Source organism: Pyxidicoccus sp. M6 (assembly GCF_055568925.1).
Window position 1 is genome coordinate 12,629,033 of the sequence record NZ_CM145714.1, and the last position, 56,769, is coordinate 12,685,801.

General features: G+C 70.4%; 44 protein-coding genes and 1 pseudogene (1 of these 45 running past the window's edge). 22 read left to right on the forward strand and 23 right to left on the reverse strand.

Annotation, left to right across the window (positions count from 1 at the left end):
• On the forward strand, positions 1-48 hold the 3' portion of the coding sequence (locus tag ACVTJA_RS49875; RefSeq protein WP_465831647.1) for a M3 family metallopeptidase. Its footprint begins 2,034 nt before the window's first position; 48 of the gene's 2,082 nt are visible here — the last part of the coding sequence; its start codon lies off the left edge, out of view; its stop codon occupies positions 46-48.
• Between the two features lie 51 nt (positions 49-99).
• Here ACVTJA_RS49875 and ACVTJA_RS49880 read toward each other — a convergent pair whose 3' ends face one another.
• The 3 genes from ACVTJA_RS49880 to ACVTJA_RS49890 all read right to left on the reverse strand — a co-directional run bounded on the left by ACVTJA_RS49880 (position 100) and on the right by ACVTJA_RS49890 (position 2,869).
• A complete protein-coding gene (locus ACVTJA_RS49880) occupies positions 100-690 on the reverse strand; it encodes a hypothetical protein (RefSeq protein ID WP_465831648.1) in 591 nt (196 codons plus the stop codon).
• A gap of 45 nt (positions 691-735) precedes the next feature.
• Complete coding sequence (locus tag ACVTJA_RS49885) at positions 736-1,176, reverse strand: hypothetical protein (RefSeq protein ID WP_465831650.1); 441 nt, start codon at positions 1,174-1,176, stop codon at positions 736-738.
• A 70-nt stretch (positions 1,177-1,246) separates the two neighbouring features.
• On the reverse strand, positions 1,247-2,869 hold the full coding sequence (locus tag ACVTJA_RS49890) for a R3H domain-containing nucleic acid-binding protein (protein WP_465831652.1): 1,623 nt from the start codon (positions 2,867-2,869) through the stop codon (positions 1,247-1,249).
• A 344-nt stretch (positions 2,870-3,213) separates the two neighbouring features.
• On the opposite strand from ACVTJA_RS49890, the gene ACVTJA_RS49895 reads away from it, so the two are divergent.
• The 3 genes from ACVTJA_RS49895 to ACVTJA_RS49905 all read left to right on the forward strand — a co-directional run bounded on the left by ACVTJA_RS49895 (position 3,214) and on the right by ACVTJA_RS49905 (position 7,114).
• A complete protein-coding gene (locus tag ACVTJA_RS49895) occupies positions 3,214-4,887 on the forward strand; it encodes a DUF1592 domain-containing protein (protein WP_465831653.1) in 1,674 nt (557 codons plus the stop codon).
• A complete protein-coding gene (locus ACVTJA_RS49900) occupies positions 4,884-6,230 on the forward strand; it encodes a DUF1552 domain-containing protein (protein ID WP_465831655.1) in 1,347 nt (448 codons plus the stop codon). Before ACVTJA_RS49895 ends, ACVTJA_RS49900 begins: the two co-directional genes overlap by 4 nt.
• Positions 6,231-6,460: 230 nt before the next feature.
• Positions 6,461-7,114, forward strand: a complete 654-nt coding sequence (locus tag ACVTJA_RS49905; protein ID WP_465831656.1) for a CAP domain-containing protein — start codon at positions 6,461-6,463, stop codon at positions 7,112-7,114.
• Between the two features lie 10 nt (positions 7,115-7,124).
• Here ACVTJA_RS49905 and ACVTJA_RS49910 read toward each other — a convergent pair whose 3' ends face one another.
• Positions 7,125-7,331, reverse strand: coding sequence for a hypothetical protein (locus ACVTJA_RS49910; protein ID WP_465831658.1), 207 nt, complete (start codon positions 7,329-7,331; stop codon positions 7,125-7,127).
• 184 nt (positions 7,332-7,515) lie between these two features.
• Between ACVTJA_RS49910 and ACVTJA_RS49915 the strand changes: the two genes are divergently transcribed.
• Positions 7,516-8,196 carry a CAP domain-containing protein gene (locus ACVTJA_RS49915; protein WP_465831659.1) on the forward strand — a complete coding sequence of 227 codons (681 nt, stop codon included), beginning with the start codon at positions 7,516-7,518 and terminating at the stop codon, positions 8,194-8,196.
• 83 nt (positions 8,197-8,279) lie between these two features.
• On the opposite strand, the gene ACVTJA_RS49920 is transcribed toward ACVTJA_RS49915, so the two are convergent.
• From ACVTJA_RS49920 to ACVTJA_RS49930, 3 genes are all read right to left on the reverse strand, one after another.
• The gene (locus ACVTJA_RS49920; protein ID WP_465831661.1) at positions 8,280-9,347 is read right to left on the reverse strand and encodes an alpha/beta hydrolase; all 1,068 of its coding nucleotides are present in this window, start codon (positions 9,345-9,347) and stop codon (positions 8,280-8,282) included.
• A gap of 138 nt (positions 9,348-9,485) precedes the next feature.
• Complete coding sequence (locus tag ACVTJA_RS49925; protein ID WP_465831663.1) at positions 9,486-10,319, reverse strand: dienelactone hydrolase family protein; 834 nt, start codon at positions 10,317-10,319, stop codon at positions 9,486-9,488.
• 163 nt (positions 10,320-10,482) lie between these two features.
• Positions 10,483-11,295, reverse strand: a complete 813-nt coding sequence (locus ACVTJA_RS49930; protein ID WP_465831664.1) for an FKBP-type peptidyl-prolyl cis-trans isomerase — start codon at positions 11,293-11,295, stop codon at positions 10,483-10,485.
• 527 nt (positions 11,296-11,822) lie between these two features.
• Between ACVTJA_RS49930 and ACVTJA_RS49935 the strand changes: the two genes are divergently transcribed.
• The 3 genes from ACVTJA_RS49935 (at position 11,823) to ACVTJA_RS49945 (ending at position 15,355) form a co-directional block, all read left to right on the forward strand.
• Positions 11,823-13,370 (forward strand): parallel beta-helix domain-containing protein, encoded by a 1,548-nt coding sequence (locus ACVTJA_RS49935; protein ID WP_465831666.1) that lies wholly within the window; start codon positions 11,823-11,825, stop codon positions 13,368-13,370.
• 39 nt (positions 13,371-13,409) lie between these two features.
• On the forward strand, positions 13,410-14,717 hold the full coding sequence (locus ACVTJA_RS49940) for an SO2930 family diheme c-type cytochrome (protein WP_465831667.1): 1,308 nt from the start codon (positions 13,410-13,412) through the stop codon (positions 14,715-14,717).
• A gap of 122 nt (positions 14,718-14,839) precedes the next feature.
• Positions 14,840-15,355, forward strand: a complete 516-nt coding sequence (locus ACVTJA_RS49945) for a WD40 repeat domain-containing protein (protein ID WP_465831668.1) — start codon at positions 14,840-14,842, stop codon at positions 15,353-15,355.
• Between the two features lie 235 nt (positions 15,356-15,590).
• Here ACVTJA_RS49945 and ACVTJA_RS49950 read toward each other — a convergent pair whose 3' ends face one another.
• The 3 genes from ACVTJA_RS49950 to ACVTJA_RS49960 are packed head-to-tail and all read right to left on the reverse strand — an operon-like array spanning position 15,591 to position 18,933.
• Positions 15,591-16,604, reverse strand: coding sequence for a D-cysteine desulfhydrase family protein (locus tag ACVTJA_RS49950; RefSeq protein WP_465831670.1), 1,014 nt, complete (start codon positions 16,602-16,604; stop codon positions 15,591-15,593).
• Positions 16,605-16,653: 49 nt separating this feature from the next.
• Positions 16,654-18,381 carry a glycoside hydrolase family 15 protein gene (locus ACVTJA_RS49955; RefSeq protein ID WP_465831671.1) on the reverse strand — a complete coding sequence of 576 codons (1,728 nt, stop codon included), beginning with the start codon at positions 18,379-18,381 and terminating at the stop codon, positions 16,654-16,656.
• A gap of 57 nt (positions 18,382-18,438) precedes the next feature.
• Complete coding sequence (locus ACVTJA_RS49960) at positions 18,439-18,933, reverse strand: MarR family winged helix-turn-helix transcriptional regulator (RefSeq protein ID WP_465831672.1); 495 nt, start codon at positions 18,931-18,933, stop codon at positions 18,439-18,441.
• Between the two features lie 68 nt (positions 18,934-19,001).
• Between ACVTJA_RS49960 and ACVTJA_RS49965 the strand changes: the two genes are divergently transcribed.
• The 4 genes and pseudogenes from ACVTJA_RS49965 to ACVTJA_RS49980 all read left to right on the forward strand — a co-directional run.
• Positions 19,002-19,400, forward strand: coding sequence for a nuclear transport factor 2 family protein (locus ACVTJA_RS49965; protein WP_465831674.1), 399 nt, complete (start codon positions 19,002-19,004; stop codon positions 19,398-19,400).
• 141 nt (positions 19,401-19,541) lie between these two features.
• Positions 19,542-21,977, forward strand: coding sequence for an ABC transporter permease (locus tag ACVTJA_RS49970; RefSeq protein WP_465831676.1), 2,436 nt, complete (start codon positions 19,542-19,544; stop codon positions 21,975-21,977).
• A gap of 372 nt (positions 21,978-22,349) precedes the next feature.
• Positions 22,350-22,637 carry a hypothetical protein gene (locus tag ACVTJA_RS49975; protein WP_465831678.1) on the forward strand — a complete coding sequence of 96 codons (288 nt, stop codon included), beginning with the start codon at positions 22,350-22,352 and terminating at the stop codon, positions 22,635-22,637.
• A gap of 242 nt (positions 22,638-22,879) precedes the next feature.
• Positions 22,880-22,945 (forward strand): annotated as a pseudogene (locus tag ACVTJA_RS49980) (hypothetical protein); the annotation flags it as partial.
• A gap of 62 nt (positions 22,946-23,007) precedes the next feature.
• Here ACVTJA_RS49980 and ACVTJA_RS49985 read toward each other — a convergent pair.
• A complete protein-coding gene (locus ACVTJA_RS49985; protein WP_465831679.1) occupies positions 23,008-23,376 on the reverse strand; it encodes a hypothetical protein in 369 nt (122 codons plus the stop codon).
• 395 nt (positions 23,377-23,771) lie between these two features.
• Between ACVTJA_RS49985 and ACVTJA_RS49990 the strand changes: the two genes are divergently transcribed.
• The 4 genes from ACVTJA_RS49990 to ACVTJA_RS50005 all read left to right on the forward strand — a co-directional run bounded on the left by ACVTJA_RS49990 (position 23,772) and on the right by ACVTJA_RS50005 (position 28,845).
• Complete coding sequence (locus ACVTJA_RS49990; protein WP_465831680.1) at positions 23,772-24,965, forward strand: acyltransferase family protein; 1,194 nt, start codon at positions 23,772-23,774, stop codon at positions 24,963-24,965.
• 129 nt (positions 24,966-25,094) lie between these two features.
• Positions 25,095-26,141 carry an ABC transporter substrate-binding protein gene (locus tag ACVTJA_RS49995; RefSeq protein WP_465831681.1) on the forward strand — a complete coding sequence of 349 codons (1,047 nt, stop codon included), beginning with the start codon at positions 25,095-25,097 and terminating at the stop codon, positions 26,139-26,141.
• Positions 26,138-27,811 carry an ABC transporter permease gene (locus ACVTJA_RS50000; RefSeq protein ID WP_465831682.1) on the forward strand — a complete coding sequence of 558 codons (1,674 nt, stop codon included), beginning with the start codon at positions 26,138-26,140 and terminating at the stop codon, positions 27,809-27,811. Before ACVTJA_RS49995 ends, ACVTJA_RS50000 begins: the two co-directional genes overlap by 4 nt.
• Positions 27,811-28,845 carry an ABC transporter ATP-binding protein gene (locus tag ACVTJA_RS50005; RefSeq protein ID WP_465831683.1) on the forward strand — a complete coding sequence of 345 codons (1,035 nt, stop codon included), beginning with the start codon at positions 27,811-27,813 and terminating at the stop codon, positions 28,843-28,845. The genes ACVTJA_RS50000 and ACVTJA_RS50005 overlap by 1 nt, the downstream gene beginning before the upstream one ends.
• Positions 28,846-28,858: 13 nt before the next feature.
• Here ACVTJA_RS50005 and ACVTJA_RS50010 read toward each other — a convergent pair whose 3' ends face one another.
• Both ACVTJA_RS50010 and ACVTJA_RS50015 read right to left on the reverse strand, forming a co-directional pair.
• Positions 28,859-29,431 (reverse strand): DUF2911 domain-containing protein, encoded by a 573-nt coding sequence (locus ACVTJA_RS50010; RefSeq protein WP_465831685.1) that lies wholly within the window; start codon positions 29,429-29,431, stop codon positions 28,859-28,861.
• Between the two features lie 133 nt (positions 29,432-29,564).
• Complete coding sequence (locus ACVTJA_RS50015) at positions 29,565-30,128, reverse strand: GNAT family N-acetyltransferase (protein ID WP_465831687.1); 564 nt, start codon at positions 30,126-30,128, stop codon at positions 29,565-29,567.
• 235 nt (positions 30,129-30,363) lie between these two features.
• On the opposite strand from ACVTJA_RS50015, the gene ACVTJA_RS50020 reads away from it, so the two are divergent.
• Positions 30,364-31,608 (forward strand): MFS transporter, encoded by a 1,245-nt coding sequence (locus tag ACVTJA_RS50020; RefSeq protein ID WP_465831688.1) that lies wholly within the window; start codon positions 30,364-30,366, stop codon positions 31,606-31,608.
• Positions 31,609-31,617: 9 nt separating this feature from the next.
• A complete protein-coding gene (locus ACVTJA_RS50025; RefSeq protein ID WP_465831690.1) occupies positions 31,618-31,887 on the forward strand; it encodes a DUF2277 domain-containing protein in 270 nt (89 codons plus the stop codon).
• 1,276 nt (positions 31,888-33,163) lie between these two features.
• On the opposite strand, the gene ACVTJA_RS50030 is transcribed toward ACVTJA_RS50025, so the two are convergent.
• Positions 33,164-34,705 (reverse strand): fatty acid desaturase, encoded by a 1,542-nt coding sequence (locus tag ACVTJA_RS50030; RefSeq protein ID WP_465831692.1) that lies wholly within the window; start codon positions 34,703-34,705, stop codon positions 33,164-33,166.
• A gap of 179 nt (positions 34,706-34,884) precedes the next feature.
• On the opposite strand from ACVTJA_RS50030, the gene ACVTJA_RS50035 reads away from it, so the two are divergent.
• A complete protein-coding gene (locus ACVTJA_RS50035; protein ID WP_465831694.1) occupies positions 34,885-35,991 on the forward strand; it encodes a GNAT family N-acetyltransferase in 1,107 nt (368 codons plus the stop codon).
• A 19-nt stretch (positions 35,992-36,010) separates the two neighbouring features.
• On the opposite strand, the gene ACVTJA_RS50040 is transcribed toward ACVTJA_RS50035, so the two are convergent.
• The 4 genes from ACVTJA_RS50040 to ACVTJA_RS50055 all read right to left on the reverse strand — a co-directional run bounded on the left by ACVTJA_RS50040 (position 36,011) and on the right by ACVTJA_RS50055 (position 42,727).
• Positions 36,011-37,360, reverse strand: a complete 1,350-nt coding sequence (locus tag ACVTJA_RS50040) for a metal-dependent hydrolase family protein (RefSeq protein ID WP_465831696.1) — start codon at positions 37,358-37,360, stop codon at positions 36,011-36,013.
• A gap of 43 nt (positions 37,361-37,403) precedes the next feature.
• A complete protein-coding gene (locus ACVTJA_RS50045) occupies positions 37,404-39,263 on the reverse strand; it encodes a hypothetical protein (protein WP_465831698.1) in 1,860 nt (619 codons plus the stop codon).
• A gap of 142 nt (positions 39,264-39,405) precedes the next feature.
• Positions 39,406-41,265, reverse strand: a complete 1,860-nt coding sequence (locus ACVTJA_RS50050) for a hypothetical protein (RefSeq protein WP_465831700.1) — start codon at positions 41,263-41,265, stop codon at positions 39,406-39,408.
• A gap of 4 nt (positions 41,266-41,269) precedes the next feature.
• Positions 41,270-42,727 carry an MATE family efflux transporter gene (locus tag ACVTJA_RS50055; protein WP_465831702.1) on the reverse strand — a complete coding sequence of 486 codons (1,458 nt, stop codon included), beginning with the start codon at positions 42,725-42,727 and terminating at the stop codon, positions 41,270-41,272.
• 406 nt (positions 42,728-43,133) lie between these two features.
• Between ACVTJA_RS50055 and ACVTJA_RS50060 the strand changes: the two genes are divergently transcribed.
• A complete protein-coding gene (locus ACVTJA_RS50060) occupies positions 43,134-44,111 on the forward strand; it encodes a gamma carbonic anhydrase family protein (RefSeq protein ID WP_465831703.1) in 978 nt (325 codons plus the stop codon).
• 8 nt (positions 44,112-44,119) lie between these two features.
• Here ACVTJA_RS50060 and ACVTJA_RS50065 read toward each other — a convergent pair whose 3' ends face one another.
• Together ACVTJA_RS50065 and ACVTJA_RS50070 are read right to left on the reverse strand one after the other, a co-directional pair.
• On the reverse strand, positions 44,120-44,593 hold the full coding sequence (locus ACVTJA_RS50065; protein WP_465831705.1) for an SRPBCC family protein: 474 nt from the start codon (positions 44,591-44,593) through the stop codon (positions 44,120-44,122).
• The gene (locus tag ACVTJA_RS50070) at positions 44,590-44,901 is read right to left on the reverse strand and encodes an ArsR/SmtB family transcription factor (protein ID WP_465831707.1); all 312 of its coding nucleotides are present in this window, start codon (positions 44,899-44,901) and stop codon (positions 44,590-44,592) included. Before ACVTJA_RS50070 ends, ACVTJA_RS50065 begins: the two co-directional genes overlap by 4 nt.
• Before the next feature lie 158 nt (positions 44,902-45,059).
• Between ACVTJA_RS50070 and ACVTJA_RS50075 the strand changes: the two genes are divergently transcribed.
• On the forward strand, positions 45,060-50,804 hold the full coding sequence (locus tag ACVTJA_RS50075) for an AAA family ATPase (RefSeq protein ID WP_465831709.1): 5,745 nt from the start codon (positions 45,060-45,062) through the stop codon (positions 50,802-50,804).
• A gap of 87 nt (positions 50,805-50,891) precedes the next feature.
• On the opposite strand, the gene ACVTJA_RS50080 is transcribed toward ACVTJA_RS50075, so the two are convergent.
• On the reverse strand, positions 50,892-53,117 hold the full coding sequence (locus ACVTJA_RS50080; protein WP_465831711.1) for a M4 family metallopeptidase: 2,226 nt from the start codon (positions 53,115-53,117) through the stop codon (positions 50,892-50,894).
• A gap of 352 nt (positions 53,118-53,469) precedes the next feature.
• On the opposite strand from ACVTJA_RS50080, the gene ACVTJA_RS50085 reads away from it, so the two are divergent.
• A complete protein-coding gene (locus tag ACVTJA_RS50085; protein WP_465831712.1) occupies positions 53,470-53,901 on the forward strand; it encodes a hypothetical protein in 432 nt (143 codons plus the stop codon).
• A 24-nt stretch (positions 53,902-53,925) separates the two neighbouring features.
• Here ACVTJA_RS50085 and ACVTJA_RS50090 read toward each other — a convergent pair whose 3' ends face one another.
• Both ACVTJA_RS50090 and ACVTJA_RS50095 read right to left on the reverse strand, forming a co-directional pair.
• The gene (locus ACVTJA_RS50090; protein WP_465831713.1) at positions 53,926-55,113 is read right to left on the reverse strand and encodes a Rieske 2Fe-2S domain-containing protein; all 1,188 of its coding nucleotides are present in this window, start codon (positions 55,111-55,113) and stop codon (positions 53,926-53,928) included.
• On the reverse strand, positions 55,110-56,747 hold the full coding sequence (locus ACVTJA_RS50095; RefSeq protein WP_465840714.1) for a GH3 auxin-responsive promoter family protein: 1,638 nt from the start codon (positions 56,745-56,747) through the stop codon (positions 55,110-55,112). The genes ACVTJA_RS50090 and ACVTJA_RS50095 overlap by 4 nt, the downstream gene beginning before the upstream one ends.
• Between the last annotated feature and the right edge of the window lie 22 nt (positions 56,748-56,769).

Genomic DNA, 56,769 nt, shown 5'->3' on the forward strand with positions numbered 1-56,769 from the left:
CGCGACTACGGCTTCGACGCGTACAAGACGTACCTCGACCGGAACTGACGCCGGTGACTGCCGGGGGGACGGTGACTCAGGCCGTCCCCTCGGGGGTGCTCACCAGAGGTCGTAGGTGAAGAGGCAGTCGATGATGCGGGCCTCGCCGAGCTCGCCGTTGCCCCAGTGGATGTCCGGCACCTGCGTGAAGAGCGTCTTGTTGGGCAACCGCTCCACACCAAGTTCCGCGCGCATCACCCCCAGCAGCGTCTCTTCGAATGCATGCATCTCCGGCACGGGCTCGTAGAAGGTGTCCGAAGGTTGGTTCCGCTCCCCAAGCCTCTTGTGTATCGAGGTGTAGGTCGCGGCAACGGGCGCGAAGATGCTGATGAGACCGACCACGTCGCGAGACACGACGCCCCCATCCGGGGTGCTCAGCTTCTCCGGATGGGAGACCCGCACCCGCCAGCAGTTGTCGTCGGAAAAGAGCACGCTCCAGTCCACTGCCCGGGTTTCCGGCAGTGCCTCGCGAAGACGGGTCAGGAATCGGCCCCACCGCTCATCGCCCGCCTCCGCCGCCTGCTGGCGGAACGCCTTGAGGCGACGCGCTTCCGGAAGGTCGTCGTACCCCGGGTCATAGCTGTGGAGCCCGGCGGGAAAGTACTGGCGAATCAGTTCGATGAGCTGGGGTGCGCTAGGTAGAGGACTCATCCGTTCAATCCATGTTCAAGGCGTGAGGGACTGCAGCCATGGCGCTCAGCGCCTTCCCCAGTCGTCAGCTTGCCGGACGCGAGAGCCGCGAATGAGCAACTCGAGCTCCTTCTCCATCTGCAGTCTGAATCGGTTGCAAAGCTGAGCAGAGAGAAGCCCCTCTCCAGCCACGGCGGCAGCCGCTGCATCCGCGGCCTGCGCAGCCGCGCGCTGTGCCACGCCGTCGGTGATGGTGGTCTCGTTGAGGACCGCGGGGACTTCCACCGAGTATGCGCACGTGACGAAGGTCGGGTCACCCTGTGCGCGCGCGAGGTTGATGACGATTCTCGCTGCCTTCCAACCGCCAACCTCACCCACCTCCCCCCGCACGAGTGGCACGAACTGGAACTGCGACGGAGAGATGCCCTCCGGCGAGCCCGCAATCGACACGCAGCCCGAGAGGGACAGGAGCACGGCGATACCGGTGAGCCAGAGCCGCTCGAGCATGGCCCTTCATACCGAGCGCCTCTTCCCACCTGTCTCTCGTCCCGCGAGGCCTCCTGTCCTCCCGACAACGCTATGCCGTCCCCTCGGCCTCCTCCTGCGCGAGCGCGGCGTCCACCTCCGCGCCCAGTGGGTAGATGGTGAGGTGCCGCGTCGGCTCGCTGCCGTGGCTCACCGCCTCCAGGTGGTAGCGGCTCACCAGCCGGTGCTGCAGCTTCCGCAGCCTCGGCGGCCTCGGCGCCAGCGGCACCGAGACGCCCTCGCTCAGCACGCGTTCGATCGCGTGCTCCACCTCCGCCACCGCCTCGCGGACCTGGTCCTCGTCCACGCCCTCCACCACGTTGAAGGCCGTCTTCAGCACGCGGCGCAGCTCCGCGGAGCTGTTGCGCTTCACCACCTCCACCCGCGCGCCCGACTTCTCCGCCGTGCGCCGCAGCCTCGGGTCGTTCGCCCGCGAGCGCAGCGTCACCACCATGTCCGCCGCGTCCAGCCGGCTCACCAGCCGCACGTCCACGCTCAATTCCCGCAGCACCTTCGTCAGCAAATCCCTGCTCACCGCGTGCGCGTAGACCTTCGTCGTCCCGCCCATGCCCGGCACCCGCGCGAGGATGTTCTCCGCCCCCCGCGTGACACCTGGCCCCGCCATGCGCCCCGGCCGCATCGAGGGCAGTGACGGCGGCGCCGCCTTCACCTCCTGCACCTCCACCTGTCCCGAGGCCGCGTCCTGCGTCCGGCGCTCGCCGCCCACCGCCTGCCCCGCCAGCAGCCGGTCCACCGACTCCGCCGTGTCCGGGTGCACCAGCACCTCGTCCCGGCTCACCATCTCCACCACGATGTCGAACGTCGGCGGCGCCTTGCGCTCGCTGATGGTCTTCTGCGTATTCCGCCGCCGCGCCTCCTCGTCGCTCAGCGTCACCGTGTGCACCCCGCCCACGAGGTCCGACAGCGTGGGGTTCAGCACCAGGTTCTCCAGCGTGTTGCCGTGCGCCGTGGCCACGAGCTGCACGCCGCGCTCCGCAATCGTCCGCGCCGCCGCGGCCTCCGCCGACGTGCCAATCTCGTCGACGATGATGGCCTCGGGCATGTGGTTCTCCACGGCCTCAATCATCACGTCGTGCTGCCGGTCCGGCCGCGACACCTGCATCCGCCGCGCGCCGCCGATGCCCGGGTGCGGCACGTCCCCGTCCCCGCCAATCTCGTTGGACGTGTCCACCACCATCACGCGCTTGCGCAGGTCATCCGCCAACACGCGCGCCACCTCGCGCAGCTTCGTCGTCTTCCCCACGCCCGGGCGCCCCAACAACAGGATGTTCCGCCCCGAGCCGATGAGGTCCTTCAGCATGTCGATGGTGCCGAAAATCGCGCGCCCCACCCGTAGCGTCAGGCCCACCACCTTGCCCTTCCGGTTCCGGATGGCCGACACGCGGTGCAGCGTCCGTTCAATCCCGGCGCGGTTGTCGTCCCCCGGCGGCCCCACCTGCGCGAGCACGTGCTCCAAATCCTCTCGGAGGACGGGCTCCTCGCGAAGCCGCTCCACCCGGTCCACGAGGCGCGCCTCGGGCGGGCGGCCCAAATCCATCACCACCTCGAGCACCTGCTGGGGCGGCAGCGCTCGCACCGCCGCCTGCAAGGCCCCGGGGAGAACGCTCACCAGCAACTGGAAGTCGTCAGCGACCTCATCGGCACGCGGTGTCATTTCCTGTCCCTTGTCGCCCTTCATCAACGGTGTGCCTTCCCTGCCCGCCCTGCACGGACTCCACCCGGCCGGGAGGGCACCAGCCATGCGGCGCCCCGTCCACCCGCGAAGGCACTTCCCAACAGGGGAAATCCATTTCCCTCCCGTCCCGTCCGAGACGCCCGGGAGCTGACGGATTCCGGACGTGAGCCTGCCGTCCCCCGCTCGGGGCGTCCACCACTCCGCACATCGCGTTGGTGAGCGTCTTGCTTACCACCGGGCGGCGCTGCGACATGGAGCGCGTGGCGAGTGTGGAGGGGGTTAGGGACGTGACACCCAGGCTTCGAAGAGGACGGAGCTGGCGAATGCTGGCGGGCGCGGGCTTCGCGCTGCTGCTCGCCGGCTGCAACGGCGACGACATTCCCCAGGCTCGGGTCCTCCCCGGCGAGGACATTCCGGGACCGGATGTCACGCCACCACCGGAGAACAACCAACAGCAGAACGAGTGCGAGGACGTGCCCCTGGACGTGGGCCGTACCACGATGCACCGCCTCAACCGCGCCGAGTACAACGCCACCGTGCGCGACCTGCTGGGCGACACCACCCAGCCGGCCCGCGACTTCCCGGCGGACGACCACGGCTACGGCTTCGACAACAACGCGGACGTGCTCAGCCTGTCCCCGCTGCTGATGGAGAAGTACTCCGCCGCGGCGGAGAAGCTGGTGGAGACGGCCTGGACGAAGGGCGTCTTCGGGAGCTGCGCGCTGAACGCGACCAACCCCGAGCCGTGCGCGCGGGACATCCTCTCGCGCTTCGCCCGCCGCGCCTGGCGCCGGCCGGTGACGAAGGAGGAGGTGGACCGGCTGGTGGGCTTCCTCGCGCTGGCCAAGGCCCACGGCGACGGGCCCGAGGCGGGCGTGAAGCTGGCGCTGCGCTCGGTGCTGGTGTCGCCCCACTTCCTCTTCCGCGTGGAGAGGGACCCGGAGCCCGGCTCCACCACGCCGCACAAGCTCAGCGACCTGGAGCTGGCGAGCCGGCTCTCCTACTTCCTGTGGAGCAGCATGCCGGACGAGACGCTCCTCGCCGCGGCGGAAGCGGGGAAGCTGCATGACCCCGCGGAGCTGGAGGCCCAGGTGCGCCGCATGCTCGCGGACCCCAGGTCCAACGCCCTGGTGGAGAACTTCGCCGGCCAGTGGCTCTACACGCGCGCGCTGGACTCCGCCGAGCCGGACAAGACGCTCTACGGCGCCTTCAACGAGGACCTGCGCTCGGCCATGCGCCAGGAGACACAGCTCGTCTTCCGCGAGTTCGTCACCGGCGACCACAAGCTGAAGGACCTCATCGACGCGCCCTTCACGTACGTGAATGACAAGCTGGCCACGCACTACGGCCTGCCGAAGCCGGGCAGCAGCACGCCGGTGCGCGTGGACCTCTCCGGCCACCCGGAGCGCGCGGGCATCTTCGGCCAGGGCGCGCTGCTGACGGTGACGTCCAACCCGGACCGCACCTCGCCGGTGCAGCGCGGCGTCTGGGTGCTGGAGCAGTTGCTGTGCTCCGCGCCGCCGCCGCCGCCGCCCAACGTGGAGGGCCTGCCTCCGGCGGTGGACCCCAACCAGACGATGCGCGAGCGCATGGCGCAGCACCGCAGCCAGCCGGCGTGCGCGGGCTGCCACCGGCTGATGGACCCGCTGGGCCTGGCGCTGGAGAACTACGACCCCATCGGCCGCTGGCGACTGAAGGAGGTCAGCGGCGCGCCGGTGGACCCGACGGGTGAGCTGCCGAGCGGCGCCGTGCTGCAGGGCGCGGACGACATGCGGCGCTACGTGAAGAACGACCCGAAGCTGCCCGCGTGCCTCACCGAGCACCTGCTCACCTACGCGCTCGGCCGAGGCATGCGGCCGGAGGACGCGTGCGCGGTGAGCGAAATCGCCGCCACGGCGGAGGCCAGCGGCGGCCGCCTCAGTGACTACATCCTCAGCGTCGTGCTCAGCGACCACTTCACCCAGCGGCGCGGCGAGCCGGAGGCCCAGAAGCCATGAGCAAGAAGTTCCAACTCTCCCGCAGGACCTTCCTTCGCGGCACGGGGACGCTGATGGCGCTCCCCGTGATGGAATCCCTGCTGCCCCGCACGGCGAGGGCCGTCCCGACGACGTCCGCGCCCCGGCGGCTGGCCGTCTTCTACACGCCCAATGGCATCCACATGCCCAAGTGGACGCCTGGCGCCACCGGCGCCAACTGGGAGCTGACGCCCACGCTGCAGCCGCTGGCGCCGGTGAAGAGCGACGTGCTGGTGCTGAGCGGCCTCGCCAATGACCCGGGCCGCCCGGACGGCGACGGCCACCACGCCGCCGCCACCGCCGCCTTCCTGAGCTGCACCAAGGCCTTCAAGACGGAGGGCACCGACTTCCACGCGGGCATCTCCATGGACCAGGTCATCGCCAGGCACCTGGCGTCGCAGCGGGCCACGCGCCTGCCCTCGCTGGAGCTGGGCAACGACGCCGGCAAGGGCATTGGCAACTGCGACTCGGGCTATGCGTGCCCGTATGCCAACAACATCGCCTGGGCCGGCCCCACCTCGCCGGTGGCCAAGGAGACGCGCCCCAAGGCCGTCTTCGACCGGCTCTTCGCGGGCTACGAGCCGGGCGCCACCCAGGCCACGGTGGAGAAGCGCAAGGCGTACGGCAAGAGCATCATCGACTTCGTGCGCGACGACGCCACCGCGCTGAAGCCACAGCTCGGCACCTCCGACCTGCGCAAGCTGGACGAGTACTTCACCAGCGTGCGTGATTTGGAGAAGCAGGTGGAGGCGATTGAAGCGGACGGCCCCTCGTGCAATCCGGGCACGGCGCCGGGGGACAACGAGGACCCGCGCGTGAAGACGAAGGCGATGATGGACCTCATCGTCCTCGCCTTCCAGTGCGACCTCACCCGCGTCGTCACCTTCATGCTGGCCAACGCGCGCAGCCCCAAGGTGTACGGCTTCCTGGGCCTGAGCGGCGGGCACCACACGTACTCGCACCACCAGAAGATTCAGGCCAACTACGACGCGCTCGCCACCATCGACCGGTGGGAGGTGGAGCAGTACTCGTACCTGCTGCAGCGCCTGAAGGGCACGCAGGACGCGGACGGGCGGACGCTGCTCGACAACTCGATGGTGTACTTCTCGAGCGAAATCGCGGACGGCAACTCGCACGAACACAAGAACCTGCCCATCCTCATCGGAGGCAGCGGCGGGGGTGCGCTGACGCCGGGCCGGCACGTGCGCTACAACGCCGAGCCGCTCGCCAACCTGTACATCTCCCTGATGCAGGCCATGGGCGTGCCCGGCATCACCCGCTTCGGAGACAACGGCACCGGCCCGCTGTCCGGCCTCAAGGTGTAGCCGGAGCCGTGCCGGCGGAAGCGGGCGTGCGGCCGGCCCCTGCACGTCCCGCCCGCCGCGCACGGCTTCAGCTCCGCGCGGGGGCGCGCGCGACCCGCCTCCGCACGACGGCCCCGTGCACGGGCCGCGGGCATGCGCAGGCGGCGAGCGTGCAGCCAGCCTCCGCCCCTCTCCAGGCGGAGCACGCTTCCCATGCAGACAAGACCGTCCTGGCGCATCATGGCGCCTTCATGGTTCCGTCCTCGCGCGTGCTCCGCTGGTCCGCCCTGCTCCTTCTCACGCCGCTGCTCGGCTGCGGCCCCACGGGCCGGAGCGTCCAGCGGCAGCAGGTGTCGCCGCAGCGGCAGACGGTGACGGCCTCGCGCGAGAAGGCTCCCGCTCCGGCGGCCTCCACCGCGAAGGAGAAGGCGCGTGGGGTGCCCCCGGCGAAGGACCTCGCGAGGGACATGGTGGCGGCGCACAATCAGGCGCGCGCGCAGGCGAAGCCGACGCCGAAGCCCGCGCTGCCGCCCCTCTCCTGGTCCGACGAGGCCGCGAAGAAGGCCGCGTCCTGGGCGAAGCAGTGCAAGTTCGAGCACAACCCCGACCGCGGCGACTTCGGTGAGAACCTCGCCGCGGCCACGCCCGACACGTGGACCACGGCCGAGGTGGTGAAGAGCTGGGCGGACGAGGCGGCGGACTACGACTTCACGCGCCTCACCTGCAAGAAGGGCAAGGTGTGCGGCCACTACACGCAGGTGGTGTGGAGGAAGACGGCCTCGGTGGGGTGCGTCACGGTGATGTGCAACAAGAACTCGCCGTTCGGCTCGCAGTTCCCCACGTGGCAGTTCTGGGTGTGCAACTACGCGCCGCCGGGCAACTGGGTGGGCCAGCGCCCCTACTGACGGGGCGCGCTCAGCCGCGGAACAAGCGCCGGAACAGCCGGGAGAAGACGCCGGAGGACACGGGCTCCGGCCGGCCCTCCGAGGCCGCGCGCTTGCCGTCCAGCTCCACCTTCAGCTTCCGGGCGTCCGGGTCGATGGACATGACGCTGAACTCGTCATTGCCCTCGAGCGACGTGAGGACCTTGCTCGCTCGGGTCTGATGGGGGTCGTTGCTCATCCGCGCCTCCGGGGGAAATCGGAGATTAACAGGCTCCCGGCCCTCGCGCCTCTCCCCCTCCATGGCCGTACGATTCCCGACGTACGGACGGCCGCCCCTCCCTCCGGCGGAATCTTCCACTCGAGGGTTCCTTCCCAGGAGATGGGGATACGTGCGGGCCCTGGGAGCGCGGATAATCGCGGCCATGGCACGCCTCTCTGTCCGACACCTCGTTGCCCTGGGACTCCTCGCGCCGTGGCTGGCGATCGGCTGCGGCTCCGACTCCGACTCCGACTCCGACGAGACGTCCGACGCCGGCTCCGAGCAGCCCGCGCCGCTCGATGGGGGAACCACCTCGGACGGCGGCACCAGGTCCGACGCGGGCACGACCTCGGACGGTGGCACCGGCTCGGACGCGGGCACGCTGTCCCAGTTCGCCCGCGACATGGTGGACGCGCACAACGCGGTGCGGGCGGGGGCGAAGAATCCCACGCCCAGCCCGGCGCTGGAGCCACTGACGTGGGACACCCAGGCGGAGAACACGGCGAAGGCCTGGGCGGCCAACTGCAACTTCAGCCACAACGACAAGCGCGGCAACCTGGGTGAGAACATCGCCGCGGCCACGCCGAACTACTGGGACACGGCGGGCGTGGTGAAGAACTGGGCGAGCGAGGTGGCGGACTACGACTACGCCAACAACTCGTGCACGCAGGGCGAGCAGTGCGGCCACTACACGCAGATCGTGTGGCGGAACACGAAGCGCGTGGGCTGCGCCACGCAGGTGTGCACGAAGAACTCGCCGTTCGGCGCGCAGTTCCCCACGTGGCAGTTCTGGGTGTGCAACTACGCGCCGCCGGGCAACTACGTGGGCCAGCGGCCGTACTGACTCAGGGTACCGAGGGAGGCACCTTCCGGAGGCCGGGAGCCGCGGAAGGAACCTTCATTCCGCGCCCCTTCGCGGCCGAGGAGTCACCCCCGCTCGTGCAGCCAGGCTTCCAACGTGGGGAACACGTCGTCCGACGGCTTCGAGTCTGGTGGCCGCGCGAGCTGGTGGTCCGCTCCGCGCAGCACCTTCACCGTCACCCGAGGAACCTGGGTTCCTGCGTCTCGCGGAAGGCCTTGGGACAGTGCGCGGGCCACTGACTGCGTGGGCGTCACCTCATCCGCCTCTCCGAGCAGCGCGAGCACGGGCACTCGCACCCGGGCCAGGGCCTCCGTCGAGTCGTAGGCCAGCACGTTGTTCCACGCGGCTCGCTGTATGACGAGAAGCCGCGGAAGAGGCGTGTCGCCGAAGCGGGACAGCGGCGACACCGAGAACCAGCGTCGGCGCTTCGCCCGCTTGAGCTGGAAGTCGAGCGTCTTCAGCGCCTTCTCCTCGCGCTCGGGAGCGTAGAGGCGCGCGTCGTGGAGCGTGCCCAGGTGCTCCATCAGGTCCACGACTTCCGGCCCCGTGAGCCCCTTGCTACGAGCCTCGTTGCGCAGGCGGTGCTCCTCCTGCTTCCACAGCGGACCTCCGCCGCCGGACACCAGCACCAGGAAGCCAAGGTCCGGCGCACGGGCCGCCGCGTGGAGGGCCACCCAGGCGCCCCGGCCGAAGCCCATCAGCCCCACGTCCCGCACGCCCGTGCGCTCGCGGAGCAACTTCGCCGCCGCGAGCCCATCGTCCGCCAGGTCGCGGATGCCGGACACCCACGGCTGCGCGTCTCCGGAGGAACGACCCGCCCCCCGCCGGTCGTACGCAAGCACCGCGAGCCCCTGCCGCACGAGGAACGTCGAGTACGGCTCCAGCGCGCCTCGCGTCCCGGGGACTTCATCGGGCAGCAGCACCACGGCCGCATGAGGCGCGGCGCCCGATGGCAGCCATAACGTGCCGGCGAGGGTGACGTCTCCGTTCCGGACGGTGACGTCCTCGGTGCGAGGCGTCGCTGAGAGTCCCGCGTCCGTGCGCGATGCCGCCACACCTCCGTCCACCGCGCCCACCCGTCCACTCCACAGCAGCAGGCACAGCCCCACCGCGACGCGCGCTGTCCTCAGCACCAGGCCCTCCAGGATGAGCCCGCCCTTCAAACAGCCCTCGGGGCCGCGAGCAACACTCCACCGCGCGCCCCTTCCCCAGTCGATGGGTGGACAACACCTCGCGCCGAGCGAGCCCGGCCCGCACCGGCCGTCACGCCGTCAGCGCTTCAGGTACTGCTCCAGGAAGGCGGACGTCTCCTGCCACGCGGTGGACGCGGCGTGCTCGTCGTACCGCTCACCCGAGGGGTTGGCGAACGCATGGTCCGCGTCGAACTCCAGGATGCGGTGCTGCACGCCCGCCGCGTCCAGCGCCTGCCGGAGCTCCGCGACCTTCTCCGGCGGAATGGACTTGTCCTTCGTCCCGAAGATGCCCAGCACCGCCGCGTGGATGCGGGCGAGCTCGTTCGGGTCCGTCACCGGGTTGCCGTAGTAGATGACCGCCGCGTCCAACTCCGGCAGCGCGATGGCCGCGCGCAGCGACCAGCCTCCACCGAAGCACCAGCCGAGGCTCCCCGTGCGCGGCGCCCGGATGCGCTCGTCCTTCAGGAGGAAGTCGTGCGCGGCCTTCAGCACCTCCGTCGCGCGGCCCGCGTCCACCGACTTCACCAGCGCCATCGCCTCGTCGCGCGTGGTGGCCACCTTGCCGCCGTACAGGTCCACCGCGAGCGCCGCATACCCATTGGCCGCCAGCCGGTCCGCCCAGTGCTGGATGTGCTCGTTGAGGCCCCACCACTCGTGGATGACGAGCACGGCGGGCAGCGGCGCCTTCGCGCCCTCGGGGAGGCTCAGGTACATCTTCACGCCCGCGACCTCCACCTCCTGCCCCTTGCGAGGCGGCGCGGCATCCGTGCGCAGCGTGTGCATGGCCTTGAACTCGGCCTCGGAGACGGCCCCGGTGGGCGCCGGCTCTCGCGCCACCTCCACGGACGTCCCGTGGACACAGGCCCCCAGCAACAGCGCTCCTCCCAGTAGCAGCAGCAGGCTTTGGCGCATGATGTGCTTCCTCCCAAGCGTGAGGCCTCACGGCCTACTCCGGGCCGGAACCGTACGCCACCGGCTCGCACGTCCGAAGGTGCCCCGCGAACACGAAGAGGGCTGGGAGGGAATCATCCCCCGCCAGCCCTCTTTCAACGCCGCACGCGTGCGAGCGGTGCGACTACTTCTTCGGCGCCGGAGGAGGCGTCGGCTTGCCCTGCCCCTGCGGAGCGCCCGCGGGCGGAGCGCCCGGCATGCCCGGCATGCCCGCCGGAGTCTCCGGAGGCTTCACAATCTCGAGCAGCTCCACCTCGAACACCAGGGCCGCGCCGCCGGGGATGTTCGGCGGGGCGCCGCGGTCGCCGTAGGCGATGTCCGACGGGCAGGTCAGCTTGGCCTTGCCGCCGACCTTCATCTTCTGCACACCCTCGGTCCAGCACTTGATGACGCCCTGGAGCGGGAACTGCGTGGGCTCGCCGCGCTTGTAGGAGCTGTCGAACTCGGTGCCGTTGGTCAGCGTGCCCTTGTAGTGCACCTTCACGATGTCCGTCGCCTTGGGCGACTCACCGGTGCCGGCGGTCAGCTCCTTGTAGACGAGACCGGACTCGGTCTTCTGGGCGCCGGACTCCTTGGCGGCCTCATCCAGGAACTTCTTCGAGTTCTCCTTCTCCTTCTCCGCCTTGCGGGTGCTGCGCGCGCGCGCCAGCTCCTGCAGCTTCGGACCGTACGTCTCCATGTCCACCGGCGACTTCTCACCCTTCACCTGGGTGGACATACCGGCCTTGACGTACTCCAGCTCCTCCGGAGTCATGTCGAACACGCTGATGCTCCGGCCAATGGAGAGGCCCAGCGCGTACAGCGTCTTCTGCTCCTCGGTCTGCGGGTTGCTGGCGTTGCCCCCGCCCGCGCCACCGCCGGACGCCGTATCCGTCTTCGCCGGCTGCTGGCAGCCCGCCAGCACCAGCATTACCGCGACCAGCCACGTCTTCCGCATGTCGTTTGCCCTTCCTTCGCTTTTGCGCGAACGGTGAGACACCGCCGCCAGAGTCCACAGTCGGTTCCGGGGGCGACTTACTACAGGAACGGTCTGTCGTCCGCTTGACGGCGATTCCCGTCATTCCAGAGCCCCGGACCCGCATCGCCCCAGCAACTCCCAGAGGCAGCAACCCCTTCCACAGCGTCCCCCTCCGAACGGAGGGTGGGAGTTTTATCCACCCCGAGTCTCAGGGACACCAACACTCGCCGTGAGGGGCGCCGGACGGGCCGCGCGCCCGCGAGTGAGCCCATGAAACAGGGCACATGACGCGCAATGACACGCACGGGTAATGCAAGTCTTTACCCGCAATCTTATTTCAATCCGATTGCAGAACGCACCGCGTCACGATTGTCCGCCATGAATTCGTTGCCGGACCCTTGAGGTCGGGCACCTTCGAGACGAGGATTCGCTCCGTCCCGCACGCGCCCTTCAAGCCCCACGCTCTGGAGAGAAGCGGCGCGGCGCCTTTTCACTGGAGGAACCTGATGCATCGTCTGCCGCTGTCGTGCGCGCCTCGTGCCGTGCTCCTTGCCATGGTGGGTCTGCTCGCCCTCCCCGCTTGCTCGGATGATGATGACGGTACGGGCACTCCTGATTCCGGAAGCACCCCGACGGATGCGGGTACGCAGACCGACGCGGGCACTGACGCGGGCACGGATGCCGGCACCGACGCGGGCACGGACGCCGGCACCACGCAGGCCTGGCCCCAGGACTTCTCCTGCGAGGGCAAGGAGAAGAAGACGCTGACCTTCAACTCCACCCAGGCGGCGGAGCTCCAGGACGCGGTGAACGACCTCTCCGAGTGCACCACGATTCAGCTCGGCGCGGGCACGTTCCACTTCGACAACGCCATCACCATCCGCCAGAACGGCGTCACCCTCGTCGGCGCGGGCAAGGGCGCCAAGGGCGAGGCCGAGGGTGGCAGCGCCAGCACGGTGCTGGACTTCACCAACGCCGCCGCCAACACCAACGGCATCGACGTGGTGGGCAAGCTCTTCACCGTGAAGGACCTGACCATCTGGAACGCGCGCAAGGACGCGCTGCGCGTGGAGAACTCCACCAACGTCTTCATCCAGCGCATCCGCACCGAGTGGAAGAACGCGGACGACGAGAACAACGGCAAGTACGGCATCTACCCGGTGAAGTCGTCCTACGTCACGATTGAGGACTGCGAGGCCTACAACGCGGCCGACGCCGGCATCTACGTGGGCCAGACGCGCTACGCCATCGTCCGCCGCAACATCGCGAAGCAGAACGTGGCGGGCATCGAAATCGAGAACACGAAGTTCGCCTTCGTGCAGGGCAACACCGCGCAGGACAACACCACGGGCCTCGTCGTGTTCGACCTGCCCGGCAACCCCATCAAGGGCACGGACATCCTCGTCACCGGCAACACGATTACGGGCAACAACCGCGACAACTTCGCGTCCGTGACGGCCAGCAGCAGCACCGTGTCTCAGGTGCCCGCCGGCACCGGCACGTTCATCCTCGCGTCGCGCCGCGTGGAGTTCGTGGGCAACACGTGGGGTGACAACAACACGGTGGACATCGCCGTGCTGAGCGGCCTGGCCATCGAGTCCGACCCGAGCCAGTGGAGCGCCGGGTACTTCAACTTCCCCAGCGCGGACGTGTTCGTCCACGGCAACACCTTCCAGGGTGGCAGCGGCGACGCGGTGGACAACGGCAAGCTGGACCCCGAGAAGCGCCCGCTGGGCGCGCTGGTGGCCGCCGTCTACGGCTACGGCACCGCGACCGGGGCCGTGACGCACGTGGAGCACCTGCTGTGGGACGGCATCGACCCGGCGCCTCGCAACGAGGCCCTGGCCAACCCCATCAACATCTGCTTCTCCGGCAACACGCTGCCGGCCGGCACGAAGGAGGCCATCGTGGACTTCGACCTCCAGACGGTCTCCACCAAGATTCTGGCCCCGACGCCCGACCTCGCGGGCGCCTGGAAGGAGACGCGCCGGTACGCCCAGGGCGTGGCGCCGTACAACTGCTCCGGCTTCGGTCCGAAGCTCGCGCTGCCCTGAGGTCCGCCGTCGATGAGCGTGTCGGAGGAGACGAGAAGCATGCGCAAGTCGTTCAACTCTGGAGCCGGACTCGGGCTCGCCGCGGTGCTGCTGGCCGCGGTGGTGGCTTCCTGCTCCGGGGGCGATGACGCCCCCGGGACGGGCCCCGACGCCGGCTCCACCTCCCACGAGGACTCCGGCACGCAGCCGGTGGACAGCGGCACCGTGGACTCCGGGGTGGATGCCGGAGTCGACGCCGGAGTGGATGCGGGCACGGACGCGGGTGAGGACAGCGGCACACCGGATGCCGGGAGTGACGCGGGGACACCGGATGCCGGCTCGGGACAGCCGGACGGCTCGGTGGTGATTCCCACCAACCTGTCGGACCTGCACCTGTTCACCGGCAGCCCGGCGACGGGCGGGCTCCAGCCGGTGGAGGGCAACGTCCCGTACACGCTGACCACGCCGCTCTTCTCCGACTACGCCGTCAAGTCGCGCACGCTCTACATCCCCGAGGGGAAGACGGCGGGCTACCAGCCGAAGGACGTGCTGGATTTGCCGGTGGGCACCATCATCACCAAGACGTTCGCCTTCCCCGCGGACCTGCGCGAGCCGGACAAGAACGTGCGTGCCATCGAGACGCGCGTGCTGGTGCATCAGCCGAGCGGCTGGCAGGCGCACCCGTACGTCTGGAACGCAGAGGGGACGGAGGCGGTGCTGAAGCCCTCGGGCGCCGTCGTGCCCGTCACGCTCATCGACGGAAAGGGCGCGACTCGCAGCTTCAGCTACCTGGTGCCGCAGCGGAACCAGTGCAGCCAGTGCCACCACGTGCTGGATGCACAGCAGAACCAGGTGCTGCTGCCCATCGGCGTGAAGGCCCGCTACCTCAACAAGAACCATGACTACGGCGGGCAGGAGGTGAACCAGCTCCAGCACCTGGCGGAGCTTGGCAAGCTGACGGGGCTGCCTCCCGCCATCCAGTTGCCGCGCGCGCCGGATGCGTTCAATGCGAACGACGCGGACCTGGACTTGCGGGCCCGCACGTACCTGGACATCAACTGCGCGCACTGCCACCGGCGGAACGCGACGGCGGGCGACACGAGCCGGCTGTTCCTCGACCTCGACAGCACGGAGACGCTCGACCTGAATGCGGGCGTCTGCAAGCGGCCGGGCTCGGCGGGCAGCGGCGTCGGCGGGGAGTTCGACGTCGTCCCCGGCGACCACTCGGTATCCATCCTCTGGTACCGGCTCGATACCGAGGAGTCCGGGAAGATGATGCCGCAGATTGGCCGCGCCATCCGGCATGACGAGGGCTCGGAGCTCATCGCCGACTGGATTGACGCCATGCCGGCGCGCTCCTGCAAGTAGGTAGCAACGGAAGGGCCCCTCCGTGCACGTCACACGGAGGGGTGCTCCGCACAGGGCGTGTGTGGCGCCTCGAGCCGAGGTCGCCAACAGTGGGCTCCGCGTTCCTCCCGGAGGCCCGTGCCTTGAGTGTTCTCCTCCCGCGATTCGCGGTGCTCGCGCTCCTGCTCGCCTCCGGCTGCGCGCACAGGCCTGTCTCCACGGACGGCTCCTGCACAGACACCGCCTTCACGGACGGCTCCTGCGCGAACGGCACTTCGCGGAACGACACGGAGCGGGAGCTGCGCGCGGGCATTTCGCTCGCGCGGGGTGACGCGGCCGTCGAATCGAAACAATGGAGTGTCGCGGCCGCGGCGTACGCGGATGCGCGGGCGTCATCGGATTCGCCCGCCGCGGGACAGCCCGGGGACATCCGGCTCTGGGACTGGCGCGAGCGACGGCAGGTGGCGCTGCTGCAAGGCCACTCCGACGTCGTGCGTGGCCTGGCCTTCTCTCCGGACGGCTCCGTGCTGGCGTCGGGCGCGTCGGACAGGACGGTGCTCCTGCTCCGGTTCGACCGCGTGGTGCATCCGCCTCCCGCGAGCAGGGAGGCCGTGGAGGAGATGCGGCTGCGCCACGGACTGACCCGGGATGAAAAATGACCGCGCCCCCCGCGCGGTCCCCTCTCAAAAAGACCACGCCCCCCTTGCGGTCACTCCCCTCAGAATGACCGTTCCCCCCTCGCAGTCCCTTTCCTCATGAGCAGGCGGCGTGCCAGCGGGGAACCCCGCTGAATGACTGGGCGCGGAGGGGGGCGCAGGGGGCACTCGTGACCTGCCCCGCTACAAGCCGGCCGCCGCTGTGACATCCGGCGCTACAGCCGGGTCCGGTGTGCCCTCACACGCCGGAGGCGGCGTCGAAGGCGGAGACGTAGGCGAAGAGCCCGGGCAGGCCGCCGGTGTGGACGAAGACCACCGTCTCGTCACGCTTCACGGTGCCATCCGCGATGCGCGCGAGCATTCCGGCGAAGGCCTTCCCCGTGTACACCGGGTCGAGGAACAGCCCTTCCGTGCGCGCGAGCAGCGAGACGGCGTCCACCATCTCCGGCGTCGGCAGGCCGTAGCCCGGACCGATGAAGGCCTCGTCCACCTCGACGGAGTCCTCGCGAAGTGGCGCCTTCGAGCCGAGGAGCGTGAGCGCCTCCGAGGCCATGGCCCGGACGCGAGGGGCGATGTCCCGCGCGGGTGCGAGCACGCTGACACCGTGCACGCGAGCGGTGCCTCCGAGCGCCGTCAGCCCCGCGACGAGCCCCGCCTGCGTGCCGCCGCTGCCACAGGCGACGAAGACGCGGTCCACGTGCACGCCGGACGCGTGGGCCTGTTCCAGAATCTCCCGCGCACACTCCGCGTATCCCAGCGCGCCGAGCGCATCCGAGACGCCGAAGGGCAGCACGTATGGGGAACGGCCCTCCTGGCGCGCGCGGGCGGCGAGCTCTTCGAGGTACGCACGGCTGTCCACGTCACCGGCGACGACGTGGACGCGCGCGCCGAGGAGCTGGTCGAGGAGGACATTGCCGTTGTGCTCATAGGCCGCGTCGGTGCGGGGCACGCGCTTGCGCAGCACCAGCTCGCAGCGAAGGCCAAGCCGGGCCGCGGCGGCGGCGAGCAGGCGCGAGGCGTTGGACTGGAGGCCGCCGTCGAGGAGCACGGTGTCGCAACCCTGGGCACGGGCGCGCGCGAGGTGGAGCTCCAGCTTGCGGAGCTTGTTGCCTCCCGCGCCGAGGCCGCCCATGTCATCGCGCTTGAGGAGGAGGCGGGGACCTCCCAGGTGGCGGGACAGACGCTCCAACGGCTGGAGCGGAGTGACTCCATCCATCAGGGCAATGCGCGGCGGCAGAGGCAGGCTCGTCATGCCGCGGCTTCTACCCGTGCGGAGGCCGGTGGACCAGCCGAACGCGGCCCTACTCCGTCAACGCCGTGGTACGCGACAGTCCCATCGCGGCCTGGACGAGCGCCACGTGGCTGGAGGTGTGTGGGAAGTTGCCGGCCATGCGGCGCTGGCGCGGGTCATACTCCTCCGGCAGCAGGCCCACGTCGTTGCGCACGCGAAGGAGCCGCTCGAAGAGGATTCGGGCCTCGTCGCGCCGCCCCATGAGGTGCAGGCTGTCCGCGAGCCAGAAGCTGCACACCAGCGACACACCCGCGCGCAGCGAGTCGTCCTGACGCACGAAGTCCCCTTCGCCCAGCTCGCGCTCCACCGCCTCCACGGTGCCGCGCACGCGCGCGTCGTCCGCGGGCAGGAAGCCCAGCCGCGCCAGACGCAACAGCCGCGCATCCAGGCCGCGACCACCGAGCTCGCGAGTGAAGGCCCCCCGGCTCGAGTCGAAGCCCTCTCGGCACACCTCCGCGTGCACGTCCGCGCGCAGCCGCTTCCAGCGCTCCACCGGCGCGTCCAGGCCGAAGCGCGCGGCGGTCTCCAGCGTCCGGTCCACCGCCACCCACGCCATCACCTTCGAGTACGTCATCGGCGGCCCCATGGCGGCGGGCTGGAGCCAGGCGCTCTCCAGGTGCTCCAGCATGGCCCGCTGCAGGGCCCACGCATCACTGCTGGGAGGCAGCCCCCGGCGCGCGGACTCGTGGAAGCTGCCCATGACCTCGCCGACGTCCTCGTTGCTCAGGCCCCGGTGGGGCGCGTGGCCGATGCGCACCGGGCGGGTGCCCTCGTAGCCGGGCAGCCACGGCAACTCCTGCTCGGAGAAGCGCCGCTCTCCGGCGACGCCGTAGGAGGACTGAAGCTCCTCAGGCTCGCCGGCCACCGCGCGCACCAGCCAGTCGCGCCAGGCGCGGGCCTCGTCCAGGTAGCCTCCATCCAGCAGGGCCTGGAGCGTGCTCGTCGCATCGCGCAGCCAGCAGAGGCGCGCGTCGCCGGGACGACCTCCGGAGGACAGCGGCAGCGACGTGGTGGGCGCCGCGACGATGCCACCCGTGGGTGAGTACGTCAGCGCCTTGAGGGTGATGAGCGAGCGCTGGAGCGGCTCGTGCCACGGCCCGGTGGAAGCGAGGCGCGAGGACCACTCCTTCCACCACGCCTCGGTGTCCGCCACGGCGGCCAGCGCATCCAGCGCGGGCGGTGGAGGCTCGTGCGAGGGATGCCAGGAGAGGACGAAGGGCACGCGCGCGCCCGGGTCCACGGGGAAGTCCGCGGTGAAGGTGCCGCCGCGCCGCTGCAGCTTCACGGGCGTGCGCAGGGCCACCGAGTCCGGGCCCGCGCGAGCGGACGCATGGTCCTCGTGGAAGCGCACCCAAGGCGAGCGGTCGCCGTAGCCGAAGTGGGCGAGCAACTCCATGCGCATGGGGACGGAGCCCTTGAGGCCATACACCACGCGCACGAGGTCCGGTTCCCTGCCGCGCGGGGGCATGCAGTCCACCACGCGCACCACACCGTCCTCCGTCTCGAAGTCCGTCTCCAGCACCAGCGTGCCGGGGCGGTAGCGGCGCGTCACCTTCAACACGCCGCCCGCCGGAGCGAGCAGCCACCGTCCATGCGACGCGTCTCCGAGCAGCGCGGCGAAGCACGCGTCCGAGTCGAAGCGAGGCCAGCACAGCCAGTCGATGGAGCCGTCCCTACCGGCGAGCGCGGCGCTCTGCGTGTCACCAATGAGGGCGTAGTCTTCCAGGGGAAGGGCCATGAACGGGGAGCATGGCACAACGCCGCGAGGGGCTGCCCGCACCCGCCCCCCGGGGCATCAGCGCGGAGCCCGCACCTTCCGCGTCCGCACGGCCTCCGCGCCGCCCAGGGACGTCAGCACGTCCGCCAGCAACCGCCGGGCCTCCTGCACCGCGCGGGCCCCGTGCTGGCGCTCGAAGCGCTTCTGGAGCGCCTCGCGCACCGCGCGCGCCTTCTCCACCGAGGCCCGCCCGCGCGCGGACAGCGCCACCCGCCGCACCCGCGCGTCCTCGGACTCCGTCTTCTCCACGTAGCCCAGCCCCTCCAGCTCGGCGACCGTCTTGGATGCCGCCTGCTGCGTCACCTCCAACAGCCCCGCCAGCTCGCTGATGGAGCGCGGACCGCCCAGCAGATGCTGGAACACATACCCGTGTGCATGCCGCAGGCCCGAGAAGCCCGCCGCGTGCAGGTCCTCCAGCACCTGCTCGTTCATCCGCTGCCCGACAAAGAGGGCGAGGTAGCCCAAGTCGAGCGACTCCAGCTCCACCGCCGAGGCGTCCTTCCTGCGTGGCATGCCCTCTTCTCTTGCATCCACAACCATGGTTGTGCAACATGGGTTGTGTAATCACCCCGGAGGAGCCCATGTCCACGTCGAACCTCGACACCACGCTGCGCTACCTGCAGGCCCTGGAGAGCATGGCCACGGGAGAGGCGCTGGCGTCCTTCTTCCACCCCGACGTGGTCCAGCGCGAGTACCCCAACGCGCTCACCCCCAAGGGCCAGACGCGGGACTTGAAGAAGCTCCTCGCGGACTCGGAGCGGGCGAAGACGCTGCTGTCCTCGCAGCGCTACGCCGTGCGCAGCACCCTGGCGCACGGCGATACCGTAGCGGTGGAGATGGACTGGACGGGCACGCTCGCCATCCCCGTGCGCACGCTGGCCGCCGGAGCGCAGCTGCGCGCCGCGTGCGGCATGTTCCTCACCTTCAAGGACGGCCGCATCCTCACGCAGCACAACTACGACTGCTTCGAGCCGTTCTGAGGAGCACCTCGGGGGAAGGCCTGTCCGGAAGCGGGATGGGGATTCCCAGCGCCGGGCACCCGGGCTCGCCACCCGCGTCACCCGCCGTCCGGACGTGACTGGCTGCGCGCCCTGGCATGGTCCATGCTCTCGGGTCCTGGAATGGACAGCCTCCTCCAGGACCTCCGGCTCGCGCTGCGCCGGCTGCGTCGCAGTCCCACCTTCACGGTGGTGGCGGTGGCCACGCTGGCCCTCGGCATCGGCGCCAACGTGGCCATCTTCAGCGTGGTGCACGCGGTGCTGCTGCGCCCCCTGCCCATGCGCGACGACGCGCGGCTGGTGCGGCTCTACACGGTGGGCAAGCAGGGCGCAGGCCCCACCTCGCCGCTGGACCTCGAGGACATGCGCGAGCAGGCGAGCGCCTTCGATGGCCTCACCGGCGTGGCGAGCGCGGCGATGACGCTGGGCGCGGACGGGCCCGAGTCCTCGCCGGAGAAACTCCAGACGGGGCTGGTGTCGGCGGACTTCTTCCAGGTGCTCGGCGCGGGCGTGCAGCTCGGCCGCGCGCTGCACGCGGGGGACGACGCGCCGGGCGCACCCAAGGTGGCGGTGCTCTCCCACGGCCTGTGGCAGCGGCGCTTCGGCGGCAGTCCGTCCGTGCTCGGCCGCTCGCTCGACCTCGGCGGCCCCGAGCCCTGGACGGTGGTGGGCGTGGCGGCCCCGGGCTTCGACTTCCCCGCGCGCGCCGAGTTGTGGGTGCCGCTCATGTGGGAAGAGAGCATGGTGAAGCCCGAGGCGCGCGGCGCGCACTGGCTGGAGGTGTACGGCCGGCTCGCGCCCGGGGTGAGTCTTGAGGGCGCTCGAGCCCAGGCCGCTGACATCGCCCGCCGGCTGGCCGAGCAGTACCCGAAGACGAACGCCAACACGGGCGCGAGCGTGGAGCTGCTGCGCGACGTGCTGCTCGGCAACGTGCGGCCATCGCTCCTGCTGCTGCTCGGCGCGGTGGGACTGGTGCTGCTCATCGCCTGCGCCAACCTCACGCACCTGCTGCTGGCGCGCGCCGCCTCGCGCGAGGGCGAGCTGTCCGTGCGCCTGGCCCTGGGCGCCAGCCGGGGACGCCTCGCGCGCGAGCTGCTGCTGGAGAGCGCGCTGCTCTCCGTGCTGGGCGGCGCGGCGGGACTGCTCGCGGCGATGTGGGCGCTGGATGCGCTGGCCGTGTTCGGGCCGCGCGACATTCCGCGCATCGACGAGGTGACACTGGACCGCACGGTGCTCGCCTTCACCGCGGGGCTCGCGGTGCTCACCACGTTCCTGTTCGGCCTCGTGCCCGCGCTGCACGGCTCGCGCGCGGACCTGGGGCGCACCCTGCGCGCGTCGAGCGCCGGAGGCGGCACCAGCGCGCATCGCCACGGCACGCGCTCGGCGCTCATCATCGGGGAGACGGCGCTCGCGGTGCTGCTGCTGGTGAGCGCGGGCCTGCTGCTGCGCAGCTTCGTCCACCTGCGCGGCATGGAAATGGGCTTCCAACCGGAGGGCGTCCTCTCGGTGAAGCTGGAGCTGCCCTCGCTGCGCTACCGCTTCGGCACCGCCGCGCCCGAGGCCTTCTACGACACGCTCCTGGAGCGGCTACGCGCGCTGCCCGGCGTGCAGGTGGCGGGCGCGGCGAACCTGGTGCCCATGGAGGCCACCATCAAGTGGACCACGCCCATGAAGGATGCGCAGCGGCCCGTGGCTCCGGGTGAGGCGCCGTGGGAGACGCGGGTGCGCATCATCACGCCTGGAGCGCTGGAGGCGCTGCGCGTGAAGGTGCTGCGCGGCCGGGGCCTCACGGCGCAAGACAGGGGCGAGGGCGGGCGCGCGGTGCTCGTCAACGCCGAGGCGGCGCGCCGCTTCTGGTCCGGCGAGGACCCCATCGGCCACACCGTGAGCACGGAGCTGGACTGGGGCGGCGGCGCCATGGGCGGCCGGGTGGTGGGCGTGGTGGAGGACCAGGCCATCGACGGGCTCGGAGCGCCCGCGGTGCCGGAGCTGTACGTGCCCTACACGCAGGCGCGTGGCACGGGCATGACGCTGCTCTTGCGCACGGAGGCCGAGCCGCTGGCGCTGGCCTCGGCGGTGCGGAGCGAGCTGCGCGCCATGGACGCGAGTCTCGCCACGGGCAGCGTGCGCACGCTGGCCTCGGTGGTGGACGGCACGGTGGCGCCGCTGCGCTTCTACCTGCTGCTGGTGGGAATCTTCGCGAGCGTGGCGCTGCTGCTCGCTGCGGTGGGTTTGTATGGCGTGGTGGCGTACGCCGTCTCGCAGCGCACGCGGGAGCTGGGCATCCGCATGGCGCTGGGTGCTCGGGCCGAGCAGGTGACGGGCATGGTGCTGAGCCGCTACCTGAAGCTCACGGCGGTGGGGCTGGTGCTGGGACTGGGGCTCGCCGTCGGGGCGAGCCGGGCGCTCATGCACCTGCTCAGCGGCGTGCAGCCGGTGGACCCGATGACGTACGCGGGCGTGGTGCTGGTGCTCGGCGCGGTGGCCTTCCTGGCCACGCTGCTGCCGGCACGGAGAGCCGCGCGTGTGCCTCCGGCGGTGGCGCTCAGAGGGGACTGAATGGGCGTTGAGGACGCGGTAGCTCCAGACTCAACGCTCCCTGCTGCATGGGCGCCTCGTCGATGCAGCACCAGCCGGCGAAGAAGTCTTCGTTGATGGCGGCATCCTCCGCGAGAGCATCAACTACCGCCTGCTCGCGGATGGGCTTGCCTATCCGACGTACTACGAGGGTCTCTTCGCGTCCCCGCGCCGCACCATGGACGAGGCGGTGTCGCGGGCCGAGCCGATACGTGCCCCTGGCAGCGTCTGGTCGATTGACGCAACCGAATCCGGGGTAGACCTTCCCCCGCTCGCCAATGTCGTGGACCCGCGCGCCGTAGGAGACGTTGGGGCTGCTCGAACAGCAGCTCACGCCAGCGCGAAATCGGCTCGATGGAGACGCCGCCTGGGCTCATCCGCCTCACCTGGCGTGACAGCGCATTCATGTTCGTGTCCGGGCTCACAGGCCGGGTGCCCATGTTCAACACGGAGGTGACACCCCGTAAGTACGCGCAGAACTTCGCGGCGGCTCATGACGCGGGAGTCGTGGTGGTGCACCTCCTCCCCGAGCTCCTACGGCTGCACTCAGCCAATTCCCAGATGCTCTTCGTAGAAGCGGAACCCACGTTCAAAGCTGGAGAGCGCATCTCCAGGAAAGCCGTCATTGGCGGCAGCCCCTGAGCGAGCACAGGGGCCGACACACGGAGCGAGCAACATGCGTGTCCGCCTGTCGGACGCGTTGCAGCCGGGAGCCGCGCGCCAGGCAACCCGGCAAGGTGGCTCCCATCCTGCCCACCCAAGATGTCAGCCCCCTCCGGTAGAAGGGTTTCGTGGAAGGAACGTTCCTTCCACGGGACGGCCGCCCCGGAGGGGGCGGGAGGGGCAGGGGCATGGGGTTCACGGAGTATTTCCTGTCGGGGATGATGCAGAGCTCGGCGGAGGTGCTGGGCCAGCACGGCTACGAGCACGTGAAGGCCGAGCAGCTGGCCCGGGCCGCGGGCATGTCGGTGGGCTCGCTGTACCGGCGCTACGGCAGCAAGCCGCGCTTCGCTCAAGAGGTGCGCGACTTCAGCGAGAACGTCTTCTGCCAGGACGTGGACTGGGCGTACATCTGCAAGCACGGGGCGGAGGGCGTCACCTTCCGCGAGGCCTTCTTCGTCTTCTGGAACGCGATGGCGAAGTGGGCGCTGGGCAAGCCCGGCCCCTTCAGCTTCACCTTCCTGCATCCGAGGGTCCCCGGCCAGCAGGTGCCCGGCGGCGCGGCGCGGGCGATGGTGCGCGAAGTGCTCCAGCACGGCGAGCAGGAAGCAGCGCTGAGGCCCGGCTGCGTCAGGGCGGGTGAGGCCCTGGTCTGGGGCACGCTGACGGAGCTGGCGCGGGCGTCGGCGGAGCGCAACGAGCCGGTGTACCTGGAGGACATCGCCGAGTCGGGAGAGGCCCTCTGGCTCGCACTGGCGAAGACGGATGGCTCCGGCGGCATTCGTGGGGATGGCCCCCGGGGGGACGTCACTCCCGACAGTGGCACTTCTCCTGGTGTCACACAGCCGGAGTCACAGGAGAGAGTGGATGACTCGGGCCGTTCCCACAGTGGAGGGTTTGCTCTCGCACCTCCCCAGCCAGAGTCACGGACGCTGGCCGAGGCTCCTCGCACACCGAAACAGAACGGCACGCCTGTCGACATCCTGCCTCCTGCGACCACATTGAGGGAGCATTCCGGAAGGACGCGTCCACGAAGTGGCGGGCCGGGTCTTTCGGGCCCACGCTGCGGTGCTACAGCCATGGGAGCCCCTGTGCTCCCGGGACGAGGTTCGCACCGTGACTTCCCCGCAGACAGCTCCCCGGTTCGATGGGCTCGACACGCTTCGCGCGGTCGCCATCCTCCTGGTCTTCGCCTACCACTACATGGTCTTCGTCAGCGGCGAACCGACCTTCGGCTGGGTCAGCACCGTGGGCTGGACGGGGGTGGACCTGTTCTTCGTGCTGAGCGGCTACCTCATCGGCAACCAGCTCCTCTCCGGCATCACGAAGGGCAAGACGCTGTCGCTGAGGGCCTTCTACATCCGCCGGCTGCTGCGGACGCTGCCCAACTACTACGTGGTGCTGGCGCTCTACTTCCTGCTGCCCACCATCATGGGTGGCAAGACACCGCCGCCCCTGTGGCGCTTCCTCACCTTCACGCAGAACCTGTGGTTGAAGCCGGGCACCGCGTTCTCCCACGCGTGGTCGCTGTGCATCGAGGAGCAGTTCTACGTGCTCCTCCCGCTGGGCATCGTCGCCGCGCTGCACTTCGGCAAGTCGCTGACGAAGCGGGCCGCATGGCTCGCGCTGGGGACAATGATTGTCGGCGGAGTCACCCTGCGCTGCGTGCTGTGGTTCCAGTACGGGCTGGAGGAGGGCGGCGCCGTCGAGGGCTACTACCCGAACATCTACTACTCCTCGTTCTGCCGCTTCGATGAGTTCCTGCCCGGCGTGGCCATCGCCATGCTGAAGAACTTCCATCCGGAGCTCTGGAAGCGCGTCACCAGTCGAGGACAGGCCATGCTTGGCATGGGCGTGCTCGCGACCGGCGTCATGTTCGTGCTGCTCGCGCGGTACTACTACATCGACGGCTACGGCTATGGCTTCGCGATGACGGGCTTCGGCTACTCGCTGGTGGCCTGCGCGTTCGCCGTGCTGGTGGTGGCCGCGCTGAGCCCGGACTCGATGCTGTACCGCGTGCGCGTGCCGGGGGCCGCTTCGCTCGCGGCGTGGTCCTACGCCATCTACCTGACGCACAAGCCGCTCGCGCACATCCTGCGGGAGCAGTTGAAGCCCTGGGCCCTGGGCAGTGGCGTCACGGTGGCCATCATCGCCGCCGTGTGCCTCATCGGCGGCTGGCTGATGTACCGCTTCGTCGAGACGCCGTTCATGCGGCTGCGAGACAAGCACCACCCGACGAACTTCCCCACCGAGGCCGGCGCACGAGCCGAGCCGGCTATCGCGCTGGCGGGTGAGCCCTCTCGGCCCTGAACACCTTCGGGGAGATAGCTGAAGCAAGGAGCGTTGCTCATCCCAAGGAGCGTGTCCGCCGGAGCTGCCCGAAGACACACCCGGTCGTGACGGTGACTTTCCTCCTCCGTCCCGCATAATCCCGGGGCAATGCCCTTCCCTGCCCTGGTCCGGAGGGCCGGCCTCGCCGCCGTGCTCGTCCTGCTCGCCGCGTGCCGCATCGAGTCCGCCGCGCCCGCGTCCGGTCCCGTGGCCGCGCGCGAGGGGGCTCCCTCCGGCGATGTCTGGGTCTACACGTCCATGTACCGGCACGTGCTGGACGCGCTGGACCCGCTGCTGAAGGAGAAGCTCCCCGGCGTGCAGGTCCACTGGTACCAGGCCGGCAGCGAGAAGGTGGCCAGCCGGCTCGAGGCCGAGCGCGCCGCCGGTGCCGTGCGCGCGGACCTGCTCGCCACGTCGGACCCGTTCCTCTACGAGCGGCTCGCGCGCGAGGGCGCCTTCGCGCGCTATGCCTCGCCCAACGTGCTGCGCGTGCCGCGCTCGCTGATGGATTTGGACGCGCGCTACGCGGCCATCCGCCTGTCCACCATGGTGCTGGTGCACCGCCAGGGCACCACGCCCGTGCCCACGTCCTTCGCGGAATTGGCGGACGGGAAGTGGAAGGGGCGCGTGGCCATCGGCGACCCGCTGACGTCGGGTACCGCCTTCACATGGGCGGTGTTCTGCCAGGCGCGCTACGGCGATGCCTTCTTCGCTGGCCTGCGCGAGCACGGTGCCATCGTCGCCGGAGGCAACGCGGCGGTGCTCCAGAAGGTGGAGAGCGGCGAGGCGGACGCGGGCGTGCTGCTGCTGGAGAACGCGCTGGCGGCCCGAGCGCGCGGCAGCCCCATTCAAGTGGTGTGGCCCACGGATGGCGCGGTCGTCATCCCCGGGCCGGTGGGCCTGTTCGCGACGACGCCCAACCCCGTCGCGGCGAAGGCCGTGCTGGACGTGCTCCTCTCCCCCGAGGGCCAGCGCCTCATCGTCGAGAAGGGCGACATGCACGCGGTGGACCCGAGGCTCGGAGGGCCGCGCGGTGAGCCCGGCGTGGAGGCGCTGCTGGAGAGAGCTCAGCCGTGGACTCCGGCGCTCGTGGAGCGGGGCCTCACGCGCGGCGGAGACATCAAGGAGTCCTTCACGCGGGCGTTCTCCCGATGAGCGTGCGCGCGCTGTCAGGACGGTGGCTCGGGCTGGGCGCGTGGCTGGTGCCCATCGTGTTCTTCGCGGTGGGCCCCGTCGTCATGCTGCTCCTGCGCGGAGCGGGCGTGCACGGGGACGCGGGCCTGACGTGGCTGGCCTCGGAAGGTGGAGCGCTGGGGAACACGCTGAAGGTGTCCACGGGGGCGGCGCTGCTGGCGCTGGTGCTCGGCACGCCGCTGTCGCTGCTGTTGTTCCGCACGGACCTGCCGCTGCGCGGAGCCTTCACCGTGCTGTTCACCCTGCCCTCCGCCATTCCCGCGTTCATCTGGGGCATGGGGTGGCTGTCGCTCGCGAGCCCTCGCGCGGGGTACCTCAACCGACTGCTGGGCGAGGGCACGTTCAACATCTACGGCCCGGCGGGCATCGCCTTCGTCGAGGGATTATCGGGCCTGCCACTGGTGCTGCTCGCGGGAGCCGCGGCGCTCCGGCGGGTGGACCCGGCGCTGGAGGAGGCAGCGCGCGTGTGCGGAGCCTCTCCCGTGCGAGCACTGCTGACGACGACGCTGCCGCTGGCGCTGCCATCGCTGCTGTCCGGCGCGGTGATGGTGTTCCTCATGGCGGCGTCGTCCTTCGGGGTGCCGTACCTGCTGGGCGTGTCTGCGTCTCCGCCCACGCGCGTGCTCACGACGCGCATCTACGAGCTGGTGCTGCTGGGTGGGGACGCGGGGCTGGCGCGTGCGTCGGTGCTGGCCACGGGGCTCCTGCTGCTCGTGCCCGTGGCGCTGCTGGCGACGTGGGCCCTGGGGCGCTCGGGGCGCGTGCGCTTGAGCGCGGGCAAGGGCGTGTCGTCACGGCCCTTCCCCCTGGGCCCTGCGCGCGGAGCGGCCACGGTGGCGGTGGGGCTCGTCTGCGCGGTGTGGGTGCTGTTGCCGCTGGCGGCCATCCTGCTCACGTCGTTGCAGCGCAGCTTCGGTGCGGAGCTGGCGTGGCGCGAATTGACGCTGGCGCACTGGTCCGGAGTGTTGCTGGAGCCGCGCACGCTGCGGGCCACGGGACGCAGCCTGCTGCTGGCGGCGGGCGCGGGAGTGCTGGTGTGCGCGCTGGGGCTCGCGACGGCGGTGCTGCAACGGAGCTTCCGCCGCGCCGGAGCGGGCGTGGAGGCGCTCGCGGCGTGGCCGTACGCGGTGCCGGGCACGGTGGTCGCGCTGGCGTTGCTCCTCGCCTTCTCAAGGGACTTGCGCTTCATCCTGATGGACCGCGTCGCCTTCGTGCTCGCGCTGGCGCACACGCCGTGGCTGCTGCTCATCGCGTACGCGGCGAAGTACCTGGCGCTCGGCGCGAGGAACAGCACGGAGGCCCTGGCACAGATTGACCCGTCGCTGGCGGAGGCGGCGCGGGTGAGCGGCGCGGGCCCGCTTCGAGCGTTCATGGATGCGCCGTTGCCGTTGTTGAGGCCGGCGCTCGTGGTGGCCTTCGTCCTCGCGTTCCTCGCATGCGCGACGGAGATCACCATGTCCGTGCTGCTGGTGCCGGCGGGCTCGGAGGTGCTGGGCACGTTGTTGTTCGAGCTCCAGAGCTACGCGGACCCTGCGGCCGCGGCGGTGCTGGCCTGTGCCTTCGTCGCGCTGGTGGTGGTGGGACAGGCGGTGCTCGCGCGGCTGGGCCGGCGCGCGGTGGAGGTGCGGTGATGGCGGCGCTCGAGTTGGAGGGCCTGTTCAAGTCCTACGGCACCACGCCGGTGGTGCGAGGCCTCAGCCTGGACGTGCGAGAGGGGGAGCTGGTCTCCCTGCTGGGCCCCTCCGGCTGCGGCAAGACGACGACGCTGCGGATGCTCGCGGGGCTGGAGCATCCGGACGCGGGCGTCATCCGCATCGGCGGCGAGACGGTGGCCGGCCCCGGCGTGCGCGTCCCTCCCGAGCGCCGAGGCCTCGGCATGGTCTTCCAGAGCTATGCCATCTGGCCGCACCGCTCCGTGGAGGAGAACGTCGCGTACCCGCTGACGCTGCGCCGCACACCGAAGGCGGACGTCGCGTCGCGAGTGAAGGAGGCCCTGCGCTGGGTACGCCTGGAGGCGCTCGCCACACGGAGGCCGCACGAGCTGTCAGGCGGACAGCTCCAGCGCGTGGCCCTCGCCAGGGCCCTGGTCGCCAGTCCGCGCGTGCTGCTCCTGGACGAGCCCCTGTCCAACCTGGACGCGGCCCTGCGCGAGGAGCTGCGCGCCGAAATCGCCGCCCTGCGCGCGAGGCTCGGCACCACCATGGTCTTCGTCACGCACGACCAGGGCGAAGCGCTCGCGCTCTCCGACCGCATCGCGGTGATGAACCTGGGTGTCATCGAGCAGGTGGACACGCCCGAGCGCCTCTACCGCGAGCCCTCGACGCCCTTCGTCGCCGGCTTCGTCGGCGGGGCCAACGTCCTCACCGGCCACGTGCGCGACGGCGACTTCCACACCGCGCAGGGAGACCTCCACTTCCCACTGCCTCCCGGCGTCATCGGCCCGGACGGCCCCTGCACGCTGGTGGTCCGCCCCGAAGACATGGAGCTCGGCGGCGAGGGCACGCTGCTGCCGCTGTCCGCGCGCCTGTTCCTCGGACATTCGGCGGAGTACCGCTTCCCGGTGGGCGGCACGCTCTTGCGCGTGGTGGGTCCCCCGCGCGACGCACGCGCGGGGGAGTTGCTGCCCGTGCGCATCTGGAAGGCGAAGCTGTTCCCCTCCCGATGACGCACGTCGGGGCTCAGCCCTTCTTCGCCGGCTTCACGGGGACGGAGACCTGGGTGTTCTCCCAGGAGAGGTTCAGCGCGGTGCCCTTGTCATCGAAGGCAATCGTGAAGGCCTCGTAGGTGTCGGCGCTCTTCTTCGCGGGCACGTCCACGCGCAGGGCGTCGCGGTCCTTGTTGTACTTGTAGGCGCCCCACTCGCCGAGGTCCTTGTTGAAGATGAGCGTCCACTTGTCCGCCTGCGGAATGGCGAAGAACGCGTAGGTGCCGGCCGGGAGCTTCTTGCCCGCGACTTCCAGGTCCGCCGTGGTGGTCAGCTCGGTGGCGGCATTCGCGCCCAGGCGCCACACCTCGCCAAACGGAACCAGCTTGCCGAAGATGACGCGCTTCTCGCCCGTCTTCGGGTCCTGGATGCGAGGCGAGCTGTACGTCACCTTCACATAGGTGTTGTCGTCCAGCTTCTTCGCCGCAATCTGCAGCGGGCTGACGGGAGCCTTCTCGGGGGCAATGGTCTTCTGCGCCAGCGCGGGCGTGGCGGCGAAGAAGACGAGCGCGGCCAGGGTCGGGATGCTCAGCGTGCGGTGCGTCATGAATGGGTCCTCTGTCGTTTGGGGAAGGGCGAAGGCGACGCCGGACCCTAGCATCCGGGCCAGCGAGGGCTCCCCCGCTTCTTCCGGGCCCCTCCAACGCGGGACGGGCCCGCCCATTCCCTGACAGTTGCCGCTATCCGTGCAGCGGCAGCGCGACGACGGCCCACTCGTCCGTGGCGTCCTGGTACGTCTTCAGCACCTCGAAGCCGGCGCGGGCGTGGGCCCGCATCGAGCGCGTGTTCCGCGTGGCCACCTCCGTCACCGTGCAGTCGTAGCGCGTCCCGTAGCTCTCCCGGTGCTGGCGGTACATCGCGTCGAACACGCCCTGGCCGCGGTACGCCTCGGCCACACAAATCTGGCCCATGACGTAGTAGCGGTAATCGTTCAGCGAGCGCCCGCGCCAGCTCAGCGTCTCGAAGAGCTGGAACATGGGCTCGAGAATGGGGACGAAGACGCGGGCCTCCACCGGCATCACCAGCGCGTAGCCCGCGAGCGTGTCGCCGTCCTTCGCGATGACGCTCGGCGCGAGCGTGTGCATCCGCTCCAGGGTGTCCAGCGTGTGCGCCACCGTGAGGAAGCCCTCGCGCGCGGCCCGCTCGGGGGACACGTGGTCGCGAAGGTTCTCGGCCTGGAGCTGGAGAATCTGCTGCAATTCCTCGCGGCGCGTGACGAGACAGGTCTGGGGAGATGAGGCCATGGTGCCTCGGTTCTAGCGGGCATCGGGCCTCCTCGTGAAGGCACAGTCGCGGCACGAAAAGAGCGGCAGGTGTGCCGGTGCGACAGACAGCGTGCTCTCGGGCAGGCCCGCGCCGGCCGTGCCGCTCCAGCGGAAGCGTGCTCCCGGGCAGGCCTGTCCCGGCCGCGCTGCTTCGACGGAAACTGCTGCTGGCGCTGCGTGCGAACCTCGTGGCATCCACGGTGCCGGGTACCGCATGCAACGCACGAACTCCCCCCGCGCCGCCGGCTCCATCCTGGCCCTCGCCTATCTCGCCTTCATCAGCCTCGGCCTGCCCGACGGGTTGCTCGGTGTCGCATGGCCGTCGCTGCGCGACAGCCTGGGACTGCACCAGGCGCTCCTGGGAGCGCCCGTGGCCCTCGCGGCGGGGGCGTACTTCGTCTCGGGCATGCTTGCCGGCAGGCTCATCCAGGGACTGGGCATCGGCATGCTGCTGGCGGGCAGCACCGCGCTCGTCGCCGCGGGCACGCTGGGCATTTCCGCCGCGCCCTTCTTCGTGCTCATCCTGCTGGCCGCCGTCTTCATGGGCTTCGGCTCCGGCGCCATCGACGCCGCGCTCAACACCTACGCGGCCCGGAACTTCAGCCCCAAGCACATGTCCTGGCTGCATGCCGCGTACGCGGCCGGTGCCACGACGGGGCCGGCCATCATGACCACCGTGCTGAGCCACGGGGCTTCGTGGCGCGTCGGCTACTCGGTGGTCGGCGGGTTGCTCGCCACCATGGCCATCGCCTTCGCGTTCTCGAGGAAGCGCTGGGACGCGACGCCCGCCGAGACGCCGGTGGTGCTGGACGCGCCCGGAGGCATCGGCCCGGTGGCGGAGCAGGAGGCGCCGCGCGTCAGCGGGCTCACGGCGCTGCGCAGCGGCACGGTGTGGCTGCAGCTCGTCATCTTCTTCTGCTACACGGGTGTCGAGGTCTCCGCCGGGCAGTGGAGCTACACGCTGCTCACCGAGGAGCGTGGCCTCTCCCCGACCGCAGCCGGAACGTGGGTCGCGGCCTACTGGGGCGGGCTGCTCGTGGGGCGGCTCGTGCTGGGGTTCGTGGTGGAGCGGCTGGGGCAGGTGCGCTTGATTCGGCTCGCCACGGTGGGAGTGGTCGTCTCGGCGGGGCTGTTCGCCATCCCCGGACTGAAGGCGGGGGCCGCCGCGCTGCCGCTGCTGTCGTTCTCGCTCGCGTCCATTTTCCCGGGGCTCATGGCCGAGACACCCCGGCGCGTGGGCGTACACGTGGCGCCGCACGCGGTGGGCTTCCAGGTGAGCGCGGCGACGCTGGGCATCGCGGTGGTGCCGAGCCTCGGGGGCCTCGTGAGCGAACACCTGGGTCTGCGGGCCGTCGCGCCGATGATTGCCTGCTGCGCGGTGGTGCTCTTCCTCCTCCACGAGCGGCTCGTCGCCACGGCCGACCGGGCCACCTTGCCCGTGGTGCCGGAGCGCTCCTAGCCTTGGGGCATGTGCCGGAACATCAAGCCCCTGTTCAACTTCGAGCCGCCCGCGACTGACGACGACATCCGCGCGGCGGCGCTCCAGTTCGTCCGCAAGATTGCCGGCACGCGCAAGCCGTCGAAGCAGAACACCGACGCCTTCGATGTTGCCGTGGAGGAGATCTACCAAAGCTCCAAGCGCATGCTCGAAGGCCTGGTGGCGACGACACCTCCGCGCAACCGGGCCCGGTTCGAGGAACTGAAGCGGCTGCGCTACAAGAAGGCGGAACAGCGCTGAGTTGAAGACGGAGGTTGACTGCTGAGCAGTCCCGTTGCGCCCCGGAGGGTGCCGGACTCCCTTGAGATACCCTGAGCAGGCTGTGCTGCCTCGGGGGGAGTCATGCGCTGGCTCCACGGTGTCGTGTCCGCGGTTCTGCTTCTCGCTGGAACGGGCTGCCCGGCTGACCACATGCGGGATGGCTTCATCGACCGCGCCGCGCGCAAGGATACGAAGGAAGCCCTCAAACACGAATGTCCACCCGGAACGAGCTGGCAGAAGGATTGTGACGAGTCCGACGAGAACGAATCGGCCTGTGAGTGGGGCTGCCGATGAAGTGGCGGCCCGCAGTGGCGGTATTCGGCCTCCTGTTACTCCCGCTTCCGCTCATCCTCGCGGTCGGCGTCGGACGATTCCGCTCACAGGCCGAAGTCGAGGAGACAAGGCCATTCGTCCCCGTCCTCTCCCTCGAGGAACGCCGGGCACTCATCACCCATGAGCGCCTCTGCAAGCGGTGGACAGACTGTGAGCCACCGCTGGCGTGCCTGGACCTGGACGGGGGCCGCGCGATCTGCGTGGCCAGCGAGTGCCAGACAGACCTTCAGTGCGCGGAGGGCTTCACCTGCCGGGCACTGAGGAGCCGGAACAAGGGCCCATGGGTACGCACCTGTGTCGTCATAGGCTCGGCGGAAGAAGGAGCGCCCTGCTCCTCAAACTTCACATTCGAACAGGAGGCGGTCTGCCGCCCGGGCCTGCTTTGCAACGGCTACTGCGGCCGCCCGTGCGAGCTTGGGCAGCAGGGAACCTGTCCCGAAGCCACCCTCTGCCTGAACGGTAGAGAAGGACCTTCCTGCATGCCGACCTGTGATGGACGCGCCTGTCCTGAAGGACAGGAATGCGTCCCCTTCAAGAAGGGCTTTTCGGTCTGTGCTCGCATCCGGGGAGAGAACTGCCAGCGACAGGCCTGTCCCGAAGGGACTTCGTGCAGCGTGAGCTATCTGCCCGGCCATCCGGGCGAGGTGGAGATGGAGTGCACCCGGCGATGCGGTGCGGACCACCCCCCCTGCCCGGAAGGAACCGTCTGTGAGCAGCGGCAGTGCCGGCGTCCATGTGACTCGAAGGACGCCGGGGCCTGCGGCCCGCATGAGGCCTGCGCGTATTACCCAGACACGAGGCGCTGGCTCTGCGCCGTGAACCTCCGTGATTCGTCAGTCCAGTGAGGCAGTGCCGCGCTACCACTTCCCCGCGTGAGCGCCGCCGTCCACGTGGAGGATTTCGCCGGACACGAGCGGGACTCTCACCCACTCGCCGGAGGGGACCGTACGCCATCCATCGCCGGCTCCGGAGCCACGAGCCGGGGACCTCGCCAGAAGCGCAGGAAGGCCGTGAGATAGCCCGGCCGCTCACGGGTCGGGTCATCGTGTCGAGGCAGGTACAACCACGGCACGCGCGGGTGCTGGTGGTGCGCCAGGTGCCAGTTGAAGTGCAGCAGCAGCGACTCGTAGAGCGGATGCGCTCGCAGGTTGTGCGCCCCATCCAACACATGCCGGGGACTGTGCGCATGCGTGACGTACTGCTGCGCCGACCAGTTGAGCCCGTAGAGCGCGTACAGCAGCAGGTACCTCGCCGGAGACAAGTCCAGCGCGAGCACCAGTGCCACGTGCAGCAGCACCACGGCGGCGCATTCCAGCCGGATGCGGCGCATGAAGGACTCGGGGATGCCCTCCACCATGGCCACGGCGGACGGGTCCTTCACCAGCCTTCCGCGCAAGGCTCCAGGGGCCACCAGCACCACCGCCATCGCGAGCGGCACCAGCAGCCAGAAGCCTCCCAGGTAGAGCGCGTAGAAGGTGATGCGCTTCCGCCGCACGTCATCGCCCGGGTAGTACAGGTCGAACAGCTCCGCGTCGCTGCGGTTGCGGCGGTGGTGCCCGAGGTGACACGCGCGCAGGAACGAGAAGGGCCCGGGGAAGAACGCCGCGAGCAGCACGCCAAAGCCCTCGTTGACCCACGGGTGCGCGTGGAAGACGCGGTGCTCCGCCTCGTGCAGCAGTGAGTACAGCGGCAGGAAGAGGAAGGAGAAGACCACGCCCGCGCCCAACACCGTGGGCCACGTGTCCGCACGCGAGGCGAGCCACTGCAACGCCACGCCCCCGGAGATGATGCCGAGCGCCAGCATCACATTGAGCTTTCCTGGCGGCGCGGGAATGTCCACGGGCGCGCGCTCCTGCTCCGACACGCGCTGCCGCCGGAAGAACACCGCATGGGCCACGAGCGCCACCGCCACTCCGCCAAGCACATCCACCACGAAGTGCTGCTTCACGGTGAGCGTGGACACGGAGATGAGCGCGGCCCACACGAGCCACAGTGCCCCCGCTCTCCGGTGCCGCAGCCGCAGCGCTCCGAGCACGGTGACGGCGACGTGGAGGCTCGGGAAGGTGTTGCCCGGCAAATCCCGCGACCACATCACCCGGAACTGCTCGCGCCAGTACGGAGACGCAATCGACTCCACCGGTGGGCGCGGGAAGTGCGACGTGACGAGGAAGAAGCCCAGGTAGCACAGCGCATTCACGGCCAGCACCGCGCCCAGCATGCGCACGTACTCCTCCGCATCCAGCGCCCATGCCGCCACGAGCGGGAAGACGAAGAAGGACGTGTAGACGACATTCGTCCACGGGAGGAACGGGATGGCCGCGTCCACCGGCAGCGACAAGTCGAAGCGCGGAGGCAGGTGCGCGTTGAGCCACCAGTAACACTGGAAGGTGCCCAGGAGGACGGCCACCGTGGTGGCGAGCCTGCCGGCGAAGCGACGGTTGAGGCGCAGCAGCAGCTCCCGCATGGCCCTTCCTTCCGTGCCCCTCGGGCGAACGGGTGGATGTGAGCATGGCCTCGGGCTCCGCGCCAACGCGCGGCACGCACCGGCTGTCTCGCGCGGGCACTCCGCCAGTCAGGTGGGCGTCCTCATGCATTGCTCATTCGGCCCGCGCCGGGCTTCTCACGTAGGCTCTGCCCCGCTGTATGAGCCTCCTCCGACGCGCCACCCGTGACGACAATGCCGCGCTGCTCGACCTGTTCGGCGCGGTGCCGATGCAGGGCGAGCTGGTGCTCTCCACCCAGCGCGCTCCGGACTACTTCGCCCTCTTCGACATGCAGCGCGGAGACGCGGAGGTCTGGGTCCACGGAGAGGGCCCCGCGCTCGACGGCATGGGCGCCATCCACGTGCGCGACGGATGGCTCGAAGGACGCCCGTGCCGCGTGGGCTACCTCGGAGACCTGCGCACCCGCTTCTCCGCACGGCGGGTTCGCGGACTTGCACGCTTCTTCGGCCCCGTGCTCGAGGAAACCGCCGAGCGCCTGGGCGTGGACACCTTCCTCACCGCCGTCATGGCCTCCAACGCCACCGCGCTCCAGTCCCTGGTGCGCAGGAAGCCCGGCCGCGAGGCGCAGCCCCACTACGCCCTGCTGCGCCGCTTCTCCGCCGTCTCCATCCAGTTCCTCCTGCGCCGCCGGCCGCACCCCGGTGCCTTCACGGTACGCCGCGCCACGAAGGACGACGTGCCCGCCATGGCCGCGCTGCTCGACGCGGACCACCGCGCGCGTCCCTTCGGCTACCGCTTCGACACGGACGAACTGGAGCACCGCTTCGCCCGCTGGCCAGGGCTGCGCATCGAGGACACGTACCTCGCATTCGACAGAAGCGGCCGGCTGGTGGGCTGCACCTCCGCGTGGAACCCCGAGGCCGTGAAGCGCTACCGCGTCCACGCGTACCGGGGCAGCATGCGGTGGGTGCGGCTCGCGTGGAACGCAATGGCATCCGTGGTGCGCGCACCGCGCCTGCCCGCGCCGGGCAGCGACTTCCGCTACTTCTACCTCTGCAACACGAGCGTGCTCGGAGAGGACCCCGCCATCTTCCGCGCCCTGCTGGAGCACGTGTACGCGGACTTCCACGGCCAGGGCTTCCACTTCTTCACCCTCTACCTGGGCGAAGACGACGCGCTGGCCCCGGCGCTGAAGGGCTTCCTCCAGCGCCGGCTCGACTTCCACCTCTACGCCGTCACTCCGGCCTCGCGCCCTCGGGACACCTTCCCTCCCGGGCGCACCGGCTTCGAAATCTGCCTGCCCTGACGAGCGGAGGAACCCGAGCTCAGCGTGCCGCGCTCGTCGCCGGGGCTTCCGTGTCGTGCCGGTAGACGACGCCTTCCTTCATCACGAAGAACACCGCCTCCGTCTTGCGGATGTCCTGGAGCGGATTGCCCGGCACCGCCACCACGTCCGCCAGCTTCCCCGGCTCCAGCGTGCCCAGCGTCGAGGACACGCCCAGCAACTCCGCCGCATTCACCGTCGCCGAGCGCAGGGCCTCCACGGGCGGCAGGCCCGATTCCACCATCAGCGCGAACTCGCCCGCGTTGCGCCCGTGCGCGAAGACGCCCGCGTCCGTGCCGAAGGCGATGCGCACGCCCTTCGCAATCGCCTTGCGCAGGGCCTGCTTCCGCGCCTCGTCCACCGCGCGCACCTTGCGGATGTTCTCCTCTGGCAACAGCCCCTTGTCCGCCAGCTCCCGCACGCCCTGGAAGGCCATGGCCGTGGGCACGTACCAGGTGCCCTTCTTCTTCATCAAATCCAGCGCCTCGTCATCCAGCATCGAGCCGTGCTCAATCGAGTCCACGCCCGCGCGGATGGCCCGCTTCGCCCCTTCCGCTCCGTGCGCGTGCGCCGCCACCTTGCGCTTGCGCGCGTGCGCCTCGTCGACAATCGCATCCAACTCCGCCTGCGTGAGCTGCGGCGAGTCCACGTCCGAGTTCAGGCTCAGCACCCCGCCCGTCGCGCACACCTTGATGAGGTCTGCGCCATACTTGATGTTCTCCCGCACCTTCGCGCGCAGGGCCTCGGGGCCGTCCGCCACGCCGCGCGTGGCCTCCTCCGCGAGCAGCCCCTTGCGCCACGAGTTGCCCCCATCGCAGTGCCCACCCGTGCTGCCCAGCCCCACCGTCGCGGCGATGATGCGCGGCCCCACCACCGTGCCCCGGCGGATGGAGTTGCGCAGGCCGACGTCGATGAAGTCCGGCGCCCCCAGGTTGCGCACCGTCGTGAAGCCCGCCATCAGCGTCCTGCGAGCCTTGGGCAAGGACTCCAGCGTCTGCTCGGGAATGGTGCGCTGGAAGTCGTCGACGACGTCCTGACGCCAGTCCGCGCCGGCCTCGCCCGTCAGGTGCGTGTGCGCGTCCATGAAGCCCGGCAGCAGCGTGGCGTCGCCCAACTCCAGCACCTGCGCGCCGGCCGGAGTACTCGCCCCCGGCCCCACCGCCGTCACCTTCCCGTCCTGCACCACCACCACGCCGGGCGTGACGAGCCGCCCCGCCTTCGCGTCGAACAGGCGCGCGGCCTTGAGGACATACGATTTCGAAGCCCCCGCAGCTGGAGCGGCGGACGAAGCCTCCGCCGCGGAGGCCATGGCGGAGAACATCAGGGAGGCGAACAGGAGCAAGCGTCGCATGGGACGCATTGCCCTCCGTCCGCCCCACCCGAGTCAAGCCGCCTCACTGCGGCGTCACGGACAGACTCCAGGGCCCCGGGAAGCCTCCATCCTGAAGCCAGAGCGTCACCCGATACGTGCCCGAATACCAGGGCGTGTAATAGCCCCCCGCCGGGAGCTGTTCGAATCCCCCATTGGGCGACGTGAAGGCCACGAGCGAGGAAGGCGAGGCATCGACCCGGTACGTCCGGCCCGCCTCCAGCGTGATGGCGAAGACATCCATGTCATTCTCCGCCTCGAAGCTCCCCGATGCCGGCAGCGCCAGCGGCTCGGCGAGGTTCTGGAGCCCCGGGAAGTCATCCGTGCCCACCTTCTCCACCGTCACCGTGTGGGCCTCCAGGAACACCGTCGGCAACACGGTGAGGGAGAGGGCCGCGATACCATTCACGTTGACGTTCTTGGTGCGCACGCGCTCGGGGACCGAGCTGTTCCGCGCGCCATGGGCGTAGATGAGCATCGTGCACTCGGGCTCGCACGACACCGCGTAGACGCCGTCCGCATCGACATCGAAGACGAGCGTGTCGAAGTCGGAGGTGTACTGGGCTCGCACGGAAATCGGCACGCCCAGCGGCGAAGGCGTGGCCTCCGGGGTGTACGTGGGGTGGTCATCCGCGCCCACGTCCATCAGCGTGAGCTCGAAGGGCTCGTCCGACACGCTCCCCCCCGCGGGCATCACCTTGAGGTGGTACGTGCCCACCCCGCTCACGGAGGCGGGCAGGTACCCGTTGGGAGCAATCGCCCCCAACTGCCGCCCCTCGCTGTCGAAAAGCTGGATGCTTACCGGCACCGCGGGCTGCTGCCGCAGGGCATGGTGGTGCTCCGCGTCGACCTTGAAGGCGAGCATGTCCACGTCCTTGCTCGAGTGCATGCGCACGGAGACGGGCACGTCCAACGTCATCGGCGTGGCGGCGACCGCCGTGTCTCCATGGTCATCCAGCCCCAGGTCCGTCAGCTTGCAATCGAAGGTCAACGGCGGCTGGCCGTACGTCGGGCTCACCTCCACGAACCACGGCCCGGACTTCACGGCCTTCAGCTCCAGCCGCGGCTTGTTGCGCACCCCGAGCCCATCCACGGAGTCCACCACCCGGTCCGAGGAGTCCAGCAGCCGCAGCGCCACGCCCGAGTCCAGCGAGGGCAGCTCGCAGCCGAAGCGGTACGCATGGCCCGCCACCGCGTCCAGGCGGACCACGTCATCGTCTCCCAGGAAGGTGCTCGTCACCTTGAAGGGCACGTCGGACGGCTCCCGCCCGGAAGCCACCTCCGGCCAGTTGCCGAAGTCATCCAGCCCCATGTCCACGAGCTGGTACGTGTACGTGCCCGCCGCGCCGCCGTCGCCGGACACCTCGACGTACCAGGTGCCCTCCTCCAGCGCCGTCAGAATCCACGCCGTGCGCCGCGAGTCGAGCGGGAAGCTCCCCGCCTGCCGGCCCCTACCGTCCAACAGGCGCGGCAGGCAGCGGGACAGCGACAGCGGCTCGCACAAGAAGAAGTAGGTGTGGCCCGCCTTGGCCTGGAAGGAGAAGAGGTCCCGGTCCAACTGGCCGCGCGTGCTCGCGCTGATGCGGGCCTCGCCCGGGCCGCTCGTCGCGGAGATTGGCGTGGCTTCCTCGGGCGAGCCACCGTGGTCATCCGTCGTCACGAAGGCGGCGACCTGGCACAGCAGCCCCGCGGACTGCTCCCATTCCCCACAGCGGCACATGGGCTGCCCCCCGTTGGAGAAGCAGGTGCCCGCAGTGCAACGCACGCCCGCGCAGGCGACCTCGTCATCCACCTCCGTCTCGAAGGTGGGGCCACAGCCGGCCAGGGCCGCCAGGACGGTGATGACCAGGGGAGCGGCTCCCCCTCGAAGCGATGAGTGAAGCACGCGCGGACCTCGGGTTGACGGCGCGCACAGGAGCTATGAATGGCTCCGCGCCCCGCCAACGCACCGCGGTCTCCCCTGTTCCCCACCGCACACGGCTCCCGTTCGCCGGATGGCACTGGCCTCGCGGAATGATGGGCGCTGCTCACTCCTCGCTGAGCGTGAAGCCCCAGGGGAGCTGCGTCAGGCCCGCGGCCCCGAAGACACGGACGAGGTACGTACCGGAGCGGGCCGCGACAAAAGCGCCATTCTGGAAGAACACCGGCACGCCGCCGGAGTCCGTCACCGCCAACTGGAACGGCATCCCGTTCGCGGTCAGCCGGTACTTGTGGAAGGCAACCAACGGCACGGTGAAGACGTCTTCGTCCACCGCGGTATGGAGGATTCCGGACACGGTGGCCGGCAGCGTCAACGGCTCGGCATCGAGGGCGTCGTCGCCATGGTCGTCCGTGGCCACGTCCGTCAGCCGCAGGGTGAAGCCCTGGGAGTTGGACTGGGAGCGGAGCAGGAGGACGAGGGGCCCCGTCAACCGCACGTGCACGAGGTACCGCCCGGGCCCGAGCCGGGTGAAGCCCGCCGGAGAAGGGCCCGCCCAGTCCCGGGCCACGTCGCACGCGGGCTCGCACTCCGCGAGGTAGATGTGCTCGTCCAGCGCGAGGAAGGCGAGGGCGTCCGTGTCCGTCGGCGTCTCGAAGCGGCCGGAGACGCTATCTCCCGACACGACGGTGGCGGTGGCGGCCGTGTCGCCATGGTCGTCCACCCCCAGGTCCTCCACCGTGAAGAGGAAGGTGGGCATCCAGATGGAGCCGCGCATCAGCGCGACGACGTAGCGTCCCGGCTCCGTCGGCTCGAAAGTCAATCCGCGGGAGCTGCCCACGGTGAGCATGTGTCCCGTGGCATCCGTCACCCGCACCTCGAACTCCTCCAGGCCCGTCCCGTCCGCGTGGAGCCGGTAGATGTGGCCGGGCTCCGAGGTGAAGGCGAGCAGGTCCGTGTCGGACTGGGACTGGAAGGTGACGGACACCGGGGCATCGGGCTCCACCGGCGTGGCGCCGCTCAGCCAGTCCGCGTGGTCGTCGACGCCCAGGTCCTCCAGCCGGCAGGAGGAGGTGATGGGGAAGGGGCCGGACGAGGCGCCAACCGCCACATACCAGTCCGACGTCTCCGACGCCCTGGCCACCACGATGGCCCGCCCCAGCGAGGGCTGCGAGAGCAAATCCACCGCCTGCCCACGCGCGGGCATCATCCGCAAGTCCTTGTAGAAGGCGGCCGTGCTCGAGCAACTGAAGCGGTAGCCATGGCCCTGGACGGCGCGAAAGACGAAGAAGTCCGAGTCCGACGGGGTGCTGTGCGTCACCGGGAAGGAGATGGGCTCGCGGTACGCTTCGAGCGGCGTGGCCTCGTTGACGCTGTCACCGTGGTCGTCCGGGCCCAGGTCCTCCAGCTGGTACGTATACGTCCCCACGAATTCGTCGCTGCTCACCTCGATGTACCAGGGGCCCGCCGTCTCCACCTTGAACACGCCGTACGCGGTCCGCTCGCGCTCGGTCATCCGCATGTTGGTGGCGAGCTCCGCCACGTGGCCCGAGGCATCCAGCCGGCGCAGCGTGCACTGCCTCAGCGTCAACAGCCCGCAGGAGAAGGCGTACACGTGGCCCGGCACGCCGGTGAAGGCGAAGAGGTCCCTGTCCCGCAGCTCCGGGCGCAGCCCATCCTGGAGCCCGGCGGTGAGCACGGGCATGGGGAGCGTCAACACACCGGCGCTCTCCGGCGAGCCGCCGAAGTCATCCGGCGTCTCGTAGGCGCCCACGGCGCACGGCACCCCGGCGCTCGTCTCCCACGGGCCGCAGCGGCACAGGGGCTGGCCGCCGCTGGAGAAGCACTCGCCCGCGGTGCACGTGAAGCCGGCGCACGCCTCGGCGTCGCCCGGCACCTCCCCGGTGGGGTTGCATGCGGCCAGGACGAGCCCGCAGGCAAGGACGCTCAGGAGGTGCCGGAAGGACATGGGGTTACACCTCGCGGTGCTTCCAGGTGCCGCGCCGGAAGAGGATGACGGCCGCCACCGCCAGCACGGAGAAGGCGACGGCGACGGACAGGAAGACGCCCGACGGCCCCATCCCCACCGGCCCGGAGAGCCCCCAGGCCAGGGGCACCTCCAGCAGCCAGAAGCAACAGATGTTGAGGATGGTGGGCGTGGTGGTGTCTCCCGCGCCGTTGAAGGCCTGCGACACCACCATGCCGAACGCGTAGAAGAGGAAGCCGCTGCTGACGAGCCGCAGCGCGTGGGCCGCGTGGGAGACGACCTCCGGCTCTCGGGAGAAGGCCGCCACCAGCGGCTCGGCGAAGAGGACGAACGCCAGCCCCACCGTGCCCAGGAAGACGGCGTTGGTGCGCGCCGCCGTCCACACCGCCTGCTCACCGCGCTCCGGCTTGCGCGCGCCCAGGCTCTGCCCCACCAGCGTGGTGGCCGCGTTGGCCAGGCCCCAGGACGGCAGCAGCGCGAAGAGGACGATGCGCATGGCGATGGTGTAGCCCGCCACCGCCGCGCTGCCAAACGAGGCGACGATGCGCGCCAGCACCACCCAGCTCGTGGTGTTCACCAGCGCCTGCGCCGTGCCCGCCCCGGACAGCCTCAGCATGGCCAGCATGGTACCCGGCTCCAGCCCCACGTGCTCGCGGCGCACCCGCAGCCGTCCGTCTCCGCGCGCCAGCCGGTAGAGCTGGTACGCCACGCCACAGCTGCGGCCGAACGTCGTGGCCACCGCCGCGCCCACCACGCCCATCTTCGGGAAGGGCCCCACGCCGAAGATGAGCAGCGGCGCGAGGAGGATGTTGATGGCGTTGGCCAGCCACAGCACCCGCATGGAGATGGCCGCGTCGCCAGCGCCCCGGAAGATGGCGTTGATGAGGAAGAGCAGGAGCACGCTGCCCATGCCGCCCAGCATCACCTGCGTGTAGCGCACGCCATGCTCCAGCACCCACGGCGAGCCGCCCATGAGCGCCATCAGCGGCCGCGCGAAGACGACGCCCGCCACCGACACCGGAATCGCCAGCGCCAGCCCCAGGCCGATGGCCTGCACGGCGGTGCGCGCGGCGCGCTCCGAATCTCCCTCGCCGATGCGCCGGGACACCAGCGCGGTGGCGCCGATGGAGAGCCCCATGGCCGCGGCGTAGATGATGGTGAGCAGCGACTCCGTCAGCCCCACCGTCGCCACCGCGTCCGCACCCAGGCGGCCGACGAAGAAGACGTCCACCACGGCGAAGACGGACTCCATCACCATCTCCAGCACCATGGGCACGGAGAGGAGGAAGATGGCCCGCCGGATGGGAAGCCGGGTGAGGTCCTGCCGTGTCCCGTGCACGGCCTCCTTCAGGGACGACCAGAGACCGGGGACCGCGCCTTCGGGCGGACGAGCCGCCTCGACCCCCGGCGCGCTTTGCGCGCCAGCGGGAGATGATTCCGACATGACCTGCCTCCGTGCCGCCCTTGTGTCAGGAAGGTGCGGCCGCGTCCAGGGACGGAACCGACACCGGGGCCTGACCCGGCACGTGCGAATGAAAGCGGGGCCGGCATGGACGCCGTGCGCCCCCAGAACCGGACGGGCGCCACCCCGGTCGCCCCCTGACTAGGGGGAAACCACGAGGGGTCGGAAGGAAATGCCGTGGCCATCCGACAGCGGCCCTGTGCGGGGGAACGGTTGAGTCCGAGACAGCGTCGGACGCCGGACACCCACCCTGCGCCGCGGGGCCGTCTTTAAGTCAGGAGCCCGGGTGTAGGGTGCCCGCACCATGGGAACGAGCTTGCCACCGGTGAGTCCGCACGGGGTGCCCACCGGGGGGGCCGCGCATTTCAGTATCGCCAGCAGCGCCCGCGTGCTCGGGACGCTTCACCTGGGCCCGGGCGCCATCATCGCCCAGGGCGCGGTGGTCCACTCCCAGGCAGGCGCGGTGCGGCTCGGCGCCGGTGCGGCCGTGCTGGAGAACGCCACCGTCACCGGCACCGCCGAGCACCCCGTCACCGTGGGCGAGCGCGCGGTGATTGGCCACCGCGCCGTCGTGCTGGGCGCGGAGGTGGGGGCCCTGAGCGAGGTGGGCAGCGGCGCCATCCTCATGCCCTTCGCCCGCCTGGGCGCGCGCTGCCTCGTGGCCGAGGGCACCGTCATTCCCTCGGGCATGGTGGTACCGGACGAGTCCGTGGTGGAGGGCCGCCCCGGCCACGTCCTCCGCCGTGCCACCGCCGAGGATTTGGAGCAACTGCGGACGCTCCGCGGCGGCGGCCTCGCACTGCCCGGCCAACCCCTCACCGCCTTTTCCGCCAGAGACCGCGCCGAGGACGCTCCCATGGGACAGCTCTATACGTTTCGGGACAAGCACCCGCTGGTCCACCCGACGGCCACCCTCTTCTCCACCGCCGAGGTGTCCGGCGACGTCGTCATCGGCGCCGGCTGCATCATCGGCCCCGGGGTGAAGATTATCGGCGACGCCGACGGGCCGGTGCGCATCGGCTCGGGCGTGCAGATTCTGGCCAACACCGTGTTGCACCTGCCACAGGGTAGCAGCCTGGTGGTGGAGGACGGCGTCGTCATTGGCCCGGGCTGCACGGTGCACGGCTGCCATGTGGGCTCGGGCACGGTGGTGGAACCGGGCGCCATCCTCTGTGACGGCAGCCGGCTGGGGCGCGGCTGCATCGTCACCGCGGGCAGCCTGGTGAGCCCCATGGCCAGCTTCCCCGACGGCACGCGGGTGGAGGGCTTCCCGGCGGTGCAGGCCGGTACCCTCTCCACGCCGCCACCGCCGCCGCGCTGGGCCCTGCGGCCCGAGGACCTGGCCGGGCTGCGGCGCGTGGGGTAGCGCCGCGTTCAGCCCTCCGCGGCCTTCGCGAAGAGCTGCAGGAGCAGCAGCCAGCCACCCTTCGGGTTGTCCACCGAGTCGCGCACCGCCTGCGCGCCCTCGCCGAAGCGCTCCATGTTCCGGTGCTCCAATTCCACCCGCGTGCGGCGCGGGCCCTCGGGCGTGAAGGTCACCTCCACCTCGGTGACGAGGGCCGCGTCATACTGCCACTGCGCGGAAATCTGCCACGCGAGCACCACGCGCCGGGGCGGCTCCCAGGCCAGCACCTTGCCCCAGTCGCACTGCGAGCCGTCCTCGCCCACCTCGTACCAGCGGCCATTCTCGCGCGGCTCCAGCACCGCGTTCTTCATCGCCGCCTTGCCGATGTGGTGTTCCCTCGGCCACCACCGGTCGATGTTCTCGGTGAACACCCGGAACGCCCGCTCCTGGGGCGCCTCGACGACGATTTGCTTGCGAACCGGCTCCACGCGCTTTCCGCTCACGAGTCCTTCTCCTCTTCCACCGCCTCCTTGAAGGCGGCCAGTGCCCTGTCCCAGAACCTGTCGAGGTACCCGCGCATGGCTTCCACCCCGCGCGGGTCCACCCGGTAGACGCGCCGCGTGCCCTCCGCGTGGTCCACCACCAGGCCCGCGTCCTTCAGCACCTTGAGGTGCTGCGACACCGCGGGCCGCGACACCGGAAGCCGCTCCGCCAGCTCCCCCACCGACAGGGGGCGCTTCGCCAACCGCTCGAAGATGTCCCGGCGCGTGGGGTCCGCCAGCGCCGCGAAGCCGTCCGTTGCGTTAGTCATGACTTACCGTAAGCAATAACTTACCAAACAGACAGGCGTCAAGCGGATGGCGCGCCGCCCGCCTCCGCGGCCGCACGGCGGGCGACCGCCGGGTGTGCTCAGAGGCCCCTCCATCCAAATCCTCCATTAGGAGAGGGGACGGGGGTGAAGGCTCACAGATGCTCCAGATGTTCGCTGAAGAGGGACTGCGCGAAATCTACCGGGGGCGCCGCTACGTGGTGCTGCGGGGCTTCAAGCAGGACGGCGAGCCCCTGGTCATCAAGCGGGTCCGCGCCGGCCCGCTCGCCACCGGCAGCATGGCCATGCTGCGCCATGAGTACCACCTGCTGCGCTCCCTGAATGGCGAGGTGCCTGGCGTGTCGCGCCCGGTGACGTTGGAGGAGGACGCGTCGAACATGCCCTCCCTCGTCCTGGAGGATGCCGGCCCGCAGAACCTCCAGGAGTGGCTGGGGCGCCGGCCCGTGAGCATGGACGCGTTCCTGGAGCTGGCCCTGCAACTGGCCGGCATCATCGCCAGCCTCCACCAGCAGCACATCATCCACCGCGACCTCAACCCCACCAACATGGTGGTGGGCGCGGGAAGCCGGCACGTCACCGTCATCGACTTCGACCTCGCCACGCGCGTGGCCGGCCTGCCCTCCAGCAATGACATGCCGGTCGACCTCCAGGTGACCCTGCCCTACGTCGCCCCCGAGCAGACCGGACGGATGAACCGGCCCATCGACCACCGCGCGGACCTCTACTCGCTGGGCGCGACCTTCTATGAGGTGCTCACCGGGCTGCCACCCTTCGTGTCCACGGACCCGGCGGAGCTGGTGCACGCGCACCTGGCGCGGCCCCCCGTGCCGCCCGTCTTCGCCAACCCCGACGTGCCGAAGGTGCTGTCCGATTTGGTGCTGAAGCTGCTCGCGAAGATGCCGGAGCAGCGCTACCAGAGCGCGGAGGCGCTCCTCGCGGATTTGCTGGAGGCGCGGCGCCGGCAGGCCTCGGGGTCCATGGGCACATTCGAGCTGGGCCGCGTGGACCTGGCCCGGCAGCTCACCTTTCCCCAGCGCCTGTACGGCCGCGAGCGCGAGCTGACGCGGCTGCGCGAGGCGCTGGAGCGCGTGCGCCAGGGCACCAGCGAGGGCGTGCTGCTCGTCGGAGAGCCGGGCATCGGCAAGTCCGCGCTCATCCAGGAGCTGCGCCGCCGCGCCGCGGCCGGGGACCTCGTCCTCGAGGGCAAGTTCAACCAGCTCCAGGGCAACGCGCCCTACTCGGCCTTCGTCGAGGCCTTCCAGGGACTCGTCCACCAACTGCGGAGCGAGCCCCCCGACGTGCGCGAGTCCTGGCGCCACCGGCTCCTCCAGGCGCTGGGCCCCAACACCCGCGTCCTCGACGGCGTCGTGCCGGAGCTGGAGTCACTGGTAGGCCCGCAGCCCGTCCCTCCGCCGCAGGAGCCGGTGGAGGCCGCGGCGCGCCTGCACCTCGTCTTCCAGTCCTTCGTCCGCGCGCTCGCGCCCGAGGGGCACGTGCTCGTGCTCTTCCTGGATGACCTGCAGTGGGCGGACCCCGGCTCGCTCCAGCTCCTCAAGAGCCTGGCGCTGTCCCTGGAGTCGCGGCGCCTGCTGCTCGTGGGCGCGTACCGGCCGCGCGCGGTGGACGCGCAACACCCGCTGGCACGGCTGCTCGACTTCCTCCGCGAGCGGCGGGCGCTGCCCATCCAGTCCCTGTCGCTGCAGCCCCTGGAGTTGACCGCCGTCACGGCGCTGTGCGCGGACACCTTCCGCTGCGGCCCGGACACGGCGCGTCCCCTGGCGGAGCTGGTGCTGCGCAAGACGGGCGGCAATCCGCTCTTCATCACCCGCTTCCTGCGGCTCTTGCACCACTCCGGCCTGCTGACCTTCGACCTGGAGCACGGCACCTGGCGGTGGAACCTGGAGCGCGTGGAGCAGGTGGAGGCCATGGAGAACGTGGTGGCGCTGATGATTGCCACCATCCGCCGGCTGCCCACGCGGGCCCAGCTCGCGCTGAAGGTGGCCGCGTGCCTGGGAGACCGCGTGGAGCTGTGGCTCCTCTCCGCGCTGATGGGGGACACCGAGGGCAACGTGGCCCACGCGCTCTGGAGCCTCCTGCGCGAGGGGCTGCTCGTCCCGGAGCGGGATGGGACACGCGCCCCGCGCGGCGACGGCATGACGGCGGGAGAGCCCCAGCTCCAGGAGGCCGTGTATCGCTTCGCCCATGACCGCGTCCGGCAGGCCGCGTACTCGCTCCTCTCCGAGGAGGAGCGCGAGCACCTCCACCACGAGGCGGCGCGACAGCTCCTGCGCGGGGGGCGGGACGAACTGCCCGACGAGCGGCTCTTCGCCGCGGTGGACCACCTGCACCTGGGCCGGGCCCGCCCCGGTGGCTCGCTGGAGGGAATCGACCTGGTGGACCTCCACCAGCGGGCGGGACTCAAGGCCAAGGCGGCCTCGGCCTTCGGCACGGCCCTCGTCTACTTCCAGCGAAGCGTGGCGCTCCTGCCGCGGACACAGTGGGACTCGCGCCGCGAGCAAATCTTCCAACTGCACCGGGAGGCGGCGGAGTGCGCCTACTTCTCCAGCGACCCCGCGCTCGCGGGAGAGCTGGCGCGCACGGCGATGGAGTACACCGGCAGCCGGCTGGAGCGGGCGGAAATCCACGACGTCCAGGTGCTGGCCTTCCTGATGAGCGGCAACTACCCGGAGGCGGTCCAGGCCGGGCGCGAGGGGCTGCGGCTGTTCGGCGTGACGCTGCCGGAGGGAAACCTGGACTCGGAACTCAAGGCCGTGTTCGCCGCGGTGGAGGCGAACATGCGGGGCCGCTCCGTGGAGGAGCTGCTGGAAGCGCCGCGGATGGAGGACCCGGAGCTGCTCGCGCGCGTGCGGCTGATGTCGGACATCACCACCCCGGCGTACATGATGGACGCGCGGCTGTGCGCGCTCATCAACGCCCACGCCCTCGTCCTCATCCTGCAGCACGGCAACTCGTCCTGGGCGCCCGCCGTGTACTCGTGCCACGGGATGATGCTGACGGACCGGGGCAACCGCGAGACGGGCTACGCCTTCGGCCGCCTGGGCGTGTCGCTGGCCCAGCGCAACGGGGACGCGCGCCAGGAGTCCCGGGCGCTGGTGGCCCTGGCGCTCAACGTCAACCACTGGAAGGCGCCGCTGCGCACGAGCCTGCCGCTCTTGCGCCGCTCCGTCGCCATGGGGATTGCCAGCGGGGATTTGCAGTTCGCCTGCTACGCCATCGCCACCGCCCTCATCACCGAGCTCGCCCTGGGGACGGAGCTGGCCCGGGTGCAGGCCTCCGTCGAGGCCTGTGACGCCTTCCTCCGCCGGAGCGGCATCCCCGTGGTGAGCGACAATCCCGTCATCATCCGGCAGACGCTCCGCGCCCTCCAGGGCCGCACCTCACAGCCGGCGCGCTTTGACGACGGCGAGTTCAGCGAGGCGACGTGGCTGAAATCGCCCCGGGCCATCCCCATCAATGTCTTCCTCTTCGCGCAGCTCCGCCTGCTGGTGGGCTACGTCCTGGGGGACATCGACGAGGCCCTGCGGATGGCGGAGCTCGCCACGCCCTACCTCCCCCTGGTGAAGGGCCTCTACCGGCTGGTGGACCACAACTACGTCTACTCGCTGGCGCTGGCGGCCCGCGCCACCGCGCACCCGGAGGCTCGCGCGGAGGCGCTGGAGCGCATCGCGGACAACCAGCGGCAGCTCGATGAGTGGGCGGAGGGCTGCCCGGAGAACTTCCGCCACAAGCACCAGCTCGTGGCCGCCGAGGTGGCCCGGCTGGAGGGGCGGCACCTGGAGGCGATGGACCACTACGACTGCGCCATCGACGGGGCCCACGCCGAGGGCTTCCTCCAGGACGAGGCGATGGCGAACGAGCTGGCGGGGCGCCACTACCACGCACTGGGCCGCAAGCGCTTCGCCGCGCCCCACCTGCGCGCCGCCCTGGAGGCGTATGCGCGCTGGGGCGCGTGGGCCAAGGTGGCGCTGCTGGAGGAGGAGTTCCCGGACCTGAAGTCCCTGGGCGGCAGGGCCTGGAGCGAGCCCGCCGCTCCGCAGGGCAACGCGGTGGTGCCGGGCGCGTCGCTGGACTTGCGCAGCCTGCTCAAGGCGTCCGCGACGCTGATGGGCGAGGTGGTGTTGGACCGGCTCCTGGAGAAGCTGATGGCGGTGTGCCTGGAGGCCGCGGGCGCCACGAGGGGCGCGCTGGTGCTGGAGGAGACGGGCGTCCTCGTGGTGCGCGCGCTGGGCGTCGTCTCGGAGCCCGTCAGCCTGGAGCGCATGCCGCTGGCCTCCGCGAGCACCGTCCCCGCCTCGGTGGTGCTGCACGCGGCGCTGACGCGCGAGACGATTGTGCTGGGAGACGCGGCGCACCAGGGCCGCTTCGTCGCGGACCCGAGCATCGTCCAGCGCGAGGTGAAGTCCGCCCTGGCCGTGCCCATCCAACGGCAGGCGCGGACGGTGGGCGTGCTCTACCTGGAGAACGATTTGGCCACGCACGCCTTCCCGCCGGAGCGAGTGGGCGTGCTGCGGGCCCTGTCCTCGCAGCTCGCCATCTCCATCGAGAACAGCCAGCTCTTCGAGCGGCTCAACGTGGAGGTGCGGGAGCGCCGCAAGGCGGAGGCCACGGTGCGCTTCCTCGCGGAGTCCGGGCTGGCGCTGGCCGAGTCGCTGGATTTGGAGCTGACGCTGTCGAAGGCCACGCGCATGGTCGTCCCCTTCCTGGCGGACTGGTGTCTCTTCGTCGTCGTCGAGAACGGCGAGCGCCTGCGCGTGGTGGCCGCCGCGCATGCGGACCCACAGAAGGAGGCCCGCCTGCACGCGACGCTGGCGCAGTACCCTCCCGACTGGAACTCGCCGCCCGCCCTCATCCGCTCCCTTCGGACGGGCCGCCCCATCCTGTTCCCCGAAGTCACCCCGGACATCCTGGCGGAGTCGGGACAGGGGCCGGAGTACGTGCAGCGCGTCTTCGAGCTGGGCACGCGGACGGCCATGCACGTGCCGCTCAACGCGCGGGGCAAGACGCTGGGGGTGATGACGCTCGGCTGCGGCACGCCCGGCCGCCGCTACGGCGAGGCGGACCTGGACCTGGGGCAGGAGCTGGCCCGGCGCGTGGCCGTCTGCATCGACAACGCGCGCCTGTACCGCGCGTCCCAGGACGCCATCCGGCTGCGCGACGAGTTCCTCAGCGTCGCCTCGCACGAGCTCAACACGCCCCTCACCTCGCTGCGCCTCATGGTGCAGTCGCTGCTGCGCCACGCGCCCGAGGCCCTGCCGGACACCGCGCTGCGCGCGCTGCGCACGGTGGATGGACAGTCGCTCCGGCTGGCCACGCTCATCGAGGAGCTGCTGGACGTGTCGCGCCTGCACGCGGGCCGCCTGGATTTGAACCTGGAGCAGGTGGACCTGGGGGACGTCATCCAGCGCGTGGCGGCGCGGCTGCGCGAGCCGCTGGCCCGGGCGGGCTGCGAGCTGAAGGTGCGCGTCGAGGGCCCCATTCGCGGGCGGTGGGATGCGACGCGGCTGGGGCAGGTGCTGCTCAACCTGTTGTCCAACGCCATCAAGTTCGGGGCGGGCAAGCCCATCGTCGTGGAGGCGGGACGGGAGCACGGCACGGCGTGGCTGTGCGTGAGGGATTACGGCATCGGCATCGCCCCGGACCGGCTGCCTCACATCTTCGACCGCTTCGAGCGCGCGGTGTCCGTGCGCGCGTACGGCGGCCTCGGGCTGGGGCTGCACCTGGTGCGTGAAATCCTCAAGGCGCTCGGAGGGAGCATCCACGTGGAGAGCACCGTCGACGTCGGCACCACCTTCACCGTGGAGCTGCCCTGCGCCGGACCTCCAGGTGACGAGGCACCGTGCGACACCGGAGCGGCGCCGGGCTGAGCCGCGACGGACGCCGTGCCCCGAAACGACAGCACCCGGGCGGCTCGAGAGCCACCCGGGTGCCGGTGCTTCAGACAGCGCTGAGGACTAGTACTTGCCCAGCAGCGTCACGCCCGAGTAGGCCGTGTAGCCACGGATGTTCACGTAGTACGTGCCCGCCGTGGTCTTGGTGATGGTGCAGGACTCGGCGTTGCCGGACTTGTACGGACGGCAGTCGTACGTGGACGTCGTCGGCGCGGCGCCGAAGCGGACGTACAGGTCGGCGTCACCCGTGCCACCGGAGATGGAGATGGTGGCCGCGGTGTTCGCCGGCACGGCCAGGGTGTAGTTGGCCGACACGGAGCTGGCGGCGCCGGCCAGGCCCGTCACAGGGACGTTGTTCTGCAGCACGTTGCCGGACGGCGTGCCCGTGGTGTACGCGCCGAGCAGCGTCACGCCCGAGTAGGTCGAGTACGCGTTCAGCATCACGTAGTAGGTGCCGGCCTGGATGTTGGTGATGGTGCACGTCTCGGCGTTGCCGCTGGCGTACGGACGGCAGTCGTAGGTAGCGGAGTCCGGCGCGGCGCCGAAGCGCACGTACAGGTCCACGTCACCCGTGCCACCGGAGGTGGTGAACTTCAGGCTGGTGGCGCCCGAGGGCACGACGAGCGTGTAGTACTTGCTGTTGCCCGAGCTGTCGCCGATGCCCGTCACCGCGACGTTGTTGGTCAGCGGGGTGGTGGTGGGCGGCGGCGTGGTGACGCCCACGCCCACGGCCTCCCACGCGGCCTTCACGGCGTCCTGCGTGGCGGTGTCGTAGCCCAGGTCCGCGGCGGCCTGGATGGTCCACGTCTTCGCGTTCGCGAAGGTGGTGGAGGCCGTGAACAGGTCGGTGTTGGCCTTGTACCAGATGCGGGCGGCCTTCTCGACGCCGATGGCCGGCACGTTGATGGTGGAGCGGCCGCGCGGGTGCAGACCACCCTTGGAGAGCAGCGCGAAGGCCAGGTTGGGCACGCCCGAGCTGTAGTGCACGTCCGTGGAAGACGTCACGTTGGCCGCCCAGTCCTTGGACGCGCCGTCCTTGGCCGGGTCATCCATGTAGCGGAGCGCGTCGTTCGCGGTGCCGGGGGTCCAGATGTCCTCGCCAATCATCCAGATGGCGGCGGCGGTGCTCCAGGTGCCCGAGGCCCAGCTCTCGCAGATGGCGGAGAAGGTGTCGGACATGGCCTCGTTCAGGCCGCCGGACTGACCGGAGTAGGTGAGGTTGGACTCGTGCTCCGTCACGGCGTGGGTCAGCTCGTGGACGGTGACGTCCGCGTCCTTGCCCAGCTCGATGGAGTTCACGCCGTCACCGTCGCCGTACACCATCTGCGTGCCGTCCCAGTAGGCGTTCACGTAGTTGGTGCTGTAGTGCACGGTGCTGATGAGCGTCGCGCCCGCGTTGTCGATGGAGTCGCGGTTGAACAGCGTCTTGTAGCAGTTGTACGTGAAGCCGAGCTGGTCGTAGTTCTGGTCCACGTGGGCGTCGCCGATGGCGGCCTGGCCCTCGCTGCGCTTCAGGGTGCCCGGGGTGCTCGTGCCGTTGTTGGCCGAGTACACCTTGCGGTTCAGCGCGGAGTGGATCTGCGGGAAGCGAGCGGCCACCGCGCCGTTGAGGGCGTCCACGTACACCAGGTCGCGCAGGGGCGTGCCGTCCTGCTCGCCCGTCACCGTCACCTCGAAAGCGAGGCGCAGCTTCTCGTCGTTGTCGCGCACGTACACCAGGCGCGTGCCGGAGGCCGTCTGGCCGCCAGCGGTGGCGCGCACCGCGGCAATCTCCGCCGCGCTGCCGGCCAGGGCGGCCTTGGCGGGCAGGTTCACGCCGTCACGGGCGGAGCCGTTGGCCAGGTACACCGAGCCGTTGGGGCGAACGTGGACGACGAGCTCGCCGTTCACCACGGGCAGGCCGTTCTTGGTCTGCGTGTAGCGCAGGTGCTGGTTGCCCTGCTCGTCCGTGCGGGCGCTGCGCAGGTACATGTCCTCCGGCTTCAGGCGGAACACCGGCGTCACCGCCGCCAGCGTCGGCGCGGCCGCCAGCGCCAGCTCGCCCACGCTCATGGCGGACAGCGAGCGCTCGACGTGGCCGAGCTCACCGCGAACCGTCGACGGGATGCCGTCCTCATGGATACCGGCAACACCCGCGTTCTTGAGGACGCCCAGCGACTCCTGGATGTCCTCCCCCCCCTTCACCCCCGCCTGAGCGTCGTCACCGGCCGAGGGGTCGACCGTGCCGCACGCCGCGAGAGTCAGACCCAGCCATGCCGCGCCAAACTTCTTCAAGACTCGAATAGCCAACGAGATACCTCCAGGGAGAAAGGCCCGCTATTCGTGACACAACTGGAATAGAGATTTCAAACCCCCAGTGCGTGTTTTTTGTTTCAAAGTGTTTCGTTACTTGCGGAGGGGGTGTTTCCGAGGGGCGCAACCCCCATTTGGTAAACTAAATTTACGTTATTTTTCCCCGTGGAGCGAGAATGCTCCAATGATGTGTGGCCTCCGGACCTCGAATTTCGGCTGATATGGGATTGGGGGGAGGGGTGGCTCGGCCCCGTAATGAACGGAAATGGGCGGCAGAAGAATCGTCCCCGGGGTCTCCCGTCCGAAGGGACAGAACGCGGCAACGACGCCGCGGCGACTGGAGGCCGTCATGAAGGCGAAGCTGATTCGGGTGTTCGTGGTGCTGGCGATGTCCGTCGGGAGCCCGGTGCTCGCCCAGGGCGTGCACGAGGCCTCCTCCATCCGGGTGGGCGAGCCGAACGGCCGGGTGGAGCGCGAGCGCGCGGAGCGGGAACGGCTGGAGCGCGAGCGGCTGGCCCGCATCGAGCGCGAGCGCCAGGAGCGGGAGCGCCAGGCCCGCATCGAGCGCGAGCGCGCGGAGCGGGAGCGCCTCGCCCGCATCGAGCGCGAGCGTCAGGCCCGCATCGAGCGCGAGCGCGCGGAGCGGGAGCGCCTCGCCCGCATCGAGCGCGAACGCAAGGAGCGGCTGGAGCGCGAGCGGCAGGCGCGGCTGGAGCGCGAGCGCTGGGAGCGTGAGCACTCGACGCGTGGCCACTCGGGCTACGACTCCCGTCGCGGGTGAGTCACCTCGGAGAGCCTCGCCCCCTCATATCCAGAAGGCCATGTCGCGCTCGGCCTCTTCGGGGCCGGCGCCATGGCCGCCCTCGCGCAGCCACCGGCGGTACGCCTCGATGTCCGCGTGATGCAGGTCCGCCTCGGTACCCGAGTAGACGCCGCCACCGGGCCCGTCGAGCAGCCCCTCGCGCTGGATGCCCATGATGACCACGTCCTGCTGGATGACCTGCCGCGTGTACCAGCGCACCAGCGGCTTCAGCGCCCGTCCCACCAGCGCGCCCGGCACGTCCACCGGGAGCCGATAGCTGATGGCCGTATAGACGAGGCTGTCCGTGGGCCCGATGGGCGTGCACTGCGAGTTGATGACGAAGCCGTGGTCGCCCCAGAGGTAGTCCACGCGGGTGACGTTGGGCACGTAGTACTTGTCTGTGTGGAGCAGCGGCAGGCCGCTCGGATTGAAGAGGCGGCCGAGCCCCGTGACGGTGTCCTGCTCCTGCTTGTACGTCACCAGCACGCTGCCCGCCGTGCGCCGCACCGTCGCGGGGACGCGCCGGCTCGCCGGCTTCCGGAACCAGCCCGGATGGACGAAGAGCGTGTGCGGCACGTCCATGAAGTTCTCGACGAGGTTCGTCACGCCGTTCGGGAAGCGCGTCACCATGAAGTAGACGGTCCACCCGGGCTGCCCCCAGTAGGGAACGCGGAACGGCTCGGCGCGGGCGCGCGACGCGTCGGTGCCGCCCATGAAGACGAAGACGAGCCCGTCCTGCTCCACCGTGGGGAAGCGCTGGAGCTGGCCCAGCTTGCAGGGCTCGGGCTGGAGCCCCTCGCGGGCACAGGCCTCCGCGTCCAGCAACTCACTCCGCTGCGAGGGCCCGAGCGAGGGCACCTCCACCACCGCGCCGGACGCGTCGTAGACCCAGCCGTGGTACGGGCAGCCGAGACGCCCGTCGAACACGGCCCCGCGAGACAGCCGCGCGTTGCGATGCAGGCAGCGGTCGCGCAGCGCGGTGGGCCGGCCTTGCGAGTCGCGGAAGAGGACCACGCCCGTGCCGAAGAGCGTGCGCGCGAGCGGAGCCCCCGCCTTCAGCTCGGTGGAGAGACAGGCCACGTACCAGTAGTCCTTGAGCGCGCCACAGCGGGCGAGGTCGGCCTCCGCTTCGAGGTCCACATTGGGAGCGCGAGGAGTCTCGACGGGGTGCAGGTGTTGGGGCTGTCTCATGCGGCGGCTCCCGAGAAGTGGGCGGACCAACCGGGCAGGCGGTGCAGGTCCATGGGCTTGATGTCACCCGCGCGTTGGCCGAGCTCGATGCAGCGGGCCTCGTAGCGGCGCGTGCCATCCGTGACGCGTACCGCACGCACCGGACCGAGCTGCCCCAGCTCCCGCGCGTAGCGGTAGTGGTGACCTTCGAGGAGCGCGCGTTCCACCGCGTCCGCGGCCTCGGTGAGGCGTGAATCAGGAGCGGCGGTGTCGAGGAACAACCGGTAGGCGGGAGGCCCCGGCTGCCACTCGGGGGCGAGCATGGCGAAGTCGGGGCGCACGCCACCGAAGAGGGGCGGAAGCGCGGCGTCCAGCACGGCGGCGACACGTGTCGCGGAGAGCTTCTCCCCCACGAGGTCACAGACGGCATCCGCGCGGCCGAGGAAGCGCAGGCAGGGCGTCGCATGCCGGAAGCCCTCCACGCGCACGAGGTCTCCCAGCCGGTAGCGCAGCAACCCTCCCGAGGTGGAGAGGAGCACCGTGTACGTCCGGCCCCGCTCCAGCTCGTGCGCGAGGCGCGGGCGCGCGTCCGGGAGCTCCGCGTCGAGGAACTCGAAGAAGTGGCTGCGCACGGCGAGCACGGGAGCGGGCGCGTCGAAGAGGGGCACGGTGATGACGCCCTCGGTGGCGAGCAGTCCCTTGCCCTGTACCTCCACGCCGCTGAAGCGGCGGCACGCGGCGGGCACGGCGTGCGCCGCCTGCGCCTCCGTCCACATGCTGAGCAGGGAGAGACGTGGCCACAGCTCACGGGCCTGGAGTCCATGCCGCAGGGCGGAGCGCAGCGCGGCGGCGCGCTCGGGATGCGGGGTGAAGCGCATGCGGGAGAGGACTTCACTGACCTCCTCCGCCTCCGGCGGACGGCAGGTCCCCCGCTCCAGGTCTTCCGCCAGTCGCGCTCCGTGCCGCTCCAGCGCGTCCATGAGCAGCGTGAGGAAGCTGGGATTCCACACGCTGATGAGCGTCAGGTCCGCGCGAGCGACGAGGTGCCACAGCGTCACGTAACGGCACCGCTCCACGTCCGGCAGCGCCCCCACCGTGCCCGGCACCGCGAACACCCGCGAGAGCAACGGCCGCAGCGCGCGAGAGAAATACGCACTGTCCTCCACGCTTCCCACCGGGATGCCGCCCGCCGTCCTCCCCTGCCTCCTGCCCATGGGAGAGATGGACCAGTAGCTCGGTCCGGTGCGGAGCACGGGCCTGTGATGGAGCAACTCGAACAGCATGGGGGACAGGGCGCGCTGGAATTCATCGAGCAGGCCCCGCGTCATCGGCACGAGCTTGCTCGCGCCCGAGGAGCCACCCGAAGGCTCGAAGCGAATCACCGGCTCGCGGGTGAGGACATGGGCCTCACCGGCGGCAATCCGCTCCACGTCGGGAGCAACGCCATCGGGCGTCGCCATCGGCACCGCATCCTGGAGCTCCCGGGCGCTGCGCACCCGCTCGAAGCCCGGGATGCGTGTGGCCTGCTGGCTCCCGGATGCAGCACGCAGCACCCGCGACAGACACTCTGCCTGCGCCGTCTCGGGGTCACGCAGGGCGCGGTGGAAGCGCAGCGCGGAAGGAGCCAGCGCGGCATGCAGCCCACCCAGCAACATGGAGGACGCAATCACGGCACGT

Coding starts and splice junctions, on each gene's coding strand:
- ACVTJA_RS49895 (WP_465831653.1), top strand. CDS start 3,214: ATGCTGGCGGGCGCGGGCTTCGCGCTGCTGCTCGCCGGCTGCAACGGC.
- ACVTJA_RS49915 (WP_465831659.1), top strand. CDS start 7,516: ATGGCACGCCTCTCTGTCCGACACCTCGTTGCCCTGGGACTCCTCGCG.
- ACVTJA_RS49880 (WP_465831648.1), bottom strand. CDS start 690: ATGAGTCCTCTACCTAGCGCACCCCAGCTCATCGAACTGATTCGCCAG.
- ACVTJA_RS50085 (WP_465831712.1), top strand. CDS start 53,470: ATGAAGGCGAAGCTGATTCGGGTGTTCGTGGTGCTGGCGATGTCCGTC.
- ACVTJA_RS50050 (WP_465831700.1), bottom strand. CDS start 41,265: ATGTCCTTCCGGCACCTCCTGAGCGTCCTTGCCTGCGGGCTCGTCCTG.
- ACVTJA_RS49965 (WP_465831674.1), top strand. CDS start 19,002: ATGTCCACGTCGAACCTCGACACCACGCTGCGCTACCTGCAGGCCCTG.
- ACVTJA_RS50090 (WP_465831713.1), bottom strand. CDS start 55,113: ATGAGACAGCCCCAACACCTGCACCCCGTCGAGACTCCTCGCGCTCCC.
- ACVTJA_RS50070 (WP_465831707.1), bottom strand. CDS start 44,901: ATGACTAACGCAACGGACGGCTTCGCGGCGCTGGCGGACCCCACGCGC.
- ACVTJA_RS49935 (WP_465831666.1), top strand. CDS start 11,823: ATGCATCGTCTGCCGCTGTCGTGCGCGCCTCGTGCCGTGCTCCTTGCC.
- ACVTJA_RS49940 (WP_465831667.1), top strand. CDS start 13,410: ATGCGCAAGTCGTTCAACTCTGGAGCCGGACTCGGGCTCGCCGCGGTG.
- ACVTJA_RS49950 (WP_465831670.1), bottom strand. CDS start 16,604: ATGACGAGCCTGCCTCTGCCGCCGCGCATTGCCCTGATGGATGGAGTC.
- ACVTJA_RS49975 (WP_465831678.1), top strand. CDS start 22,350: ATGGAGACGCCGCCTGGGCTCATCCGCCTCACCTGGCGTGACAGCGCA.
- ACVTJA_RS50095 (WP_465840714.1), bottom strand. CDS start 56,747: ATGTTGCTGGGTGGGCTGCATGCCGCGCTGGCTCCTTCCGCGCTGCGC.
- ACVTJA_RS50030 (WP_465831692.1), bottom strand. CDS start 34,705: ATGCGGGAGCTGCTGCTGCGCCTCAACCGTCGCTTCGCCGGCAGGCTC.
- ACVTJA_RS49890 (WP_465831652.1), bottom strand. CDS start 2,869: ATGACACCGCGTGCCGATGAGGTCGCTGACGACTTCCAGTTGCTGGTG.
- ACVTJA_RS49985 (WP_465831679.1), bottom strand. CDS start 23,376: ATGTCCTCCAGGTACACCGGCTCGTTGCGCTCCGCCGACGCCCGCGCC.
- ACVTJA_RS49925 (WP_465831663.1), bottom strand. CDS start 10,319: ATGCGCCAAAGCCTGCTGCTGCTACTGGGAGGAGCGCTGTTGCTGGGG.
- ACVTJA_RS50025 (WP_465831690.1), top strand. CDS start 31,618: ATGTGCCGGAACATCAAGCCCCTGTTCAACTTCGAGCCGCCCGCGACT.
- ACVTJA_RS49960 (WP_465831672.1), bottom strand. CDS start 18,933: ATGCCACGCAGGAAGGACGCCTCGGCGGTGGAGCTGGAGTCGCTCGAC.
- ACVTJA_RS50035 (WP_465831694.1), top strand. CDS start 34,885: ATGAGCCTCCTCCGACGCGCCACCCGTGACGACAATGCCGCGCTGCTC.
- ACVTJA_RS50055 (WP_465831702.1), bottom strand. CDS start 42,727: ATGTCGGAATCATCTCCCGCTGGCGCGCAAAGCGCGCCGGGGGTCGAG.
- ACVTJA_RS49900 (WP_465831655.1), top strand. CDS start 4,884: ATGAGCAAGAAGTTCCAACTCTCCCGCAGGACCTTCCTTCGCGGCACG.
- ACVTJA_RS49905 (WP_465831656.1), top strand. CDS start 6,461: ATGGTTCCGTCCTCGCGCGTGCTCCGCTGGTCCGCCCTGCTCCTTCTC.
- ACVTJA_RS49970 (WP_465831676.1), top strand. CDS start 19,542: ATGGACAGCCTCCTCCAGGACCTCCGGCTCGCGCTGCGCCGGCTGCGT.
- ACVTJA_RS50005 (WP_465831683.1), top strand. CDS start 27,811: ATGGCGGCGCTCGAGTTGGAGGGCCTGTTCAAGTCCTACGGCACCACG.
- ACVTJA_RS49910 (WP_465831658.1), bottom strand. CDS start 7,331: ATGAGCAACGACCCCCATCAGACCCGAGCGAGCAAGGTCCTCACGTCG.
- ACVTJA_RS49995 (WP_465831681.1), top strand. CDS start 25,095: ATGCCCTTCCCTGCCCTGGTCCGGAGGGCCGGCCTCGCCGCCGTGCTC.
- ACVTJA_RS50010 (WP_465831685.1), bottom strand. CDS start 29,431: ATGACGCACCGCACGCTGAGCATCCCGACCCTGGCCGCGCTCGTCTTC.
- ACVTJA_RS50015 (WP_465831687.1), bottom strand. CDS start 30,128: ATGGCCTCATCTCCCCAGACCTGTCTCGTCACGCGCCGCGAGGAATTG.
- ACVTJA_RS50000 (WP_465831682.1), top strand. CDS start 26,138: ATGAGCGTGCGCGCGCTGTCAGGACGGTGGCTCGGGCTGGGCGCGTGG.
- ACVTJA_RS49930 (WP_465831664.1), bottom strand. CDS start 11,295: ATGCGGAAGACGTGGCTGGTCGCGGTAATGCTGGTGCTGGCGGGCTGC.
- ACVTJA_RS50020 (WP_465831688.1), top strand. CDS start 30,364: ATGCAACGCACGAACTCCCCCCGCGCCGCCGGCTCCATCCTGGCCCTC.
- ACVTJA_RS49885 (WP_465831650.1), bottom strand. CDS start 1,176: ATGCTCGAGCGGCTCTGGCTCACCGGTATCGCCGTGCTCCTGTCCCTC.
- ACVTJA_RS49955 (WP_465831671.1), bottom strand. CDS start 18,381: ATGGCCCTTCCCCTGGAAGACTACGCCCTCATTGGTGACACGCAGAGC.
- ACVTJA_RS50040 (WP_465831696.1), bottom strand. CDS start 37,360: ATGCGACGCTTGCTCCTGTTCGCCTCCCTGATGTTCTCCGCCATGGCC.
- ACVTJA_RS50075 (WP_465831709.1), top strand. CDS start 45,060: ATGCTCCAGATGTTCGCTGAAGAGGGACTGCGCGAAATCTACCGGGGG.